The organism is Aeromonas fluvialis (assembly GCF_000819885.1).
GTDB lineage: Bacteria > Pseudomonadota > Gammaproteobacteria > Enterobacterales > Aeromonadaceae > Aeromonas > Aeromonas fluvialis.
Map to the genome: position 1 here is coordinate 70,836 of NZ_CDBO01000034.1, position 50,805 is coordinate 121,640.

A 50,805-nucleotide genomic window follows, 5' to 3' on the forward strand; every position below is an offset into this window, starting at 1 on the left:
TTCCCGCCAGCAACTGACACGAGAAGTGGCACAGCGCCATGCCGCCGAGAAGGCCTTGGCCATCGAGAGCGAGCTGAGGGAGACCATGTTCCAGGCACTGCCGGTGCCGGTCTATCTGCGCGATAGCCAGGGCAAGGTGATCAAGTCCAACAAGCAGGCTCGCCGTCTGGCTCTTCGTTACTCGGATCAGTTGATGCTGCCGCCGGTGCACTCACAAAAGAGTGAGGGGGAGCTGGTGCTGGGCGATCAGGTCTTCGCCTATGCCCAGCATCCGCTGCAGCTTGACAAACAGGCTCCAGCGACCGATCTCATCGCGCTCTCGGATATCAGTGTGCTGCGTGAACAGGCCCGTTTTCTACGTCAGGCGGAGCGCCGCCTGCGAGCTCTGACCAATACTGTGCCCGGCGTCGTGTTGCAGTTTATGTTCGAGCGGGGAAGGGTGGGGGCCATCGAGTTTATCAGCCGGGGTTGCTACGAGCTGCTCGGTCTGGCGAGCCAGCAGATCCGCCGTGAACCAAAGCGGGTGCTCACTATGCTGGATCGCGAGGATCGCCGTCGGGTGCGGCGCGAGATGTTCGCTATGTTGCAGGCAGGCAAACCCTTCGCGTTCACCTTGCGTTACCACCATCCGACCAAGGGTGTGCGCTGGTTGCAGCTTTATGGCCGGGGGCGCAGTCAGCCGCAGGGGTGGCGGATCTATGCGGTGATGCAGGATGCCACCACACGGGTCGAGCAGGATCAGGCATTGCAGCACTCCCATGAGCAAGCACAACAGGCGGTACAAGCCAAGAGCCGTTTTTTGGCCGCCATCAGCCACGAGATCCGCACGCCGATGAACGCTATTCTCGGCTTGCTGGAGTGGCTGGCCAGCACCCCTTTGTCTCAGGAGCAGGATTCGGCGCTGGCGCGAGTACGTCAGGCTGGGGATGAGCTACTCGGTCTGCTCAACGATGTGCTCGATTTTAGTCGCAACGAGAACAGTAAACTCTCTCTCTCGCCCCAGCCTACCGATTTCACCGAGCTGTGTGAGCACGTGGCGGCAGTACACTGGAGCAAGGCGCGAGCCAAGGGATTGCAACTGCGTCTGCAACTGGACCCGGCCCTGCCTGCTCTGCAGACCCTCGATCCCCATCGGGTGCGCCAGGTGCTCCACAATCTGCTCTCCAATGCCATCAAGTTCAGCCAGCGTGGGGACGTCGTGCTATGGGCCGAATTGGCAGCATCGACCTTGCGCTTTGGTGTGGATGATCAGGGACCGGGGATCACCGCCAAGATGCGTCACACGCTCTTTATGCCATTCGAGCAGTTTGCCGTTGAAGGGCAACTGCGGGCCCCGGGCACCGGTCTTGGTCTGGCGATTTGCAAGCAGCTGATCGAGCAGATGGGTGGGTTGATCGATGTTGAGGGACGTGTTGGCGGCGGCAGCCGTTTTTTCTGCGAGTTGCCTCTGAAGCGGGTGCTGCAGGAGCCGGATTGGCAGCCCAGGGTGCGGCAGTTGGCGATCTCTTTGCCTCATGACGAGGCACAGAGGCTTTCTGCCTGGCTCGGCCGACTGGGGATCGCCATCGTCAGCAATGCCGTTGATACGCTGCAAGCAGAGGTGGACGAGAAGGGGCTCTACTATTGGGCCTGGCAAGGGGAGTCCTGGGTGCCCGGTACCATCATCACCCTGTTGCAGCCAAGACTGAACCCGGCTCAACCGGCTGTTGGCACCCAGCCCGGGCTTGGTATTCGGGTACTGCTGGTTGAAGATCACGATGTCAATCGCGAGCTGATCAGCTTGCAGTTAGGGCAACTTGGCGCCAGTGTCATCACTGCCGCCAATGGGCAGCTGGCGCTGGAGATGCTGGTGCAGCACCAGGTGGATCTTGTGTTGACAGACCTGCAGATGCCGGTAATGAACGGAGCTGAACTGTGCAGGCAATTGCGCCAATCCGCGCGTTGGGTCTGTCTGCCTGTCTATGTGATCACCGCGGATCTCAGTGAGCAGGCGGCGAGTGAGCTGCAATCCTGTGGTTGCGATGGTCATCTGGATAAACCGGTTGCCCTCAAGGAACTGGCGACTCTGCTGCGCCAGATTGCCAGAGCGGAAGGCCATGCCGTAGCAGCGCCGCAGGCTGCCTCGCTGCTGACCGATGAACTGGCCGCTCTTTATCTGAAGGCTACCCGCGATGATTTGGCCGAACTTGATCGCTGCTGCCAAGCAGAAGATGACATTGGCGTGAATGCTGCTTTACACAAGTTGAAGGGGGCCGCCAGAATGGTCGGAGCGACTGCGTTGGTGGCGGCCATTGACGAGTGGCAACACGCCCCCCATCCAGCTCTCCAGAACAGTTTGAACCGGGCGTTGGATGAGTTCAGCCAGCATTTCTCGAAAAGGACCCCAGATGATCATTACTGATGAAGAACTGCTGGCGTTGCTTGACTCGGAAGAGCACGCGGCGGCAGAGTTTTTCCCTGTCTTGCTCTATGCCCTTGATCAGGCCTCCCATGAGCTGGCAAAGAGCACAACACTCCCCTCTTATGTCGCTTTGCAGCGCACCCAACCGGATGCCTGCTGGCAGTGGGAAGGGTTGTTTGCGGCAGGCTCCATCGCCCTTTACGAGCCCGCCGCTCACCTGCAGGCGGACTATTTCCCCGAGTTGCAGCATCATCAGGGCGTTTATGCCATTGGTGAGGATTGGTTGGGGGGGCTTGCGGCCAGTTACCGTGACTGGAGAAACTGGCTGGCGGCCAAGCGGGTGCTGCTGCTCGAAGATCACCCGTTTCAGGGGGAGCAGCTGCAACAAACCATCGCCGCGCTGGGGCTCTCCTGCCAGTGGGTAAAGGATGAAGCAGCCTGTCTTGCAGCATTGGAGGCGGGCGATACCAACCTGCTGGTGTGCGATCTCAGTCTGGTGGAGCAGGATGCCATCAGTTTGCTGATGAACCAGCCCCAGTTGCAGGAGGCAGGGCTGCCCATCGTGCTGCTCTCTGCCCATGAGCAGACGTTGATCGACGGTGCCCGCCGGCTGCTGCACGATGCCGGTTTCAATGTGCTGGCGGCGCTGGCCAAGCCACTCGATGAGCAGGAGTTGCTCCGGTTGCTGCGTGGACTTTACCTGGGGCCTCTGCGTCAGCATCGTCTGAGTGGGCAGCGTCGAACCATCCGTCATTGGCAGGGCGAAGTGCAGGGGCAACTTGGCCTGCTCTCCAGCCCCGCGACCCCACATCCGGTCTGGTTGGCGGTAACGGGTTTACCCAGCCGTTGGGAGGCTCTCAAGGAGTGGTTAATGGAGCAGTCACGTAGCTCCTCAGAGCTGACGCTATTGATCCACCGCCGGGATAACCTGTTGAGCAATGGAGAACGATTTGCGCTGGTGCTACAAGCGAGTCTGGCGGGGAGCAAGCTGGCGCTGCTACTCGACAATAGCCAGCATCTGCCGTTCGACCTGCTGGAGCGTCTGCCGCTGAGCGCCTTGCTGTTGGGGCAGGCTTTCTTACCCGAGATAGCGTCCTTGGCCATGGACTCCCTGCTGGGGCGCTTTATGGCCCGGGTCAGGGAGCTGGGGATCGCCGTCTATCTGGATGACCCATACAACCTGCTGGATGCCGAGGTGTGGCGAGAGCACGGTATCGCGGGGCGCTGGTAACCCGTGCCCCGTTATCTTTGCTGGTCCATCCATCGGGAGCGTCTCTGCAAAGGGCTCGATGGCTGGCCCCATCCCCTTGCTCGCACAGGCTTGCCGCTGGTGATGCGGGTCGCAGAGGTGCCCTGCATATTGCGCGAGCTGCACGGTATCGATCCTGCCCGTATGCTGGCAGCCTATGATGCGCTCAGTGAAGAGAGCATCTATTTGCGCTTTATGCGCTCGAAACGGACGCCGCCACCGGAACAGGTGGCCCAATTTCTTAATTACCATCCCGAACAACAGATCTCGCTGTTGTTGACCGATCTTGCCGGTGAGCCGCTGGCTCAGGCCCAGTCTATCCGGCGTCGCCTCCATCCGGAGCGTGCTGAATTCTCCTGCATCGTGGCTGATCACTTCCAGCAGAAGGGGGCGGGGCGGCGCATTTTGCTGGCGCTGGCACTGCTGGCCCGGGCGGAGGGGATCCAGGAGTGGACCGCGGAAGTGCTGGCCCAGAATCGACCTATGCTCACTCTGCTCAAGCGCCTTGGTTTGCCGCTGACCCTGGTAACCGGGCGAGAGATGGTCTTTGTCAGGCTCGATCTGACCGTACTGGATGAGTGGTTGCCCGCGCAGCCACAAGGGGCTTTTAAGACCAAGGGCGAATAGTGGCGCTTTTACCTCTGTGCTAAGGTCACACTATTATGCGGGGATAGACGGAGCAGCTTATGGTGCAGTCATACAAACATATCGTGATCCTGACTGGGGCGGGGATATCAGCGGAATCCGGTATCAAGACCTTTCGAGCGTGCGACGGTTTGTGGGAAGAGCACAAGGTCGAGGATGTGGCGACCCCCGAAGGGTATGCCAAAGACCCTGAACTGGTACTACGCTTTTACAACTCCCGCCGCAAACAGCTGCAACAACCCCAGGTTCACCCCAATCCGGCGCACTATGCACTGGCTCGCCTCGAGCGTCTGCTGCCAGGTTCGGTCACCTTGGTGACCCAGAACATCGACAACCTGCACGAGAGCGCCGGCAGCAAGAACCTCATCCATATGCATGGCGAACTGCTCAAGGCTCGATGTCCCGAGTCCGGTCAGGTGATCGAGTGGCGTGGCGATCTCCATCAGGACGAGCTCTGCTCCTGTTGCCAGTTCCCTCAGCAGATGCGTCCCCATGTGGTCTGGTTTGGCGAGATGCCGCTCGGGCTGGATCGCATCTACAGCGCGCTGGCCCAGTGCGATCTCTTTATCTCCATCGGCACCTCTGGTGCTGTCTATCCGGCCGCGGGGTTTGTTCATGAGGCTGGCCTCAACGGTGCGCACACCATCGAACTCAATCTAGAGCCGAGCGAGGTGGGTAGCCAGTTTGACGAAAAACGCTATGGCCCTGCCTCCCTGCTGGTTCCCGCCTATGTCGATGAATTGCTGGAGGCGTGTGGTATCCATCAACCGAGGCAAGTCGAGGGGCACAACTGGATGGAGATGCGTGAACGCTAGGCATCAGGGATGACGGCAAAGCAAAAGGCGACCCGGGGAGTCGCCTTTTTGTTGTCCGGTTTTTGGTGCTGACTACGATTGCGCGGGCAGGGGAGCGCAGGATTGTCTAATCACCAGATCCGGGTCGACGGTGATCAGATGGTTCTCCACCGCCTCGCAGTTGATCCGTGCCAGCAGCCGGGTGACGGCCAGACGTCCCAGCTCCTCCTTGGGCTGGTTGACGGTGGTGAGCGGCGGTGACATAAACTCCGCCAGCGCCACATTGTCATAGCCGACGATGGAGAGATCGTGCGGGATGATCATTCCCGCCTGATGGGCGGCACTGATGGCCCCCATCGCCATCATGTCGTTGCAGACAAAGAGGGCGGTGGGGCGCTCGGGTAATGCCAGCAGACGAGTCATCGCCTGATGGCCGCTGGCGCAGTCAAAATCCCCCTCCTGAATCCACTGCGGTTTGATCGTGAGACCCGCCTCCAGCAACGCCTGCTCAAAGCCAGCTTGGCGCTGGTTGGCGGGGGCGCGGCGGTGGGGGCCTGTGATGCAACCGATGGCGCTATGGCCCAGCTCAATCAGATGGCGGGTGGCGAGATAACCGCCGTGGAAGGAGTTGTCGGCGATAAGGTCAACATCCTGGCTGACCAGCCCCCAATCCATCACCACCACCGGCAGGCTCTTGAGCCAGTCGAGCTGATTGAACACCTCTTGCTGCCCTTCGCTACACATGATCAGCAGGCCATCGACCCGCTTGCGCAGCATCATCTTGAGGTAGGAGAGAGCAGTTTCCGCCTGACCTTCAGTGTTGCCCAGCATCAGGTTGTAGCCCTGCTCGAAGCAGTAACGCTCCACCCCGCGCACCACCTCGGCAAAGAAGGGGTTGCTGGAGGTGGTGACCAGCATGCCGATACTGTTGGTCTCCTTCACCTTGAGGCTGCGGGCCACCAGACTCGGGGCGTAGTTGAGATCTCGCATGGCGGCGAAGACCCGCTCCCGGGTCTCCTCGGCCACAAAGCGGGTCTCGTTGATGACGTGGGAGACGGTGGTGGTAGAGACCCCCGCCAGCGCCGCCACCTCCTTGATATTGGCCATCAGTGCCCCTGCGCAGTCTGCTCAAGCAGGAAGGTGTCGACCTCCTGCTTGCTCGGGATGGAGCTCTGGGCACCGAACCGGGTGACGGAGAGCGCCGCTGCCCCGTGGGCAAAGCGCACCGCACCGTGGAAATCGGCACCGGCCAGTTCCGCCGCCAGCAGGGCGCCATTGAAGGTATCGCCCGCGGCTGTGGTATCCACTGCCTTGACCCGAAAGCCCGGGATCAGCTGTTGCTGCTGTGCGTTGCTGCAGTAAACCCCCTGCGACCCCAGGGTGATCATCACGTCCGCAATGCCCATCTGGTGGAAGCGGACTGCCGCCTCGCGGGCGCTCGCTTCGTCGGTGACTTTTACGCCGGTCAACAGCTCGGCCTCGGTCTGGTTGGGGGTGATAAGGTCCACCAGTGCCAGCAGCTCGCTTGAGAGCGGACGGGCGGGGGCGGGGTTGAGCACCACCCGGGTGCCGTGGGCGCGAGCCAGTCGGGCAGCTTCATGGACGCTCTCGAGCGGCACTTCCAGTTGCAATAGCAGGGTGTGGGCATCGGCGATCATGGCTTCGTGGTTTTTCACAACAGCCGGAGTGATGGCACCATTCGCTTCGGCGGAGATACCGATACTGTTCTCCCCCTCATCGCTGACATAGATGATGGCAATACCGGTTGGGAGCTTGGGATCGAGCTCGACGGCGCTCACGTCGATGCCGTCTTTGGCAAAGCCAGCTTTCATCTGGTGGCCGATGGCGTCATCACCGATGCGGGCGATAAAGGAGACGGGGGCGCCAAGGCGGGCGGCGGCCACCGCCTGATTGGCCCCCTTGCCACCCGGGACAACCTGATAGCTGTGACCGGTCAGGGTTTCACCCGGGCGAGGAAAGTGGGGAACGCGCAGTACATGGTCTGCATTGACACTGCCCAGAACGACGAGACGATTCATGTTGACTACTCCTGATGCATCTTGGCTTGAACACTGTGATTAAGTGAGCTCAAGCCGGGAGGCACCTGAACGAGAGGGAAAAGGGGAGGCGAACCTCCCCTCGAGCACTTACTTGCTAACTACTTGCAGTGGTACCGGAATGGATTTCTCCACCGGCTGACCCTTGAGCACCTTGTCGGCAGTCTCGACGCCGATGGCGCCGATGAGGGCCGGTTGCTGGGCCACGGTGGCGGCCAGTTTGCCACGGGCAACCGCAGCCTTGCCATCGTCAGTGCCGTCGAAGCCGACGATCATCACCTCTTTACCGGCCGCCTGCACCGCGCGGATGGCACCCAGCGCCATCTCGTCGTTCTGGGCGAACACAGCCTGAACGGTCGGATGGGCCGCCATCAGGTTCTCCATCACGTTCAGACCCTTGGTGCGATCAAAGTCGGCGGGCTGGGATGCGAGCACCTGCAGCTTGTTGGCCGCCACGGCCAGGGCAAAACCTTCGCCACGGTCGCGGGCGGCGGAGGTACCGGCAATCCCTTCCAGCTGGATCACCTTGGCGCCGGTACCCAGTTTTTCGGTGATGAAATCCCCGGCCAGCTTGCCGCCCGCCACGTTGTCGGAGGCAATGTGGGCCTTGACCTCACCCTGCGCGGCGCCGCGGTCCAGGGTCAGCACCGGAATGCTGGCCTTGTTGGCGAGACGGATGGCGTTGCCGACCGCTTCGGAGTCGGTGGGGTTGATCAGAATGGCGCCGACCTTGCGCACGGTGAGATCTTCCATGTTGGAGAGCTCTTTGGCCGGGTCATTCTGGGAGTCCAGTACCACCAGCTCGTAGCCAAGCTCCTTGGCTTTGGCTTCGGCACCCTCTTTCATGGTGACGAAGAAGGGGTTATTGAGAGTGGAGACCACCATGGCCAGGGTTTGATCGGCGGCCTGGGCGGTGCCCAGCACGGACATGATGGCGGCAGCGAGCAGGGTATTGAGCTTTTTCATCATTTCATTCCTTGTGTGTGGCTTGTCTTATCAACGATTGCTTTTGTTATCGATCATCACGGCAAGCAAGATCACGCTGGCCTTGGCGATCATCTGGTAATAGGAGGATACGTCGAGCAGGTTGAGGGCGTTGTTGAGAAAACCGATGATCAGGGCACCGATCAGGGTGCCCATGATGCGGCCCTTGCCGCCCATCAGGCTGGTACCACCCAGCACCACGGCGGCGATGGCATCCAGCTCGTAACCCATGCCCGCCGTCGGCTGGGCAGAGGAGAGGCGAGAGGTAACGATAAGCCCTGCCAGCGCTGAGAGCGCGCCGCACAGACCATACACCGCCAGCTTCACCCGATCCACATTGATACCGGAGAGACGGGTGGCAGACTCGTTGCCGCCCAGCGCGTAGATGTAGCGACCCAGGCGAGTGTGGTTCAGCATGAACCAGGCCAGCAGAAAGACGATGGCCATCAGCCAGATGGGCACCGGCAGACCGAGCAGGTAACCGGTACCGAGCCAGGCAAAGTGATCAGCCCCTTCGCTGAAACCGGTGGAGATGGGGCGCCCTTCGGTATAGACCATGGTGACGCCGCGCAGGGCGGTCATGGTGACCAGAGTGGCGATAAATGCCTGCACCTTGCCCTTGGCAATGATGAGACCGCTGACGCCGCCAAGCAGGGTACCGGCACCCAGGGTGAGGGGCACCACCAGCCAGATGGGCAGCTCCATGGCGACCATGGTTGCGGCCAGCGCACCGCACAGGGCCAGTACCGAGCCGACCGACAGATCGATACCGGCGGTGAGAATAACCAGCGTCATACCGACCGCCATGATGGCGTTGACCGAGGTCTGACGCAGGATGTTGAGCAGGTTGTCGGTGGTGAAGAAGTTGGGGCTCAGAAAGGAGACCACACCAATCAGGACCAGCAGCGCGACCAGGGATTTGTTCTCGATCCACCACGCCTTGCTCATGACGCCACGGCGGGAAAGGGTTTGGGTTGTCATTGGGATGCCTCTTGCTCTGCTTGCCACTGTTTACCGACTGCCGCCGCCATCAGCTTCTCCTGATTGGCATCGCGGGTGTTGAACTCTGCGCTGATGCGCCCTTCGTGCATCACCATGATGCGATCACTCATGCCGAGCACTTCCGGCATCTCGGAGGAGACCAGAATGATGCTCATCCCCTCCTTCTTGAACTGGTTGATCAGCTGATAAATTTCCTTTTTCGCCCCCACGTCGACGCCGCGGGTCGGCTCGTCGAGGATCAGCACCTTGGGCCGGGTCAGCAGCCCCTTGGCGATGGCTACCTTCTGCTGGTTGCCGCCGGAGAGGAGCTTTATTAGCTGATCCTGACTCGGGGTCTTGATATTGAACAGGCGCACATAGTCGCCCACCGCCTGCCGCTCGGCCTTGCCGTCAATCTTGCCGTTGCTGATGAACTCGTCGAGGGCGCACAGACTCATGTTTTCGCGTACCGAGAGCTCCAGCACCAGGCCATCGCCTTTGCGATCTTCGGAGATATAGGCGATGCCAGCGGCCAACCCGTCGGCCGGGCTTTTGGGCACCAGAGCATGACCATCTACTTCCACTTCACCGGCGCTGATGGGGCTGGCGCCATAGATAAGCTTCATCAGCTCGGTGCGGCCGGAGCCCATCAGGCCGCTAAAGCCCAGAATTTCCCCCTGACGCAGGGAGAAGCTCACCCCGCGCACGCCTGGGCCGGCTAGATCTTTCACCTGCAGGCTGACGGGGCCGAACTCGCGCTCAAGGCGCGGGTACTGCTCTTCCAGTCGGCGACCCACCATCATCTCGATGATCTTGTCTTCATCCAGATCGCTCACCGCCTTCTCGCCGATCCACTTGCCATCGCGCAGCACGGTGACCCGATCGCAGATCTCGAAGATCTCTTTGAGGCGGTGGGAGATATAGACGATGCCGCAACCCTGCTCACGCAGCTCGCGGATAACCTTGAACAGCTGCTCGGTCTCGGTATCGGTCAACGCATCGGTCGGTTCGTCCATGATGATGACGCTGGCATCGAACGACAGCGCCTTGGCGATCTCCACCATCTGCTGTTCGCCGATGGAGAGATCCCCGAGTCGGGTATCCGGCCCATGTTTGACGCCAAGTCGCGCCAACAGGCCGCTGGCCCGTTCGCCCAACTGTTTGTGGTCGATGCTGCCAAAACGGGTGCGCGGTTCGCGACCGAGGAAGATGTTGGCGGCAATCGACAACTCCGGCAGCAGGTTCAGCTCCTGATGGATGATGCTGATCCCCTGATCCTGAGAGTCGCGGGGGCCCTTGAAATGGACCGACTGACCGCGGTAGCTGACGCTGCCCGCATCGGCCTGATAGATACCGGTCAGCACCTTCATCAGGGTGGATTTGCCGGCGCCATTTTCACCGAGCAGGGCCATCACCTGGCCCGGATAGACCCGCAGACCCGCTTCGTCGAGGGCGCGCACACCGGGGAAGGTCTTGACGATCCCGGTCAGCTCCAGAATGGGTGAGAGGGGGGAGGTTGTGCTCATTTGCAGCTTCCTTGAAGAGGCTTAAAACGCCACACCGGCGCAGAGGATCAGGTTGGCGTAGGGAGTCACCTCGCCGCTGCGCACGATCGCCTTACTCTGACGGGAGCGGGTTTTGAACTCCTCGTGCAGGCAGTATTCGATGGCGATGGGCTTGCCTTGGGCGGCTGCGTGGGCCTCAAGTTGATCGACCAGCGCCTGATGGGCGGCGGGGCTGATCTGCTTGATCTCGCTTGCCATGATCGCCTTCTCCACCACCAGATCGGTGAGCAGGGCGGTCAGTACGGTTTCAAGGCTGGGCGTCCCCGCCATCAGCGCCAGATCGATCCGCTCCGGCCCTGCCGCAATGGGCAAACCTGCATCGCAGACGGTGATCTCGTCGGTGTGGCCCATCTGTGCCACCAGAGCACTCAGGGGAGCATTGAGCAGTACGCCTCGTTTCATACAGCACCTCATCAGGCCTTGGCCCGTCAATCTGTGAACCGTCAGGCAACCGGTTACGCAACCGGTTGCCTCATGGCACAAAGATAGGCTTTTTACGAAGGAAGGGCCACGGCAAAACCACGGAAATGTGAAAACGATCTCAAAGGCGGAAGAAGAAATGCAGGGGAGGGAACAGGAAGGGTGTCAGCAGAACCCAGCCCTCCTCTTTACTGATTTTATGGTTAGTGTCGCAAGCAAAAATAGGGTGAAAGAGGATGATTTCATTTGCATAAGGCACCTTATTTCCCTCGACTGATGAGGTGCAGCGACTCAATGTTATTGATAAAAAAAGAGCCACACATATAGTGTGGCTCTTGATTTGGTCGTTACCGGCGGATATCAGGGGCGACCTGCGGGGCAGGATGCACTATTCACTGCAGCTGTACTGCCGCCATGGCGGCCGGAGCTGGTGACGTCTCCCCGCACCAGTGGTGGGTAGTTGACAGACTCACGGGCTGGCAGTACCGGTGCTTCGGCAGGCGTGGCCATCGGTGCGGATGCCTTGCGGGCACGAGCCAGCAGGCCTGCACCGTGTACTACCTGTTTGGTGACGACCGGAGTCTCTTCCGCCACAACGGCAGCGACAGTTGCCGGGGTTTCGACAACTGCGGCTGGCATCTCGACTATGGTGGCTACCGATGCAGTTTCCATAACAGGAGCTGTTACAGCTGGGGCTTCAACAGCCTGAGCGGTTTCAACCACGGTAGCGGCAGCCACGTCGACAACCGGAGCGGCGATAACGGCAACTTCTGGCTCTGCGGCAACTACAACCTCAGTGACAGCTGCAACAACCGGGCTGGCAGCAACCTCGGCTTGAGTTGCTGCAACCTGGGCAGTGGCCTGCTCGGCAGCTTCTTCAGCAACGGCTTCGACAACCACATGCTCGGTCAGTGCAGCAGAGGCTTGCAGGGCAGCAGCGACGGCTTCAGCGCTCGGGATGGTAACAACAGGCACTACCGGTTCTTCAACCTGCGCTTTGGCAATATCTGCCTGGGCTGCGGTGGTCAGAGTGGTGGTATCTTGCTGTTCTTCGTCACGCTGGCTGCGGGCATCTTCGTTGATGCGCTTGCGGCGCTGGCCTTCGATACGCTGGCTGCGCGGAGTGCGGCGTGAACGGCGCTGGCCTTCACTCTGCTCTTCCTGTTCGTTACCAAGGGGGGTGTCGATCACCTCAGCTTGCGCTGGCACTTCGTCAACCGGCAGGGCAGGGGTGTCAGCAGTGGCAACATCGACACGGATCTGCTTGCGCAGTTGACGACGTTCGCGGCGCTCGGCCACTTTCTGCTCTTTCTCCTGACGTGGCTGGGTGGTAGTTGCATCAACGCCATCTACCGCTTCCACAACGACCTCGGCACGGGGCTCGCGGGGAGCGCGAGGCTCACGGGCCGGACGCGGCGCGCGTGGTTCACGTTCCTGACGCGGTTCGCGTTCTTGACGGGGCTCACGTTCCATGCGCTGTTCGCTGCGCACTTCGCCACGGGTCTCGTTACGGGCTTCACGCTCCTGACGAGGCTCGCGCTCTTTGCGCGGACGGCGATTGCGGTTTTCACCGGCTTCGCGGTTGCCACCTTCACGCTTCTCGCCAGCTTCGGCGTTGTTGCGATTGTTACGGTTGTCGTCACGACGAGGACGCTGACCACGGCCACGGGCCTCTTCACGCTGGTGACGATGACCTTCCTCTTTACGCGTTTCCCGCACTGCCGGTTTCTCGGCGGGTACTTTGACTTCGGCAGGTGCTGCATCGCTGCTGAACAGGCCGGTAATGCCTTTGATTAGCTTGCTGAAGAAACCGGCTTCGGCAGGGGCTGCTGCAACGGGTGTCGTCGGCTGTTGCGGTGCAACAGGGGCCGGTTGTGCCGGTTGGGCGAAGCCTTGCAGCAGCGGCTGTTCGCGTTCGATCACCTGAGCTTGCTTCGGTTGGTAGACCGGCTTAGCAATCTCGGTTTTTAGCTCGTAGCTGGCCGCTTCCGGGATCTCGTTCTGACGAATGCGGGTCACTTCGTAGTGCGGGGTTTCCAGATGCTGGTTCGGAATGATGTAAACACGCACATCATTGCGCTGTTCCAGACTGGCGATAGCGGCACGCTTCTCGTTAAGCAGATAGGCGGCAACATCCACCGGCACCTGGCCGTGAACCTGCTCGGTGTTGTCCTTCATCGCCTCTTCTTCGATGAGACGCAGGATGGACAGAGCGAGGGATTCGTTGTCACGGATCACGCCTTGACCCTGGCAACGGGGGCAGATATGGCTACTGGACTCGTTGAGGGAGGGGCGCAGACGCTGGCGAGACATCTCCAGCAGACCGAAACGGGAGATCCGGCCCAGCTGGATGCGGGCCCTGTCCTGATGAACCGCTTCACGCAGACGGTTTTCCACATCGCGCTGATGGCGAACCGGTGTCATGTCGATGAAGTCGATCACGATCAGGCCACCTAGGTCACGCAGACGCAATTGACGGGCAATTTCGTCGGCCGCTTCCAGGTTGGTTTGCAGCGCAGTCTCTTCGATATCGCCGCCCTTGGTTGCGCGGGAGGAGTTGATATCGATGGAGGTCAGGGCTTCGGTCGGATCGATAACGATGCTGCCGCCGGAGGGGAGGCGCACTTCACGCTGGAAAGCTGACTCGATCTGGCTCTCAATCTGGAAGTGGTTGAACAGGGCAACTTCACCCTTGTACAGCTTCACACGGTTGAGGAAATCGGGACGTACCAGTTCGATATGCGCCTTGGCGCGTTCGAAAATCACCGGATTGTCGATCAGGATCTCGCCCACATCGCGACGCAGATAATCACGGATGGCACGGACGATGACGTTGCTTTCCTGGTGGATCAGCACAGGCGCGGAGCGCTCTTGTGAGGCCTTGTGGATGGAGTCCCAGTGGTTGAGCAGAACGTTCAGATCCCACTCCAGCTCTTCCGGAGACTTGCCCACACCGGCGGTACGCACGATCAGGCCCATGCCTTCCGGCACGGTCAATCCGTTCAGGGCTTCTTTCAGTTCAGTCCGCTCATCACCTTCGATACGGCGGGAGATACCACCGGCACGGGGGTTGTTGGGCATCAGTACCAGGTAGCTACCTGCCAGGCTGATAAAGGTGGTGAGGGCTGCACCCTTGGTGCCACGCTCTTCCTTGTCGATCTGGACGATAACTTCCTGACCTTCGCGGACCACTTCTTTGATATTGGGACGACCCTGATAGGAGTAACCGGAGGGGAAGTAATTGCGGGCGATCTCCTTCAACGGCAGGAAACCGTGGCGCTCGGCGCCGTAGTCGACAAAAGCAGCTTCAAGGCTGGGTTCTACGCGGGTGATTTTACCCTTGTAAATGTTCGCTTTTTTCTGCTCGTGTCCCGGACTTTCAATATCCAAATCGTAGAGCTGTTGTCCGTCAACCAGCGCTACGCGCAACTCCTCTTCTTGAGTTGCGTTGATAAGCATTCTTTTCATTGAGTTCTCGTTATTGTGTCATTTTGATTTCCTCCATCTGGGTCCTGCCGGCGCCGGCCTCGGGTCTTCAGCATACTGTGGCAACCTCCCGGTTGGGGTATGCATGAGGCGCAAACTAAGGGCGCTATGGTCATCCCTTCTCGAGAAGGGATGAATAAGGATGCCGAAATGGAGACAAATAAACGGTGATGTTTGTGTTCTCCATGCGTTGTACCTCGCACCCGGGAACCGTCATGTTCTTGTATACACGGTGTTTCGGGATTGGGTGGCATACTTTTTGGCCACTTAGTACAAGGCTTGAACACAATGACAAAACCTTGTTTATTATCCCATTTAAACCTCTTTTATAGCAAGGTGCCATTTTTCAACAAACCATGCAGCCAAGGGGCGCTGGCAGTGTTAAAATCCGCGCCATGACACAGATACAACAACAAGTGCAGCTGCTCACCATCGAAGCTGAGCATGACGGGCAGCGCATCGACAATTTTCTCAAGACTCAGCTAAAGGGCGTCCCCAAGAGCCTGATCTATCGCATCCTTCGCAAAGGCGAAGTGCGGGTTAACAAAAAGCGCATCAAACCGGAGTACAAACTCTGCGCAGGTGACGAGGTGCGGGTCCCACCCGTGCGCGTTGCCGAGAAGAATGAGCTGCCCTCGGCCAACCTCGGTGTTATCCAGCGTCTGGAGAGCCAGATCTTGTTCGAAGACGATGCCATGATCGTCCTGAACAAGCCCTCCGGCATGGCGGTTCACGGCGGCAGTGGCCTGAGCTTTGGTGTTATCGAAGGGCTACGCGCCCTGCGTCCGGAAGCTCGTTTCCTCGAACTGGTTCATCGACTTGACCGCGATACCTCTGGCGTACTGCTGGTTGCCAAAAAACGCAGCGCCCTGCGCAGCTTGCATGAGCAGTTGCGGGTCAAGACCATGCGCAAGCAGTATCTGGCGCTGGTACGCGGCAAGTGGCAGGCTCACGTCAAGGTGGTCAATGCGCCGCTGCGCAAAAACGACCTGCAATCCGGTGAACGGGTGGTGCGGGTCAGTGCCGATGGCAAGCCCTCCGAAACCCGCTTCCGTATCGTGCGTCAATTTGCCGAAGCGACCTTGGTCGAATGCAGCCCCATTACCGGCCGAACTCACCAGATCCGCGTGCACACCCTGCATGCCGGTCACCCGATCGCGTGTGACGATAAGTACGGTGAAGCTGCGTTTGATGAAAAGATGCGTAATCAAGGGCTAAAACGGCTCTTTTTGCATGCCTGGAAGCTCAGCTTCACCCATCCGGCCGATGGTCGTGAGATGCAGGTAGAAGCGCCGCTGGCGCCTGAGCTCGACAACTTCCTCAACGGCTTGCCACGCTGATGCAGGATATCCGGCTCGCCATTTTCGATTGGGACGGTACCCTGATGGATTCGGTGGGCCGGATTGTGGCCTGTGTGCAGGGGGCGGCCAGAGATTGTGAGCTGGCGGTGCCTGCACCAGCTCGGATTCGGCAGATCATCGGAATGAGCCTCGATGTCGCCATGCCCCGTCTGTTCCCCTTATGTAGCGACAGTGGCAGCACCATTGATGAGCGCCAGATTGCCGCACTCATCGAGCGCTATCGTCATCACTATCTGCACGATGTTACCCCCAGCCCGCTGTTTGCCGGAGCAGAGGAGTTGCTGCATGCCTGGCAGGCACGGGGGCTGCAGTTGGCCGTCGCTACCGGCAAATCACGCCGTGGGCTGGATAGAGTATTGGAAGAAACCGGGCTGCGTCCGTTGTTTGTGACCAGTCGTGGGGCCGATGAGGCGCGCTCCAAGCCTGATCCGCTAATGCTTGTACAGATCCTGGATGAGCTGGGGCTTTTACCATGGCAGGCGGTGATGATCGGCGACTCTGTTCACGATATGGCGATGGCCGAGGCGATCGCCATGCCGCGAATTGGCGTCACCTGGGGTGTGGATAGCCGCGATGCCCTCGGTCGTCACGGGCCGGTGGCGGTGGTAGACACCATGGCTGTGCTCAACACGCTATTGTAAGAGTCTTCCTTTGAGCGACCTCAATCTGTGATAACGGCAGCCCGGTCCATTGACCGGGCTTCTTATATCTCTTCGAGCTCATCTATTCGCCCGCAATCAGGGCAGGGCGATGCCGTGGCGATCCAGAAGTTCGATCAGGCCTATCAGTGGCAGACCGATCAATGCGTTAGGATCGCGCCCCTCCAGCCTCTTGAACAGTACGATCCCCATCCCTTCACATTTGAAACTGCCAGCACAATCGAGGGGCAATTCAGCCTCGACATAGCGACGGATGGCGGCCTCATTGAGTGTGCGAAAATGGACGGTGAAAGGTTCCACCAGCTGATGAGCCTTGCCTGTGGCGGCATTCACCACGCACAGGCCGGTATAGAAGGTGACGCTGCGACCCTGGGCCGCCATCAGCTGCGCGACCGCCTTGTCGATGGTGCCCGGCTTGCCGAGGATACGACCGTCGCAGACGCACACCTGATCAGAACCGATGATCAAGCCCTGATCACGTTGCTGGGCGATGGCATCTGCCTTGCCACGGGCCAGCCTGGCCACAAGTGTTTCGGCGGATTCGCCTGCCAGTGGGCGCTCATCCACGTCGGGGGCGGCACATTCAAAAGGGAGGCCAAGCTTCTCCAGCAGGGCCTTGCGATAGCGAGAAGTTGAGGCGAGGATCAGATTCTGTGGCATAATCGAGATACCGATGAAAGCAGGTACCGGCATTTTAGGGACTTGTTGAGTTAAAATCATCGGCGGTAAGGACTTTTTCCTTTGACTATCAGTTGTTGGACCTATAATATTCGCGCCCTATGCAAAAGGTGAAGTTGCCCGTTAAGGTTGATCCAGTCCGTAGTGCCTTGAAACTGCTCGATTATGTCGGGGTAGTGGAAAAGTCGCAGATGCCCAGGCTGGAGGAATCAACCGCTGGCTTGCAGGGTGATATCGATGTATCACTGCACTTTGGCAAAGATGTCCAGAAGTTGACCGTTATGAAAGGCACTGCCCATGCCAAGGTTGACCTGGTTTGCCAACGTTGTGGAGAGACATTCGAGCATCTCTGCGAAGCTGAATTTATCTACACTCCGCTGTTCGAAAGAACAAACGAGGAAGAACTGCCGGAAGCTTATGAGCCCATTGAGTTGGACGAAAACGGCGAGATAGATCTTCATCAAATCCTGGAGGATGAACTCATCCTCTCGTTGCCTCAAGTCGCAATGCATTCTCTGGATGCATGCCCGAGAGGGAACATGGAGATGACCTGGGGTGACATCGAACCTGCTGATGAGCGGCCGAATCCCTTTGCAGTTCTTGAAGAGCTTAAACGTAAGTGAATTTAGGAGTTAGCCTACAATGGCCGTACAACAGAACCGTAAAACCCGTGCCAAGCGTGGCATGCGTCGTTCCCACGATGCGCTGACCACTGCTGCCCTGACTGTTGATCAGACCAGTGGCGAAATTCATCGTCGTCACCACGTGACTGCCGATGGTTTCTACCGCGGTAAAAAGGTAATCGCTTAAGGATTGCCTTTGTCTACGCAAACTGTCGCGCTAGACATCATGGGGGGAGATATTGGCCCCTCGGAAACAGTGCCTGCCGCCGTGCAGGCACTGTCTCTTTTACCTCAGCTAAAACTGATCCTGGTCGGCGACCAGCACCAGACCTCTTCTTTGCTGCAGCAACATGGCTTGCTCAATCACCCCCGCGTCCGTTTCGTACATGCATCCCAAGTGGTTGGCATGGGCGACAAGCCTATCGTGGCGTTGCGTACTCTGAAAGACTCCTCCATGCGGGTGATACTCAATCTGGTGAAAGCCGGGGAGGCCGATGCCTGCGTCAGTGCCGGCAATACCGGTGCCCTGATGGCCATGGCCAAGTGTGTGCTCAAATCCTTGCCCGGTGTCGACCGCCCAGCTCTTATCAAGGCGCTGCCTACCTTGAATGGCAAACGTACCGTGATGCTGGATCTGGGGGCCAACGTCAGTTGCGATGCCGATACCTTGCTGCAATTCGCGGTGATGGGTTCAGTGGTGGCTGAAAAGGTGGAGGGGGTTGCCACTCCCCGGGTGGCCTTGCTCAACATTGGCGAGGAGGAGATCAAGGGCAATGATCTGGTACGCCACAGCGCCGAATTGCTGCGCCAGTGTCAGGCGCTCAACTTCGTCGGCTTTGTTGAGGGAGATTGCATCTTCAGCGGCGAGTGCGACGTGATCGTCTGCGACGGCTTTGTCGGCAATGTGGCCCTCAAGACGGCGGAGGGGGTGGTGCGGATGATGGCCCAGTTGGCCGGATATCCCCGCAAGAAACGCACTTTGCTTGGCCGGATCGCCGGATTTCTGTTCAAACGACGTTTTTCTTACCTGAACCCCGACCAGTATAACGGGGCAAGTCTGTTAGGATTGCGCGGCATTGTGGTAAAAAGTCATGGGCGGGCCGAACGGCGCGCTCTGTGTAATGCGATCCTGCTGGCCGCACAAGAGGCCAAACATCAACTTCCACTGCAAATAGCAGATCGCCTTGAAGCTGTCTTCTCTGACAGGGACCTATAAGAACTCTATGCATAGCAAAATTCTGGGTACTGGCAGCTACCTGCCGAGTTCAGTGCGTACCAACGCCGATCTCGAACAGATGGTTGAGACCAGTAATGAGTGGATCGTGGAACGCACCGGTATCCATGAGCGCCGTATTGCCGGTGCTGACGAGACCGTAGCTACCCTCTCTTACCAGGCCGCCCTGCGCGCCCTGGATGCAGCGGGACTGACCGCTGCCGATCTCGATATGATAGTGCTGGCCACCACCAGTGCTGAAAATGCCTTCCCCGCTGCCGCCTGCGAACTGCAGGGACTGCTCGGGGTACCGGGCATTCCAGCCTTTGACGTGGCGGCGGCCTGCGCCGGTTTCACCTACGCGCTCTCCATTGCCGATCAGTTTGTCAAATCCGGCGCTGCCCGCCATGTGCTGGTCGTCGGGGCTGATGTGCTCTCTCGCATGTGCGATCCGCAAGATCGCGGCACCATCATCCTGTTTGGTGACGGGGCTGGGGCTGTGATTGTCGGTGCCAGCGAGACACCGGGCATTCTCTCCACCCATCTCCATGCCGATGGTCGTTATGGTGAGTTGCTCAAGTTGCCGCAGCCCCGTCGCGGCATGCCGGGGGCCGAGCTCGAAGCCTACATGTATATGAAGGGCAACGATGTCTTCAAGGTAGCGGTCACTCGCCTGAGCGAGATCGTGACCGAAACCCTGGCCGCAGCCGGCATCGAGCCGAGCGAGCTGGACTGGCTGGTGCCTCATCAGGCTAACTTTCGCATCATCAGTGCCACCGCTAGGAAGCTGGGGATGAGCCTCGACAAGGTAGTGCTGACCCTCGACAAGCACGGCAACACCTCTGCTGCATCCGTGCCCATCGCCTTTGATGAAGGGATACGCGACGGTCGGATCAAACCGGGTCAGTTGGTACTGCTGGAGGCCTTTGGTGGCGGTTTTGCCTGGGGCTCTGCGCTGGTTCGCCTCTGAGCTTCGGCGGGATGATGCACCCATCATCCCGTCAACGATTTCATTTTTGTCTTATCTAAAAGGAATCAATGATGACCCAATTTGCCATTGCCTTCCCGGGACAAGGTTCCCAGTCCGTTGGCATGCTGGCCGAGCTGGCCGAACAACATACCGTGATCAAGGAGACCTTCGCCGAGGCGAGCCAGGTGCTGGGTTATGACCTGTTTACCCTGGTGATGGATGGTCCGGTTGACGATCTGAACAAAACCTGGCGCACCCAGCCTGCGCTGCTGACGGCCTCTGTCGCCCTGTGGCGTCTGTGGCAACAGCAGGGTGGGGCAACGCCTGCCCTTATGGCGGGTCACAGCCTAGGGGAATACTCCGCCCTGGTGTGCAGCGGCGCACTCGATTTTGTCGATGCGGTCAAACTGGTTGAGCTGCGTGGTCTGGCCATGCAGGAAGCGGTACCGGAAGGGACCGGCGCCATGGCGGCCATCATAGGTCTGGACAACGACTCCATCGCGGCCAACTGCGAGAAAGCGGCGCAAGGGCAAGTAGTCTCTCCGGTCAACTTCAACTCTCCGGGCCAGGTGGTGATCGCCGGTCATAAAGAGGCCGTCGAGCGTGCCAACGTACTGATGAAAGAGTCGGGTGCCAAGCGTGCACTGCCGCTGCCGGTTTCCGTACCGTCTCACTGTGCACTGATGAAACCGGCTGCTGAAAAACTGGCAGCTGCGCTGGACGGGATCGAGATCAAGGTTCCAACCATCGCAGTCATCAATAATGTCGACGTATCCTGTGAACAGGATCCGGCCGCCATCAAGCAAGCACTGGTCCGTCAGCTGTTCAGCCCGGTTCGTTGGACCGAGACTGTCGAGCGGATGGCCAATGAGGGCGTTACCCTCGAGATCGAGATGGGCCCGGGCAAAGTGCTGACTGGGCTCGCCAAGCGCATCGACAAGCGCGTGGAAGGTATTCACGCCAACGATGCCGCCTCTTTCGAACAGGCGTTGGCCCAGATCAAGTAAACAGGAGCAAGTGATGAGTTTTACCGATAAGGTTGTGTTGGTGACCGGGGCCAGTCGTGGCATTGGTCGTGCGATTGCAGAAACCTTTGCCGCTCGTGGCGCGAAAGTGGTTGGTACGGCAACCAGCGAGAGCGGTGCCGAGGCGATCAGCGTCTATCTGGGCGACCATGGTTGCGGCATGGCACTGAACGTGACCAGCCAGGAATCCATCGAAACCGTCTTTGCCGCTATCAAGGCGCGCTTTGGCGACATTGATATCCTGATCAACAACGCAGGGATAACCCGTGACAACCTGCTGATGCGGATGAAAGATGACGAGTGGAACGAGATCATCGATACCAATCTGACCTCGCTGTACCGTCTGAGCAAACCGGTGTTACGTGCAATGATGAAGAAGCGTAATGGTCGCATCATCAGCATCGGTTCCGTAGTTGGTACCATGGGCAACGCCGGTCAGGTCAACTATGCTGCCGCCAAGGCCGGTCTGGTTGGTTTTACCAAGTCGCTGGCGCGGGAAGTGGCCTCCCGTGGCATCACTGTGAATGCGGTTGCCCCCGGTTTCATTGAAACCGACATGACCCGCGCTCTGAATGAAGAGCAACGTGCCGGCATCATGAGCCAGGTGCCTGCCGCCCGTTTGGGTGATCCGAAAGAGATTGCCGCCGCTGTGGTATTCTTGGCTTCTGAAGAAGCAGCCTATATCACCGGTGAAACCCTGCATGTTAACGGCGGGATGTACATGGTGTAATCAATTTGTCGTGAGTTCTGTTCAAATTTGCGATAGTACGCCGAAGTTTGGCACATTTCGTGGTTTGACCAGAGGTAAGCTACTTGCAAACTCACAGCAATTGAATAAACTACCCCAACCAGACGCAAATAGCGTATTTTTAAAGGAAAATTCAGGTCATGAGCAACATCGAAGAACGCGTAAAGAAAATCATCATCGAACAACTGGGTGTTAAAGAGGAAGACGTTAAGAATGCGGCCTCCTTCGTCGACGACCTGGGCGCTGACTCTTTGGATACCGTTGAACTGGTAATGGCGCTGGAAGAAGAATTCGATACCGAAATTCCTGATGAAGAAGCCGAGAAGATCACCACTGTTCAAGCGGCTATCGACTACATCACCGCTAATCAGGAATAAGTTCCTGTTTTCAAAGAAGCGGCCCAAGGGCCGCTTCTTTTGTATTTGTTTCCTCTCAAATCACCTCTCGGAGACTACCTCAGTGTCAAAACGCAGAGTCGTGGTGACCGGCTTAGGGATGCTTTCCCCGGTAGGCAACACTGCCGAATCCAGCTGGCAAGCACTGCTCAAGGGGCAGAGCGGCATTTCCCTTATCGATCACTTTGATGCGAGCGAGTATGCAACCCGTTTCGCAGGTTTGGTCAAAGATTTTGATCCCGAGCAGTACGGCATCAACCGTAAAGAGGCTCGCAAGATGGACCTCTTCATTCAATACGGTATCGCAGCCGGTATTCAGGCGCTGGATGATTCCGGCCTGACCATCAATGAAGAGAATGCCGAGCGTATCGGCGTAGCGATTGGCTCCGGTATCGGCGGTCTGGGACTGATTGAACAGAACCATAGCAGCCTGATCAACGGTGGTCCGCGCAAGCTGAGCCCCTTTTTTGTGCCGTCCACCATCATCAATATGGTGTCCGGTCATCTCTCCATCATGAAAGGTCTGCAAGGGCCGAATATCGCCGTGACCACCGCCTGTACCACAGGTACCCATGCCATCGGTATGGCGAGTCGGATGATCGCTTATGGTGATGCCGACGTGATGGTCGCCGGCGGTACCGAGAAAGCCTCCACCCCGATGGGGATGGGCGGTTTTGCCGCGGCCAAGGCGCTCTCCAACCGCAATGACGAGCCGCAAAAGGCGAGTCGCCCGTGGGATAAAGACCGCGACGGTTTCGTACTGGGTGATGGTGCCGGTGTTCTGGTGCTGGAAGAGTACCAACACGCCAAGGCCCGCGGCGCCAAGATCTACGCCGAGCTGGTCGGTTTTGGCATGAGCGGCGACGCTTACCACATGACCGCCCCCCCCGCCGATGGCAATGGTGGCGCCCGCGCCATGAAAAATGCCATCAAGGATGCCGGCATTGCCCCCGAGCAGATCGGTTACATCAATGCCCACGGCACCTCCACCCCGCTGGGTGATGTAGCCGAGCTGCGCGGCATGAAGTCGGTGTTTGGCGAGCATGCCAAATCCCTGATGATCAGCTCCACCAAATCCATGACGGGGCACCTGTTGGGTGCTGCCGGAGCCATCGAGGCGATCATCACTGTGTTGGCCCTGCGTGATCAGGTGGCGCCGCCCACCATCAACCTGGACAACCCGGATGAAGAGTGCGATCTGGATCTGGTCCCCCACGTGGCCAAGTCGGCCAGCTTCGAGTATGCGCTCTCCAACTCGTTTGGTTTTGGTGGCACCAATGGCTCACTGATCTTCAAACGCGTATAATTTGCCGCAGGGCAAAGAACACAGGCCCGATACTGCCGGTATCGGGCCTTTTTTATCGGAGGGATCCCTGTGCTTATCAATGGAATGCAACTTGACACCATCTCGGCCAATGATCGCGGGCTGGCCTATGGGGACGGTCATTTCACCACCATGGCAGTCAGGGACGGTCGTGTGTTGCACTGGCCTGCCCATCTAGCGCGGCTACAGCTGGCCAATAGCCGGTTGGGGCTGGCAGATCCGAACTGGCGCCTCCTGACCGACGAGGTTGAAGCCATGGTGGCCAATCAGCCACAATGCGTGGCCAAGGTGATCCTGACCCGTGGCGAGGGTGGCCGTGGCTATGATGGCAGTGGATGTCAACATACTACCCGGATTGTCGCTCTGGCACCTTTTCCTTCCCACTACGGCAAGTGGCAACAGGAGGGGATAGAGATGGTGGTCTGTCGCCAGCGGATCGGCGATGCACCCATGCTGGCCGGACTCAAGACCTTGAATCGACTGGAACAAGTTTTGCTAAAAAGCGAACTTGCCAGCAGAGGCGCAGTCGAAGGAATAGTGCTTAACAGTCGCGGTTTTCTGACTGAAGGAGTCAGTGCCAATCTGTTTTGGCGTCGGGGCAAGACGGTCTTTACGCCTGATCTGGCCCATTGTGGTGTCGACGGCATCATGCGCCGCCAGGTCATGACGATGCTGAAACAGATGAGTATTGAGTTGCGTGTAGTAGAGGCTCCCTTGGAGTCACTATGGCAAGCGGAAGAGGTGTGGCTCACCAATACCCTGATGGGGGTGGTGCCGGTTAACGGTATCGAAGATGTGGTTTATCCCGCAGCGGTAATGAGTCGCCGTTTACAGGAGCGTTTGGTCATTGAAGTTTAATCGGCTTTACACCCTGCTTGCGGGGGCGGCACTGACGGTTGCCGCCGCCGGGGGCTATATATATTACAAATGGCAACAAGTGGAGACGCTTACCAACATGGGGCCGACCCACCTCTTTACGGTGGAGAAGGGCGCCCATGCAGCGCGCCTGATTGCCGAACTCGGAGAGGGTGAGGTTGCCCCTTGGGCGGTGAGGCTCTGGCTGCGCGGCCATCCTGAACTGGTGGCGATCAAGTCTGGCACCTACGAGATCAAGGAGGGGGCCCTACTCAAGGAGACCCTCTCGCTGTTTGCGTCTGGCAAGGAGTTTCATTTCAGCCTCACCTTCGTTGAAGGGTCCCGTTTTGAGGATTGGCAGAAGCAGCTCTCCAGCGCCCCATATCTTGAGCGGCTGACCGTCGAGCAATCCGAAGCCGACTTGGCGCAGGAGCTCGGTATCGAGAATGGCAAGCTGGAGGGGTGGTTTTTGCCGGAAACTTACGCCTATACCACCCATGCCAGTGATCTCTCGATCTTGCGCCGCGCTCACCAGGATATGGAAACCTTCCTGCAGCAGAGCTGGGAAAAACGTCAGCCCAACCTGCCTTACAAAACGCCCTATGAGGCGCTGATCATGGCTTCGATCATTGAAAAGGAGACGGGGCTACCCGAAGAGCGGCCACAGATCGCCTCCGTGTTCGTCAATCGTCTGCGTCTGGGCATGAAGTTGCAAACCGATCCTACCGTCATTTACGGGGTAAAGGATCGCTACGATGGCAATATTCGCCGCAGCGATCTGACAGATAAGAACCCCTACAACACCTATGTGATCGACAGTCTGCCGCCCACGCCCATCGCCATGCCAGGCAAGGCCTCCATCGACGCCGCGCTCAACCCCAAATCGACCGACTATCTCTACTTTGTCGCCAAGGGGGGCGGTGCTCACTATTTCTCCAAGACCCTCGATGAACACAATCGGGCGGTTCGCGAATACATATTGAAGAAACCCTAATGTCTACATTTATTGTGATCGAAGGATTGGAAGGGGCAGGGAAGAGCTCGGCCGTGCGTTATGTGACCGACTATCTGCATGCTCACGGCATCGACCGGATCGAGTGCACCCGCGAGCCGGGTGGCACGCCGCTGGCCGAGCGGATGCGGGCCATCGTCAAAGAGGTGCACGATGAGCGGCTCACCATCGAGGCCGAACTGCTGCTAATGTACGCCTCCCGGGTACAACTGGTGGAGACTCGCATCAAGCCGGCATTGGCCGACGGCATCTGGGTGGTGGGGGATCGCCACGATCTCTCCTCCCAGGCCTATCAGGGCGGTGGTCGTGGTATCGATGCCCAGCTCATCGGTGCCATCAAGCAGGCGGTACTCGGCAACTTCAAGCCGGATCTCACCCTCTATCTCGATATCGATCCCGCCCTTGGCTTGCAGCGTGCTCGCCATCGCGGCGAGCTGGATCGCATCGAACTGGAGCAACTTAGCTTCTTCGAGCGCACCCGAACTCGTTATCTCGAACTGGCCGCCAAGGATGACTCCATTGTGGTGATCGATGCGGCGCAAACGCCGGATCTGGTCAAAACGGCCATCGAGCGTGCATTGGACCATTACCTGTCGAACGAGCCGCTATGTATCCCTGGCTGATCCCCGACTGGCATGCCCTGAGCCAGACTGCCCAGTCCGGTCGTCTCGGCCACGCCTGGTTGTTGCTCGGCGATCCCGGTCTTGGCAAGGAGCAGCTGGCCGAGCGGTTGGCACGTTTGCACCTTTGCCAGCAACCTGATCGCGGAGAGCCCTGCGGTCATTGCCACTCTTGCCAGCTGTTTGACAAGGGTAACCACCCGGATCTCGGCACTATCACGCGCGATAGCAAGACCATCGGGGTTGAAGCGATCCGCGAGATCTGCACCCGGCTGCAGGGCTCTGCCCAGCTCGGCCGTGGCAAGGTGGTGATCATTCCAGATGCAGAGCGGATGACTGAATCGGCGGCCAACGCCCTGCTGAAAACCCTGGAAGAGCCCGCCGGTGACAGCCTGTTGTTGTTGATCGCCTCCCAAGTTTCCCGGTTGCTCCCCACCATTCTCAGTCGCTGTCACAAACATGTCTGTCAGTTGCCTGCGGAAGGGGAGACGGTACGCTGGTTGGCCGAACAGGGTCATCAGGCCACCCTGGCTCAGGTGCGGATCTGTCAGGGGGCCCCGCTGCGGGTACTCGACTATATCGAGCAGCAACAGGATGGTACTCGCCGCGAACTGCTGGAACAGTTTGTCGCTCTGAGTCAAAGCCCGGTCAAGGCGACGGCACTGTGCAGCCAGCTGGGTCAGGAGACGCAAGTCAGGTTGCACTGGTTGCAGCTCTTCTTGTGTGATGCCCTGAAAACCCAGGCTGGATGTGGTCACCATCAACTGGCAATGCCGGATCTGGCTATTTTGAGTCAGCGGTTGGCGGAGCAGCACTCCAGCGAAAAACTGCTGGAGGCAGAACAAGATCTGGTTGCCCTCAAAGCCGCTTGCCAGCCGGGGCAGCTCTCCAATCCCACCATCCATTTGATGAACTGGCTCAGCCGCTGGTTATAAGTACCGACAAGCAAAAGGTTTTATATGTTACTCGTTGATTCCCACTGTCATCTCGATCGCCTCAGCTATGGCAGCAAGCAGACCAGCATGGCCGATGTACTGGCCAAGGCCGCGAAACTGGATGTGGGATATTTTCTCTGTGTCAGTGTGACTCAGGAACAGTTCCCGACCATGCTCGAGGCGATTGCCCCCTATCCCCAGGTGTTTGCCTCTTGCGGGGTACACCCGCTCAATCAGGAACCCGGCGTCGATGCCGCCCTGTTGCTGGCCCAGGCCGCGGACGAAAGAGTAATCGCCATCGGCGAGACCGGGCTCGACTACTTTTACTCCCCCGAGAACAAAGAGGTACAGCAAGCCTCTTTCCGCGAACATATCCGGGTTGCCCGCGCCCTGAACAAGCCGCTGATCATCCACACTCGCGATGCCCAGCAAGATACCTTGCAGATCATGCGTGAAGAGGGCGCGGATCAGGTTGGCGGTGTGCTGCACTGCTTCACCGAATCCCTCGAGATGGCACAAGCGGCAATGGCGATGGGGTTCTATATCTCCATTTCGGGGATCGCCACCTTCAAAAATGCGTCCGCCTTGCAAGCCGTGGTCAAGGCACTGCCCCTAGACAGATTGCTGGTCGAGACCGACTCGCCCTATCTTGCTCCCGTTCCGCATCGGGGGAGGGAGAACGAGCCCGCCTTTGTGCGTGACGTTGCCCAGTTTATTGCCGACCTGCGCCATATTCCGCTTAACGAATTGGCAGAAGCAACCAGCCGGAATTTCTTTGAACTGTTCAAACTGGCAAAAAAATAAGCTAGAAGCCCCGTTGTTCGGGGCTTCTTTTATTTCAAATGCCAAGTTGATTACCCACCTAAATATCAACTACGCGTTGCGTTATCTCTCACTCAGCTAACCAATACAATTCGTTAATCCATACAAAACTGGGTTGAATCATATTCCGATGTTTCGTCTGTTCACCGTGGTTAAAGAGTATTAAAACAGCATGCTATAAGTATCGATAATATTCATTATCGATACTTGATGTGTATGAAAGATCCTGTAAGATCCTCTTAAAATTCATATAAATCATCGTGTTCCGTGGCATATCCAACCTTGTCAAATCCTGCTCATCAGTCACTACAGACTGTTTTCGATGCGCAGCTAAATAGCCGAGCGCGCCGCTTTTTGCGCAGTGCAAAAGCGGATTCCACCCTCAATGCCTATCAGGCGGATACCCGTATTTTTGTCTTCTGGTGCCAATTGCATGGGCTGGATCCGCTACAAACCACTCATCACGACATCATGAACTTTTTGGCAGATCAGGCCGACGGCGTATTGGCCGATTGGGTTTGGCTGGATAAAGAGGAGGGGAAGGGAGAACTACGTAATGGCGAACCTCGCAAACCGGCAACCCTGGTAAGACGGCTTGCCGGGATCCGTTATGCCTTCAAGCAGAAAGGCATTCATCCCATGCCCACCGAACATCCCGAAATCAAGGAGATGATGCGCGGTATTGTCAGGTTGGGGGATAACCGCAAGCGCAAAACCGGCGCCCTCACGCTGCAACCATTGACCCAGGTACTGGATGGCATCGACATCAGTGATCTGGCGGGCTTGCGCGATCATACCCTGCTGCTCCTGATGTTCAGTGGTGCTTTACGCCGCTCGGAAGCGGCCCGAATTGAGGTGAGTGATCTCGATTTTGTGGGGCAGGGGATCCGCCTTCGCCTCAAACCGAGCAAACATCAGCTGCATGAAACCGAGATAGCCCTGATCCCGGGCAAGCACTACTGCCCCGTGTCGGCACTGCAAAACTGGTTGCGCAAAAGCCGGATCAGCGAAGGGCCGCTGTTTCGGCGCATGAACCGCTGGGGTCAACTGATGGCCGAACCACTCGGCCCCCAAGGCATCAATCTGATGATCAAGCGACGAACCGGTCAAACCATCGACGATCTCTACGTCAGTGGCCATAGCTTGCGGCGTGGATTTATCACCTCTGCTGTAACTGCCGGAAAGCCGATGAACAAGATCATTGAAGTCACTCGCCACAAGGATATGCGCACCCTGCAGGAGTACTTCGATGACGCCCACAAATTCTCCGATCATGCCCTTGATGGCTTGCTTTGACACAACTGCGTCACTTCGTTTTTTATGTTAAATGATATCTTGTTGATCTGATGATATATTTGTCTCACAGCCAACAGCCTAAGGTGGAAGGGGCATCTTCCAATGAATAAGGGCAGGTGATGAGAGATAACGAATTAGAAAGTGGAATATCGCAAGGACATATGGGCCAGAAAATGATAGTGCGTGAAGAGCGAGAGGCGGGTCACCAAAACAATGCCGAGCGACAGCGACAACATGTAAAACGCAAGCAGGAGACCCATACCCGACTGCAATGCTGGATCAGCCATCGCCATGCCGAGCTGTTGGCCGCTCTGGGTCTTCATCTCGAAGACAGCCAGGCCTCATTGATCGAGCAGGCCATCGATCTGTTCTATCTACATGAACTGGGCAGGGAACCCTTTTTTGAAAACACAGTGGCTGAGCAAGTCGAAGAGACCGTTGAATAGACCCAAGAGTGAAGTCATGGCTATTTGATAAGAGATAAAAAAAGCCAGGTACGAATTCCTTGTACCTGGCATAGGGGAATTGGCTCCTTGCAGAGCCATGCGCTAACTGGTGTTCGGATTACCTTAAGCTTAGACAAGGCTCAAGGCTTTTCAAGATCAATTGAAAAGTTCAACCGGAGCGAGTCGATGACAGACTCGTTCAAGTGCTTGTACGCCGAACAGCCCACTAGGCCTTGAACAGGTTGTTATCACGCACCAGATCGCGGGGAAGGGCGTTCTTGATCCGGCTACCGACCCATTTCCCCATGCCCAAGGTGTGCCCTTGATAGCGGACGATCACCTCGCCAGCGCCAGCGTCCTGCTCTGGCCAGACATCCCGCCCCATCATGAATTCCCGCGCATTGGCGCTATCCAGTTCGACTACACCCTTACTCGCTTTATCGCCATAGGCCAGTGCCCACTCATGAGTGAGGCGATAGCCTTTCTTGAAGGTCTCGGCCAACTTGATGCCGATGCGATCGAAACGTAACTTGCCCTGCACTTGATCAAACTGCTGGGGAAAGAGCCAGATCTCGTCATTGCGGCCAAACAGTTGACCCTGCGGTGCCACTCCGAAGTTGGCTACAATCTCGCGCAACATGGGTTCCGCCTCTTTGGCCGGAAGCGGTGCAAAGGGGAATTTCCCCAGCTTGCCCGGCTTGAACATGGTGTTGGGCACCGAGTGGTGCTTGCGCAATCTGGCGACGAAAAAGCCTTCACTGTCGAAGATTTGGGGCCAAACGTGCAGGTATCCTTCAGATGTGCAGGCCTGCTCTGCATGGGGAAACAGGTCTGCCAGCGAGTCAAAACTCAAGGCATCGCCAAACTTGTCCAGCAGTGACTGACAGACCTCTTGGTTCTCCTGTTCACTCAAGGTGCAAGTGGAGTAGACCAGTACGCCACCCGGTTTCAAGGCATGGAAGGCGCTCTCCAGCAACCCTTGCTGCACTGCCGCAATTTCGTCGATGCTCTCGATACTCCAGTTACGCAGCGCATCTTCATCCTTGCGCACCGTCCCTTCACCGGAGCAGGGCGCGTCTAGCAGGATGGCGTCGAAGGTCTCCGGCAACCACTGGCCAAATACCTTGGCATCAAAATGGGTCATGCCCACATTGGTCACACCGCAGCGCTGAATATTGGCGCTAAGCACTTTCAACCGACTGCTGGAAAACTCGTTGGCAACCAGCATCCCCTGATTGTTCATCAGGGCGGCGATCTGGGTGGTCTTGGAGCCGGGGGCCGCCGCGGCATCCAGCAACATGCCGTCCCTCTTGATCTTGTCGCTGGCAAAGAGCGCCGTCACCGGCAGCATGGAGCTCGCTTCCTGAATGTAGAACAGCCCGCTCAAATGCTCGGCAGTGTTACCAAGAGGAACCGTTTCATCGCTGCGGGTCAGCCAGAAGCCGGTATCACACCAGGGTACCGGGTCGAGCTGCCAACCCAGCGGTTGCATCAGCGCGACGAAGTCGGAGACGGCAATCTTCAAGGTATTGACCCGAATGCTGCGGCGTAGCGGGCGCCGACAACTGGCCACAAACTCATCCATGGAGAGGTGCGACGGCATGATGGCCGCAATGTGGCGTAAAAAGTAATCGGGAAGGAAGGTGTTGTCGTGCACTGTGCCGTCTCGTAGACCGAAAAAGAGGGGCGATATCCTACCACAAGGCTCAGAGTATTCTGAATCTGAACCCGATGAACAGTCAGCGGTATATATAAAAGCCCGACGCAGGGCCGGGCTTGGATGATATTAGCAAAGGGGAGGGCTCAGGGCTGGATGTGCGGGCTCCACGCCAACCACTCTTTCTCGGCCTGGCCGTAGAGCGGATAACTGTGACCCTCCTTGACGGTTGGGCCCATCTCCTTCTCCGGCGTATTGAAGGCGATGCCGCCAGCCAGCAGGCTCTGCACGGTCTCCACTTCGATGGTGCCACCGGTCAGGCCAATATCCGCCTTGATTCCGGAGACATTCCAGAAGCGCGAGTTGGCCCGCACCAGATGGGCATACTCCTTATCCACATTGACGTCGATCACAACCTCACTGCCATCACGGGCCAGCGCCACCTTACTGACACTGCCTACCATCATTTTACGAAATAGCAGCGGGCTACCGACGCTCAGACCATTGACAGAGGGGCTCTTGAGGACCAGTGCCAGACCAACCGGACCGACCTTGCTCAAGGGGAAGCGATCTTTTCCTGCCCCTTTGCCAGGGCGCGCCTCTATAAACGCCCCTTTGATCAGGGTATCAAGGTGCGCAACACCACCCAGCCCCAGTTTGGCTTGCACCAGTGTAAAGCTGGCACCGGATTGCAAGAAACGCTCGGCGTAGTGGCCATCGAGCTCGGCCTTGAAGATCACCTGGCCCAACGAGGGTTCCAGTTCGATCTCTTCGATTTTCCCGATATCGACCCCGCGATAGCGGATCGGGCTGCCGATCCCGAGCCCCGGGTTGCTCTGTGCTACCAGTGACAGCTGGCGCACCTTGGCTTTGGCTTGCTCTTTGGATGCGAACAACTGATGGCTGCTGCGACCACTGGCCAGCCGATCAAACTCGATGGCGCCCCGCAGCAGGGTGCCAAGATTTCCCACCTTGACCTGCACCCCATCGACTCGCACCTTGGCGTCGATGGCCGGTTTTTTCCAGAACTGGGGTTGCCGGGCGAGGAGAGGGGCATACACGCCATCTATTTCGAGCTCGATCTCGACCCCCTTTTTGGCGACGTGCACCTGTTTGACCTTACCCGCGGCCAGCCCCAGATAGAGCACTGGTGAGCCAATGCCAATACCATCGGCCTGATCCGCTTTGAGCAACCAGCGCTGGGGCTTGGCATCACGGGCCCCCAGCAGTGCCAGCTCCTGACTCGGGTAGAGACGATTAATCCGCGCACCACTGCTGGCTTGGAGCAGCTTGATCCCGCCACCTAACCAGGCACTGGCCGGACTGGTTTCCACCTTGATGCCGCTCAGATCGGCATCGATCTGCAGCGGGGCGGCGCGATAAAAGCGGGCGCGGTTGAGCAGATGGCCATAATCTGGCGCCATCACCAGCTCGACGCTGGCATTGGCGTGCGCATCCAGGGTGAGCTGGCTGATGCGGCCCACCTGCAATCCCTTGTACCAGACCGGGGCATCCTGATTGAGCCCGGCCAGATCGTCAGCCTGCAGCGTCACCTTGGTGCCATTTTGCGGGGCCCTATCGGTCAGCGCCATTTTGCCAACCTGCTTGCCTGGCACATAGTCGAGGCGAATGGCCGGGCCGGTGAGCAGGCGATCGGCATACTTGACACCGGTCGGGGAGAGACCAACGCTCTCCCACACCAGCTGGCTCTTGTCGGTGATCCGGTAAGCCTGTTCAGGGTTGAACAGCGCCGTTACCACCCGTCCCTTGTCAGTGAGACGAATGGGGTCGACTCGACCAATCTCAATCCCCTCATAGAGGATTGGCATCCCCTCCTTAACCGGAAGATCTCCCGCCAGGATCTCTATCCGTTCACCTCTGGCAGCATCAGCCAACCCTTTATAAAGAGTGAAGGTCTGGCCTTGCTCAGGCTCGGGTGAATGTTTGGGAGAGTCAAAGGCAATACCGCCGCTGAAGATGGAGGTGAGGCTACCTGCCTCCACGTTCACCCCGGCCAGACTGAAGGATCCCTTGATGCCGCTGATATTCCAGAAGCGGGTATCGGCTCTGACCAGATGTTCAAAACGAGGCTCGATCACCAGATCCAGAATAACGCTTTGGCTGTCCTGACCAAGGCGGGTATTGATGACGCTGCCTACCTCGATACCACGAAAATAGAGCTTGGCGCCAATGCCGACCGAACCCAGCGAATCGGCGGTCAGGTGCAACATCCGTCCCTGTGCCTGATAGCCGGGGGGAGGGCCCTCCAGCGCATCGAAGGTCGCCTCCGGCGGATTGCTTTCACGCCCCGGCTGCACGTTGATGTAGTTGCCGGAAACCAGGGTGTCGAGTCCGGAGATCTCGGTCAGCGACGCCTTGGGGCTCACCAGCCAGAAATCGGAACCCTTGCGGATCAGCGGTCTGGCAGGGCTGTCAATCTTGACCATCACCGCAATCTTGCGGCCATCTTCAGCCAGCTCCAGCTCCTGTACCACACCGATAGCCACCCCCTGATAACGCACTTGGGTTTTACCTGGCAAGATGCCGTTGCCCTGCGCGAAATTGATCTGGATAAGCTGACCACGGTTCAGTACCTGCTGATAGAGAAAGCCACCTGCCAGCAGCAGGGCTATCAGGGGCAACAGCCAGACCGGCGATAGCCAGCGACGCTTTTCAATGACGGGTTGAGCCCCGATCATACTGACTCCTTATTGGCTGGATTAAACAGCACATCACACAAAAATCGAGAATTCATCAACAGGCCGCCTTGTCCCACAGTAAACGGGTGTCTAACATGCGCGCCGACATCATGGTCAGCACCACCACGCAGGCAAAGGCAGTGGCTCCCGGACCCGCGCGAACACTCAACATGACACCACGATCGACCAGCGCCACCATCAGCGAGATGACGAACAAGTCCAGCATCGACCAGCGACCGATAAAGTCGATGACCCGATACATCAACAATTGTCGCTTGCGCCGCACCGGTTTGGCCCGCTGCAACTGCCAACAAATCCAGCCAAGCCCCACTATTTTACCTACCGGCACCACAATACTGGCGGTGAGCACTATGGTGGCGATTCCGCCCATCTTGCTACGATAGAGAGCTATGATCCCGCTGAAGATGGTATCTGACTGCAGTAACCCCTTATTGTAAAAATGGGTGATTGGCAAGAGGTTGGCAGGTAACAGCATGAAGGTGGCGAGCGCCAGCAAGCCCCACGACCAGGCAAGGGAGCGTGGAATACGTACCTGCAGTTTACTGTTGCAACGGGGACAGACAGTCCCGGCTTGGTAGCGTGCCAGCAAGCCACAAGCATGGCAGCGGCAGAGCCCCATCTCACGGGCGCTGGTCATGTGTCGACTCCTTTAACGGGATCCGCGCCCAGTAGGGAGCGGGGTCAAACAGGATCAACAGCGTCATGTTGAGCAACATCAGAATGCCGAGGCTAAGCAGCCCGCCACCGAGGCGCACATCGGCGATGTCGACCAGCTTGAACAGGGCGACCAGCAGGCTGACGATATAGACCTCCAACATGGCCCAGTGGCGAAACATCTCTACCGCCTTGAGGGTGGAGGCCAGGATATGCCAGCGTTTGGCCAGACCCGATGCCAGTGCAAAAATCCCCGCCAATAATCCTACCGGCGCCAGCACGGCGCACCAGAGCACCAGGCTGGCAACCCACCATTCACCTTCGCCAAACAGCACCAGGATACCGCGCAGCAGGTCGGCGTCGGTGTTGACCCCCGCCAGCCGCAGATAGATCAACGGCTCAAAAAACGCGGAGGGCAGCAACAAAAAACCGGTGATAGTCAGGGCCATTAACTGGGAAGGACGAAAGGCATAACGACCATAGAGATGCTGATGACAACGTGGGCAGTGGGCATGGCGACCCAATGGCAGAGCCTTGCGCTGGATCAGTAAGTCACACGCCGGGCAGACGATCACGGAACCGGGCTCCATTATACGACTCAACCTGTTGAAGGAATTGGTGAAATTTACCTTAAAACCGTTTCTCTGTCTTGCCTGCCGCATGAATGTCACGAAAGTATAATTGACGTTAACGTAAACGTGATATTAGATGGCCAGACTAGACAGGTGAAAGGAGTCATGATGTCCAGTTTGTCCCCCTCGGCAGGTCTGCGCTTTCGCACCGCCATCGCCAATGAACGTCCCCTGCAGATCGTCGGCACCATCAATGCCTACATGGCGCTGATGGCCGAGCGCAGCGGTTTTCAAGCCCTTTATCTCTCCGGTGCCGGGGTGGCCAACGCCTCCTACGGCTTGCCGGATCTCGGCATGACCTCCCTCAACGACGTGCTGATCGATGCCGAGCGGATCACAGCGGCGACCCGAGTGCCGCTACTGGTCGATATCGATACCGGCTGGGGCGGGGCATTCAATATCGCCCGCACCATTCGCGCGTTCGAGCGCGCCGGGGTTGCCGCCGTCCATATGGAAGATCAGGTGGCCCAGAAGCGCTGCGGCCACCGTCCCAACAAGGCGGTGGTGTCGCTGGAGGAGATGTGCGATCGGATCAAGGCTGCGGTGGATGCCCGCGAGAATAGCGAGTTCGTCATCATGGCCCGCACCGATGCGTTGGCGGTGGAAGGGGTTGGCCCGGCGCTGGAGCGTGTCGCCGCCTACGTGGCTGCCGGCGCCGACATGATCTTCGCCGAAGCAGTGACCGAGCTGGCCCAGTACGACCAGTTCAAGCAGGCTGCCGGAGTGCCCATCCTCGCCAACATGACCGAGTTCGGCAAAACCGAGCTGTTCGACAAGGAGGAGCTCGCCGCCCACGGCGTCGACATGGTGCTCTACCCCTTGAGTGCCAACCGGGCCGCCAATCAGGCTGCCCTCAACGTCTATCAACATATTCGCCAGGATGGCCATCAACGGGCCGTCGTCGACACCATGCAGACCCGGGAGTTGCTCTACGACTTCCTCGGTTATCACCACTACGAACAGACACTGGATCGTCTGTTTACATCCAGGGACTAGGAGGAAAGGCAATGGGACAGCAAAAACCGTTGGGTGGCGCCGGCCTGCGTGGCCAGAGCGCGGGGGAGACCAGTATCTGCACCGTAGGCAAGAGCGGCACCGGGCTCACCTATCGCGGCTATGACATCCAGGAGCTGGCCGACGGCGCCCAGTTCGAGGAGGTCGCCTATCTGCTACTCAAGGGCGAGCTGCCGGACGAGCAGCAGCTCGAGGATTACAAACAGACCCTGCGCCGCTTGCGCACCTTGCCTCAGCCGCTGCTGGAAGTGCTGGAACGCATTCCCGCCGATGCCCATCCCATGGATGTGCTACGCACCGGCTGCTCCATGCTCGGCGATCTGGAGCCGGAAGATGGTTTCGAGCATGAACACGAAGTGGCGGATCGGCTGCTGGCCGCCTTCCCGGGCATTCTTATCTATTGGTACAAGTTCAGCCATGAAAGGGTACGCATCGCCCTCGATACCGATGAAGCGTGTATCGGCGGCCACTTTCTCGCACTGCTGCACCAGAAGGCGCCAAGCGAGCTGGAGCGTCGGGTGATGCATGTCTCCCTCATCCTCTACGCCGAGCATGAGTTCAACGCCTCCACCTTTGCAGCGCGGGTTTGCGCCTCGACGCTCTCTGACATGTTCTCCTGCATCACCGCGGCCATCGGCACCCTGCGCGGCCCGCTGCATGGCGGTGCCAACGAGGCCGCCATGGCGATGATCGAGCCCTGGCAGGATGAGGCCCAGGCGCGGCGCGAGCTGCAGGCCAAGCTGGCGGCCAAGGAGAAGATCATGGGCTTTGGCCACGCCGTCTATCGCACCTCGGATCCGCGCAACGTCATCATCAAGGGGTGGTCGGCCAAGCTGGCAGCAGCGGTGGGGGATGATCGGCTCTACCGCGTCTCCTGCGAGGCGGAGAAGGTGATGTGGGAGGAGAAAGAACTCTTCCCCAATGCCGACTTCTTCCACGCCAGTGCCTATCACTACATGGGGATCCCGACCAAGTTGTTCACGCCTATCTTCGTCTGTTCGCGGGTCACCGGCTGGTGCGCCCATGTGATGGAGCAGCGCGAGCACAACCGGATCATCCGCCCGAGCGCCGACTACGTCGGTCCGGCCCCCCGTCACTTTGTCTCCCTACAACAACGATAAGGAAGTCACGATGTCCGCCAACGTCGACGTCAACCACAGACCAAACCCCGATCAGGTGCTGGTCGATATTGCCGATTATGTCTGCAACCACCCCATTACCAGCGAGGCGGCCCTCGACACCGCCCGTTACTGCCTGATGGATACCCTTGGTTGTGGCCTGCTGGCTTTACGCTTTCCGGAGTGTACCAAGCACCTTGGCCCCATCGTCCCCAGCACCGTCGTGCCCCATGGTGCTCGGGTGCCCGGCACCCAGCTCTGCCTCGACCCGGTCAAGGCGGCCTGGGATATTGGTGCCATCATCCGCTGGCTCGATTACAACGACACCTGGCTGGCCGCCGAGTGGGGTCATCCATCCGACAATCTGGGCGGCATTCTGGCCACTGCCGACTGGCTCTCCCGTACTCGCGTGGCCGAGGGCAAGGCGCCGCTCACCATGGCCGAGGTGCTGGTGGCCATGGTCAAAGCCCACGAGATCCAGGGGGTGCTGGCGCTCGAGAACTCCTTCAACCGGGTCGGTCTCGATCACGTGGTGCTGGTCAAGGTCGCCAGCACCGCCGTGGTGACCCACATGCTGGGGGGAACCCGCGATCAGGTGATCGATGCGGTCTCTCAGGCCTGGGTCGATGGCCAGAGCCTGCGTACCTACCGCCATGCCCCCAACGCGGGTTCCCGCAAGAGCTGGGCAGCGGGAGATGCCACCTCTCGTGCAGTGCGCCTCGCCCTTATCACCATGAGCGGCGAGATGGGCTATCCCGGCGTGCTGAGCGCACCAAAATGGGGCTTCTACGACGTGCTGTTCAAGGGCAACCAGTTCGCCCGGCATCAGGGGTACGGCAGCTATGTGATGGAGAACGTGCTGTTCAAGATCGCCTATCCCGCCGAGTTCCATGCCCAGACTGGGGTGGAGTGCGCCATGAAGCTCCATGGCGAGGTGAAGGGGCGGCTCGACGAGATCGACCGTATCGAGCTCACCACCCATGAGTCGGCCATTCGCATCATCAGCAAGGTCGGCGCCCTCAACAACCCCGCCGATCGGGATCACTGCCTGCAGTACATGGTAGCGTTGCCGCTGATCTTCGGTCGCCTTGTCGCCGAGGATTACGAGGACGATGTGGCCGCTGATCCCCGTATCGACGGGCTACGCGACAAGATGGTGGTGCAGGAGGACAAACGCTACAGCCGCGAATATCTGGAGGCAGACAAGCGTTCAATAGCCAACGCCATCCAGATCTTCTTCAAGGACGGCTCTCATACTGCCAAGGTGGAGGTGGAGTACCCGGTCGGCCATCGTCGCCGTCGGGAGGAGGGGATCCCGCTGCTGGTGGAGAAATTCCAGCACAATCTGGCCACCCGCTTCCCGGCCAAACGGGTCAACGACATCCTCGCCCTCTGTCAGGATGGGCCGCGCCTTGCCGACACCCCAGTACACGCTTTTATGGATCTGCTGGTGATCTGACCGATCTTATATTGGCCAACATATCGGCAAACAGCGATAAACGAACAGCGGGCCCGTCGGCCCGCTTTGTTATTGTGGCGGCGGCTCCCTCGCCTGAGCCTTACTCCAGCACACTACTGTCGCCGTTAAAGAGCGCCGTCATGAGCGCCGTCTCGCGACTGGCGATAGTCTCGAGGAACTCGGTGGCACGCCCCATCTGATGACACACCTGATAACCGCGCTCCACAAAAGAGAAGAGCTCGCCAAGCCCCGCCAGATGAGCGGGCCCGGACACCAGCTTGAGGGTTGTGCCAAGCAACGGCTTTCTCGCCAGCCGGTCCAGGGTCATGCCAAGCTCGCTCACCAGGGTGATCTGATGCTCACGGCGCGCCTGTTCACCCACGGCACGATAGGCGATGGTGTAATGGGCTGGCGTGATGGGGTCAATCCCATCAATGCGCCGCAGCGCCACCACCATCAGGTAGTCCAGCTCTTCGGAGAGGGCATCGAGCTCGATCGCCTGTGCCAGCACCTTGAGACCGGACTCCGGCAACAGCCGCTCGGCGGTTGGCATCACCCGCATCACGTCTGCATCGCGGCGGGCGCAATCTCCGGGTCCATAGAGATCGGTCAGGAAAAACTCGGCAGCAGGGCCGTAGCGCTCACTCTCCAGCAGATCGCTATGGGTGCGCCCGAGCCGGTCGGCTTGCCATTGGCGCAGCCTATCCCGATCCTCCAGATCGGCAGGGTGAGCCCGCATCTGCTCGCGCAATGCAGCCACCCCGTTGAGTTGGCGATATAACCGCCCCAAGGTGCTATCGTCGTCGTGGGCATGTTCTTGATGGGTCATTTACTGCTCTCTGGCCTCGGGCCCATTGAGTGGGAGCTGATGGTATGAAGATACAAGTGAATGAAAAACAAGCAGCTTTTGCCTGAAAGTTCAGTGACAAGTGTAGCGCGCACGGGGGAGGGAATAAATGCCATCCCCCCTTGGCGGCCGTCATCCCTGTCGACTCTGTTAAGTCAGTCCCATTTATGTGAACGGCCCTTTCACTTGTTGTGAACATGTGTTTAATATCAATAAATATCTTCTGACCCAGAGTAACGATCATGTTTTTCCACTCGCTCGCTGGCAGCAGCGCACTCTCCACCATTCAGATCAACCGTCAGCATCCACTGGGGCTGGCCGCCGCCCGACTCGCGGCCGAGGCCATCGCTCGGGATATGAGCGAGAGTTATCAACTGGAGTGCGAATGGATAGATGAAGAGGAGACTGAGTTGCAGTTTCGCGGTTCAGGAGTGCATGGCACCCTCACCCTGAAGGAAGATACCTTGGCACTGGACGTACATCTTGGCTTGATGCTGATGCCGGTACGCAGTGTACTGGAGCAGGAGATCGTCGATTATGTCGATAATCGCTTACCTTGCCCCAAACGTGTTTGAAACTCTTCGTTGCACTGGCTTTAAATAAACCAGCTGTAAACGATGGCTGTTTGAAATAAGTTTGCAAGCCATATGGTTTGTCATATTTATTATCCGGCGAGGTCTAGATTCTATTTTGTAAGTAATTTTTCATCTTTATTTCATATTTCGAGTCGGCACTCATTAATGTCATTCTGATTACATCAAGCCTTCATCCGGATATGAGGACTGGAGCAATTTGCCGCCTCGGTAAATTCATTTTGTAGGGAAACAACCATGCCACTGAGTGAATTTATCTCCTGCGTCGATACCGCCTGGTTACGCATGGACAGACCGAATAACCTGATGCAGATCATCGGGGTCCTGATGTTTGAAGGGGAGCTTGATGAAGCGCGTCTGCGTGCCGGATTGCGCCACACGATTTCGGTACAACCCCGCTTCCATCAGCGGGCCGTGCTGGAAGGGGGCTCCTACTACTGGCGTAATGATCCCGATTTCGATCTCGATCAGCACCTCAAGCGAGTGATCCTGCCGGGTGAAGCGGGCAAGTTGGAGCTGGAGAAGCTGGTGGCCGATCTCGCCTCGACGCCGCTCAACCACCAGCGCCCCCTGTGGGATATGCACCTGACCGACACTTCGCTGGGTGGGCAAGCGCTGGTGGTGCGCATTCATCACGCCATGGGCGACGGTTTCTCCCTGGTGAGGGCCATGCTCACCATGATGGATAACACCCCACAAGGTGCGCCGCGGCCACCGTCATCTGAACCTCTGGATAACTGCGATGACGAGGAGGAAGAGGAGATCCACCACGGCAGCCGTCTGGTGCGGGCCGGTCTCAAGCTGACCGGCACCCTCTGGTCCAAATATGTCGAAGTGGTTACCCATCCCACCAAGGCGGTGGATTACCTCAAGACCGGGCGGGATCTGGCGAGCGAGCTGTGCAATATCGCTACCCTCAGTGATGACTCGCCCTGCCGCTTGCGGGGCAAGACGGCCAGCACCAAGCGGGTGGCCTGGTCGGAGCAAATTGATCTGCCGGATATCAAGGCAGTGGGCAAGGTACTGGGCTGCTCGGTCAACGATCTGCTGATCGCCGCCACCGCAGGGGCGTTTCGCCACTATCTGCAGGAGCAGGGGGATGATGCCAACAAGGTCAAGATCCGCGCCCTGGTGCCAGTCAATATGCGTGGGCCGGATGATGAGGGGGCACTTGGCAACCGCTTCGGGCTGGTGGCCCTGGACTTGCCACTGGATGTTGAACACCCGTTGCAGCGGCTCTATACAGTGCGTGACCGGATGCAGGCGCTGCGCACCTCGCTACAACCCGTGGTGGTGCTCAACCTGTTACATGCCCTTGGCATGGCCCCCAATGCGGTGCAGCAGCAGGCCGTCGAGCTGCTCACGGCCAAGGCCAGCGCGGTGATCACCAATGTGCCCGGCCCGCAGCAGACCCTCTATCTGGCCGGCGCAAGACTGCGTCAGCCGCTGTTCTGGGTGCCGCAATCGGGAGATATCGGCGTCGGCGTCTCCATCCTCTCTTACGATCACAAGGTGCAGCTGGGCCTAATCACCGATAAGAAGCTGGTTCCGGATCCGGATCGGGTGGTCGAGCGGTTTGCAGTGGAGTTCGAGCAACTGCTGTTGCTGGTGCTGATGGAGCCGGAGCTGTTGTTTGACCCCAACGGGCTGGATGCGCTGCTCGGTTGAGCGTGCACTTAAGCGACCGGTGACGGCGTAGCCAACCGGTCAGCATCCATCATAAAAGAGGCCAACCCGCGGGTTGGCCTTTTGTTTTACTATCTCTTAGTGGCAGGAGTGGCGGTTAATCCTCCAGCTCCTCGCGCGCCGCCTCTACATCAAGGCGCTCCATGGCATCCATGGGTTCGCACTCGGCGGCTTCAGCATAGAGGGCTTCGGCGGCTTTCAGGCGGCTCTTGCCGTGCAGCATCACCTGAGCGTTGGCGTACTCCATGCGAGCGATAGCCGATTCGGGGATCAGCGCCAGCGCCTCCTTGAAGTGACGCTCGGACTCCTCCTTCTTGGCGCCATAGGTGAGGCCGCCGATCATGGCCCCCAACTTGTCGACGATCTCCGCATGCCAGGCACCAAAGGCGATATGGGCCTCGGCGTGAGCGGGCGCCAGCTCCAGCGCCTTCTCAAGGCTTGCCTTGATCTTGTCGCCAATGCCTTGCGAGAGGGCCTTGGAGATGGAAATGACCTGACTGTAGCGACCGAGGGCCAGCGCGTGGAAATACCAGGCGTTGGCGTTCCTGGGCTGGCGCTTTTGCAGCTTCTCGGCATGGCTGGCCGCCCGCTCGAAGGCGGCGCGCTTGGCATACTTGTCCTCCAGCAGGTAGCTGGCGTGGATCACCAGTGCCTTGTTTGCCACATTGAGGCCCGCCTCACCGGCCGCTTCACCAAGGGCGACGGCCCGGGCAAAATCCCCGGCATGATAGGCCCGCCAGGCATCCTGTACCTGTTCATCCTCGGGCCAGGGTTCGGCATCCCCCTGATGGAGACGATCCCAGTTGTCCGCCAGCTTCTGGCCAGCATAGTCATAGGCCGCATCCGCGTAGGGGAAGGGGACAAATTCGAGTTGTGAAGTGGTCATGCTTGTTCTCCCTGTAGCATGTGAATCAAACCTTGTCGGTGTAGTGGTGGGCGAGGGCGCCCAGATGAGCGCGGGCATCGGCCCGCAAATAGGGTGCGACCAGTTGCATTACCTGAAAGACGCCGAGGGCGATATCGGCGTCCGCCTTGGGGTGCAGTGCCCGCTGATAAGAGATCCAGAATGTGCCCACCAGCGCCACATTGGCCGCCAGCGTGCGCATCTGTTGCGCCGTGCCCTCCATCAGCCCGACCGTTTGCAGATGGTTGCAAATGGCGATGGCGGTCTGCTCCTTGCGGCGCAGCAGGGCGGAAAAGCGCTGTTCCACCTGATGATAACCACTCATCAGGGTCGCGATATCGTAGTAGAGGAAACGGTACTGCCAGATGGCTTCAAACATCAGGTGGAGAAAGAGCCAGATATCTTCTGGCTCATCGGACGGGGTGCTGACCGCCTCCAGCAGGCGATCCATCTGCTGTTCAAATTCGCAGAACAGGGCGTTGACGATCTCCTCCTTGTTGTGGAAGTGGTAGTAGAGATTGCCCTGGCTGATCTCCATCTCGGCCGCAATGGCCGAGGTGGTGACGCTGGGTTCCCCTTGTCGATTGAAGCAGGCGAGGGCAGTGGTCAGGATCCGCTCCCGGGTACGACGTTTGGGTTTGCGATCCATGCTACTCCTTTGGTGATGAACGGCGCACGCCGTGGCGATAGCGTTTGGCAAGCCAGTGCTGCAACTGCTCCAGCGACTTGTCGAGGGCGGCGACCGAGCCAATGCCGGGGGCCAACAGGGTGCGACCTTCATCGGCCAGCGCGGCCAGATTGAGCTCAAGGCCATGCTTGGCCAGCACCGGCGCAAGCTCGTCACGACGCTGCCAGAGATCGCGGCGGGTATGCTGGTAAGCGTGCTCGCAGAGGCGGCGGCGATCCCGATAACTGAACACATTGGTGAAGAACATCTCGCCATCGGCAGAAGAGGGCTCAAACAGCAAGGCGTCGGCGTCGGGATATTGGTGTTTGTAGCGATCCATCCCCACATGCATGCGGGAGTGGATGATGGCGCGAAAGGTCTGGGCCAGTACCACCGGCAGACCGCTGTCCACCAGATTGGTCGGCGCGCCGGCGGCCATGTCCGCATCATAGGGCACCAGCGGATTGATGCAGAACACCAGATCCGCCCCCTCTTCCAGCGCTACCGAAGCGTGCAGAGTCTTGATCAGCGCCCCGTCCACATAGTAACGACCGTTGATCAAGGAGGGCGGAAAGAGACCGGGCAGGGCGGCTGACGCCTGTACCGCCGCCGAGATGGGCACATCATCGAGCCCCGGGCTACCAAAGGCAACCGGATGACCGGTGTCGAGTTCGGTGGCTACCACAAATAGTCTGCTGCGCAGCTGGCGAAAATCATTGCTGCGGCCGGGACGAGAGAAAAACTGGGTCAGGGTGCGATCCACTCCGCGGTTGTCGAACAGTCCGGTCGGAATGGCCTTGGAGAGCCCCTGCAGCGACTCAAACAGGCTGCGCTTCCAGGGCGCCGCCAAATAGTAGGTCAGGCTCTGCCACGCCAGTGGCGGGATCGAGGTCAGGCGGTCGGCATATTCACGAAAGGCGGGTCGCAACAAGGTAGCCGGGTCAAACATCTCCCCCGAATCATCGCTGAGCAGGATCCGCACCAGCTTCGCCGGCGAGATGCCGTTGGCCAGCGCCGAGGCCACCACGGCCCCCGAACTGACGCCAACATAGATATCGGCATGGTCAAGGCGCAAGCCGTTGATGCTGTCAGAGAGGGCTGCGCAGGCACCGATCTCGTAGATGCCGCCGAGCGGCCCGCCGCCAGCAAGGGCAATTGCGATGGTACTCATAGCGTTGCCTCCCTATCCATGACATTCACCATGACAAGACCGGCCCAGCGAAGGGCATGGGCCGGTATCAGTCAACTTCCGTCACCGCGAGGGATCAGGGCAGGACGCTCTCTGCTTTGGCCTTCACCTCTTTCACCGCATCTTCGGCGGCGGAGAGGAGATCGGCAGCCTGCTCAACCACGGCCTCTTTAGCCTTGGCTACCGGTGCCTTCTTTACCGGAGGCTTGCGGGCCGCGGGCTTTTTGGCGGCAGCCGCTTTGGCTTCTGCGGCCGGGGCTTCCTCTTCCTGTGCATCCAGCAGTTGCTGGACCACATCGGTCAACTCGGCCATGCGCTTGGAGAGCTTATCGATATCCTTGCGGGTCGGAATGCCGAGGCTGGCCACAGCGCGGGCCACGCGATCTTCAAACACCTGCTCCAGACGACCCCAGGTATTGGCTGTCTTGTCGGTCACAGCGGCAATCTTCTCATCTGCGCTCTGACGGGTTTTTGCTTGCAGCGCTTCACCTTCCTGCACCAGGGCTTCAAAAATCTTGCCGCCCTCTTCCTGCGCCTTGGCATAGGCACCCAGACCCGCCAACCAGATCTGCTGGGTGGACTCTTTGATGGTGGAGGTGAGTTGGTTGTCGGTCACTGAACCTGCCAGCGCTTTAAGTTTTTTAGCCATGATCTTCTCCTTGAATAACGACAGATAAATGTAATGGCGACAACGAAACTGCAATCGGGTTGTGGCATTACTGATTTTTCAACTTCAGTCTAGGGACAAAAAATAGAGGGTTCTACCTAATAACGGAACAGGCACACCACCGAAATTAGGGTTTGCTCACGAACCGACAATCAAATTGCGGATTCCCATATGAATCGTGATATATCTAACAACCTAGTAACACCCTAATCAGTAGCAGGATTCTCTTTATGAACTATTTCATTACTGGCGGTAGTGGTTTTATCGGGCGTCGATTGATCAAAAAGTTATTCCAACAGCATCCCGACTGTATCGTCTATTTTCTGATGCGCGCCTCTCATCAGGATAAATTGTCGGAGTTATTTGCATTCTGGAATGTGGATGAATCGCGGGCAGTCCCGGTTTTTGGCGACATGACGCAACCGCTGCTGGGGGTATCGGTCGAAATACAGGAGCAGTTGATCGGCAAGATAGACCACTTCTTCCATCTGGCTGCCATCTATGATCTCAACGCCAAGGCCGGGATCCAGCAGCAGGTCAACACCGAAGGGACCCGTCAGGCTGTTCAACTTGCCGAGCGGCTGGGGGCGGGGCAGTTCCACCACTGCAGCTCCATCGCTGCAGCGGGCCTGTTTGACGGTCTGTTTCGCGAGGACATGTTCGATGAGGCCGAACACCTCGACATGCCTTACTTCCAGACCAAGCACGAAGCGGAAGGGATTGTGCGAAACGAGTGCACCATTCCGTGGCGAGTCTATCGACCGGGCATCGTTGTCGGCGACTCCAATACCGGCGAGATGGACAAGATAGACGGCCCTTACTACTTCTTCAAGACCATCCAGAAGCTGCGCCGTCTGCTGCCGCCCTGGATGCCCGCCATCGGGGTTGAGGGTGGGCGCATCAATATCGTGCCGGTCAACTTTGTGGTCGATGCCATGGTGCATATCGCCCATCAGGAGGGAGAGGAGAACAAGACCTTTCACCTGACTGATCCTAACCCGATGCGGGTTGGCGATATGCTCAGCACCTTCTCGCGCGCAGCTCATGCACCTGAACCGGCGATCCGCATCAACGCCTCGCTGTTCAACTTCATTCCCCGCCATTTGACGGCGATGCTGATGACCATGGCACCGGTACGCCGTATCCGCGATGCTGCCATCGCCGATCTGGGTCTACCCAAGGATGTGTTCCGACTTATCAGTTATCCCACCCGTTTCGACAGTCGCGAAACCCAGCGGGTACTGAAAGGCACCGGCATCGAAGTACCGCCGCTGCACAGCTACGCCTGGCGGCTGTGGGATTACTGGGAACGTCACCTCGACCCGGAGCTCTTCATCGATCGCTCCCTGCGTGGTCGGGTAGAGGGCAAGGTGGTGCTGGTGACCGGGGCCACCTCCGGCATTGGCCGTGCAACCGCACGCAAGCTGGCGGGGGCGGGGGCCAACGTCGTTACCATCGCCCGTGACGAGCAGAAGATTGCCGAGACTAAAGCTGAGTTTGCCGAGCTGGGGCTGACCATCGAGATCTATCAGGGGGATCTCTCCAATCTGGCGCAAGCCGAGGAGATCACCGCTCGCATCGTGGCCGATCACGGCGGCGTCGATATTCTGGTCAACAATGCCGGCCGCTCCATCCGCCGCTCCATCGAGGACTCCTTCGATCGCTTCCACGATCTGGAGCGCACCATGCAACTCAACTACTTTGGTGCGCTCAAGGTGATCATGGGGGTACTGCCCACCATGATCGAGAAGAAAAAAGGGCACATCATCAACATCTCCTCCATCGGGGTGTTGACCAATGCGCCGCGCTTCTCCGCCTATGTTGCCTCCAAGTCGGCCCTCGATGCCTGGGTGCGTACCGCCGCCTCCGAGTTTGCCGATAAAGGGGTCAGCTTCTCCATCATCAATATGCCGCTGGTGAAAACGCCAATGGTCGCGCCGACCAAGGTCTATGAGCAGGTACCTATGATGACGCCGGAAGAGGCGGCCGATCTGGTGTGCGATACTATCATCAACAAACATGTGCGACTGGCCACACGCCTCGGGGTATTTGGCCAGGTGGTTCACGCTCTGGCACCTCGCGTTGCACAGGTGATCATGAACACCAGCTTTCGCACCTTTGCCGATCCCAAGGATGGCGACAAATCCAAAGCCACCGCCGATCAGGTTGCCGTCTCGACCCTGATCAAAGGTATCCACTTCTAACTGGGTGATACGATAAAGAGATCAACAGGGGCCTGAGCAATCAGGCCCCTGTTTTATTTGGAATAGCAGTTGAAGAACGATCAAGGCGGGTCAGACTCGGGACAGCAGATCAAGCAGCAGATCTGTCGTGCGACGGGAGTAAAGCAGAGAGAGATGGCCAATGGCGGGCAACTCGATATCTTCCATTCCCACCAATCGTTGCCGCTCCTGCGGCATCACCACATTGTCGTGACTGGTGCGCACCGAGATGCCGGGTACGCAGAGAGGGACCGAAGCGAAACGCTGCAGCCAGCCGGAACCGGGTTCCATCTCGCGGGCATTGGCCCCAAGCCCAATGGCGGCCAGCTGACTCCCCTGATGAGGCGTAGCCAGCGTGATCAGGCGCACGACCTTGTCACCACCATGGATAGCCAGATAGTCGCGGCAGACCAGCCCCCCCATGCTGTGACCGACCAGCACCAGCTTGTCAGCCCCGGTCTGCGCCAGCACATCGTCAATCCGGGTGGCCAGCAGTGGCACCATCTCATCAATATGACCAAATGGTGGCATCAGGGTAATGGTGGCAACCACATGGCCTGCGGCTTCCAATCGGGCGCGCTGGGTGCGCCAGATACCGCGGCTGCAACCGTAACCATGTACCAGCAATACGGGACGCTGGCATGGACGCAGCCGATCGGGTGCCATCAACAAAGGCTCGAATGGCAACAGCAAGGTGAATGTGTAGAGGTAGGCCAGCATCTCCTGCGCCATCATCTTCACCCTGCGCCAGGGGCCGATAGCCGGGGAGGGGTAGAAGCGGGTAAACAGCCAGCTGCCGAGTACCACCAGACAACGCAACCCAAGCAGGGCAAACACAACAAACAGCAGGGTCAGCAACCAGGGGAGTCCCACGACCAAGTGGGCGATACTCCCGAGGAGCAGCACCTCTACCATCAGCAGGATAAACAGGTGTCGTACGATCGTCATAAGGCCATGATCCGACCAGTCTGGTGTGGAAGTCAAATGGCACTTTTAGACAGCTTGATCCAGCGCGGCTTTTGTCGCTAAACCCCGGCGAACTCTTTTCCGGTGAGGTTATTTGCAATACTGTATATCCATACATATACTCTATCCATCATCACCAAGAGGAGGCCATCATGGCTGTCGAGATCAAATATGTGGTTGTTCGTGGGGGAGTGGAAAAAATGACCTTTGCCAGCAAAAAAGAGGCCGATGCCTATGACAAGCTGCTGGATACGGCCGATGAGTTGATGACCCTGTTGGCTGGCGCCCCGCTCGAGCTGGCACCAGAGCAGCAAGAGAGTCTGGCATTCTACCTGGCAGAACAGCGCGATGTGCTGCAAACCCTGCTGCGCGGCGGCAAGGTTCAGGCAGGCACGAAAGAGGAAGAGGCCCCAGCAGCCAAGCGCAAGGAGAAGCCACTAAAGCAGGTGGCCTGATTGCACAGACCTGCTATTTCTCGGGATAAACAGCTCGCCGCATTCATTTTATTTGCATTTAAAACCATATTTACGGCTATTTACCCCGAGAATTTTCTAACAACGGTGCATATCCAATGCATAACTGAATAGTGTGTACCACTGAGCGACATCAGCCAGATCTATGAGGAAATAATGAGCAAACAGTGGAGAAAACGTTATCCAGATCGCTCCTGGTGACCTTAATCAGCAACAACAAGAGGTAGTACCAATCCCAATAGAAGCCGCATTCATGTATCACGAGCCCTTTTCTAGCGACTCGGCTCACAGGCTCATATCGACTCATCTCAGCATCAACAAGCAACACCATGACTCAACAACCATTATCCTTGCCGCCAGCCATGCCGCTGTTTGACAGCCTTATCTATCTGGAGGCCGGTAACCCACAGGTCAATCAGTACCTTGCCAACCTCAGCCTCAACGATGTACCCGATGCCGGGCTGGTTTACGAACTGGCGGTCGATTGGCTGCTGGAGCAGCGCAACAGCGAAAACAACTACAAAACCTATCGCAGCGAACTGACCACTTTTTTGCACTGGTGCTTTCGCGAGGCGGCCATCAGCCCGAAAGATCTCACTCGCCGCATCATGATCCGCTATCTCGACTACTGTCAGTCCCCCCCTGACGAGTTGATCGCCTATCGCAACGTGGCGCAGTTTGTCCTCGACAAGGAGTGGGGAGAGCGGTTGCCCAACCCGCAATGGCGACCGTTTCTCGGCAAGCGGGAGCTGGGCCGCACCTTGCCCTATCGCCTGAGCGAGCAGGCGATGAAGACCAAGCTCGCCATCTTGTCGGCTTTCTTCCAGTACCTTATCCAGGAGGAGTACATGGACAGAAATCCCGCCCTGCTGCTACAACGGGTCAAACGACCGCAACAGCAGCAGACCGATGAGCAGGTGCAGGCCTTCAGCGAGTTGCAGTGGTCATACGTGATGCAGGCGGCCGATACCCTGGCCAGCGACCAGCCGGAGCAGCACGAACGCAGCCGGTTTCTCATCGTCCTGATGTACGCCTGCTATTTGCGGATCTCGGAGGTTGCTGCCAGGCCGGGCTTTAGCCCTGTCATGGGGCAATTTCGCCGCGATAACAAAACCGGAGTCTGGGGCTATTTCATCCCAACCAGCAAAGGGGGGAAACGACGCACCGTAGCGGTTTCCCAGGCACTGCTCAATGTCCTTGAGCGTTACCGAGGGTTTCTCGGGCTGGCACCCTTGCCGACACCAAATGAACAGACGCCGCTCTTTATCCGCCATAAAGCGGCCGCCCACGGGCGGGAGCAAGGTGAGCTCAATGCCAACCTCGGGATCCGCCAGCTGCGCGAACTGGTTCAATCGGTGATCATCAGGGCAGCAGAACTGGCGGAGCAGGACGGCTTTGAGCAGGATGGTGCCGAGATGCGGCAACTGACTCCCCATGCCATTCGCCATACCGGGATCACCCATGACATCAACCTGCATGGGAGACCGCTTTCCCACGTACAGGCCGATGCCGGACATGACAGCATCGACACCACCTCGAAATATCTGCACACCAGCCACAGTGAACGACATGAGAGCGCCCAGCAAAAACCGCTGGACCGATTGCATCAACGCATGAGAGATAACAAGCAGAAAGAAAGATAAAAAGCGGAACCCAACCTCAGATTTTTTCAAACCATGGGTGACGCATCAGTATCTTGCTCAAGCTCAGTGAGGTTAATGTGTCCTTCTTCGGATGGCATACATACAGACAGGCCCCCCGTGTCAGGATAGA

At 58.4% G+C, this 50,805-nt stretch carries 47 protein-coding genes; 29 read left to right on the plus strand and 18 right to left on the minus strand.

Annotated elements, in window-relative coordinates:
- From BN1125_RS07075 to cobB, 4 genes are all read left to right on the plus strand, one after another.
- Nucleotides 1-2,401: response regulator (locus tag BN1125_RS07075; RefSeq protein ID WP_042011439.1), on the plus strand; the 2,401-nt coding region annotated here is incomplete at its 5' end.
- Entirely contained in the window at nt 2,388-3,632 is a 1,245-nt protein-coding gene (locus BN1125_RS07080) for a response regulator (protein WP_042011440.1), read from the plus strand. The genes BN1125_RS07075 and BN1125_RS07080, both read left to right, overlap by 14 nt.
- A gap of 3 nt (nt 3,633-3,635) precedes the next feature.
- A complete protein-coding gene (locus tag BN1125_RS07085; protein ID WP_042011441.1) occupies nt 3,636-4,277 on the plus strand; it encodes a GNAT family N-acetyltransferase in 642 nt (213 codons plus the stop codon).
- A gap of 59 nt (nt 4,278-4,336) precedes the next feature.
- Nucleotides 4,337-5,110: a Sir2 family NAD+-dependent deacetylase gene (gene cobB / locus BN1125_RS07090; protein WP_042011442.1), complete on the plus strand. Its 774-nt coding sequence runs from the start codon at nt 4,337-4,339 to the stop codon at nt 5,108-5,110.
- A gap of 72 nt (nt 5,111-5,182) precedes the next feature.
- Here cobB and BN1125_RS07095 read toward each other — a convergent pair whose 3' ends face one another.
- The 7 genes from BN1125_RS07095 to rne form a co-directional block, all read right to left on the minus strand.
- Nucleotides 5,183-6,196, minus strand: a complete 1,014-nt coding sequence (locus tag BN1125_RS07095; RefSeq protein ID WP_042011443.1) for a substrate-binding domain-containing protein — start codon at nt 6,194-6,196, stop codon at nt 5,183-5,185.
- A complete protein-coding gene (rbsK, locus tag BN1125_RS07100) occupies nt 6,196-7,128 on the minus strand; it encodes a ribokinase (RefSeq protein WP_042011444.1) in 933 nt (310 codons plus the stop codon). The genes BN1125_RS07095 and rbsK overlap by 1 nt, the downstream gene beginning before the upstream one ends.
- 108 nt (nt 7,129-7,236) lie before the next feature.
- Nucleotides 7,237-8,112 carry a ribose ABC transporter substrate-binding protein RbsB gene (gene rbsB / locus BN1125_RS07105; RefSeq protein ID WP_042011445.1) on the minus strand — a complete coding sequence of 292 codons (876 nt, stop codon included), beginning with the start codon at nt 8,110-8,112 and terminating at the stop codon, nt 7,237-7,239.
- A 30-nt stretch (nt 8,113-8,142) separates the two neighbouring features.
- Nucleotides 8,143-9,111: a ribose ABC transporter permease gene (rbsC, locus tag BN1125_RS07110; RefSeq protein ID WP_042011446.1), complete on the minus strand. Its 969-nt coding sequence runs from the start codon at nt 9,109-9,111 to the stop codon at nt 8,143-8,145.
- Complete coding sequence (gene rbsA, locus BN1125_RS07115) at nt 9,108-10,637, minus strand: ribose ABC transporter ATP-binding protein RbsA (RefSeq protein ID WP_042011447.1); 1,530 nt, start codon at nt 10,635-10,637, stop codon at nt 9,108-9,110. The genes rbsC and rbsA overlap by 4 nt, the downstream gene beginning before the upstream one ends.
- Before the next feature lie 21 nt (nt 10,638-10,658).
- Nucleotides 10,659-11,078: a D-ribose pyranase gene (gene rbsD / locus BN1125_RS07120; protein ID WP_042011449.1), complete on the minus strand. Its 420-nt coding sequence runs from the start codon at nt 11,076-11,078 to the stop codon at nt 10,659-10,661.
- A gap of 378 nt (nt 11,079-11,456) precedes the next feature.
- Nucleotides 11,457-14,564: a ribonuclease E gene (gene rne / locus BN1125_RS07125; protein ID WP_042011450.1), complete on the minus strand. Its 3,108-nt coding sequence runs from the start codon at nt 14,562-14,564 to the stop codon at nt 11,457-11,459.
- Between the two features lie 413 nt (nt 14,565-14,977).
- Between rne and rluC the strand changes: the two genes are divergently transcribed.
- Together rluC and BN1125_RS07135 are read left to right on the plus strand one after the other, a co-directional pair.
- Nucleotides 14,978-15,922 (plus strand): 23S rRNA pseudouridine(955/2504/2580) synthase RluC, encoded by a 945-nt coding sequence (gene rluC, locus BN1125_RS07130; RefSeq protein ID WP_205759536.1) that lies wholly within the window; start codon nt 14,978-14,980, stop codon nt 15,920-15,922.
- Nucleotides 15,922-16,584 carry an HAD-IA family hydrolase gene (locus BN1125_RS07135; RefSeq protein ID WP_042011452.1) on the plus strand — a complete coding sequence of 221 codons (663 nt, stop codon included), beginning with the start codon at nt 15,922-15,924 and terminating at the stop codon, nt 16,582-16,584. Before rluC ends, BN1125_RS07135 begins: the two co-directional genes overlap by 1 nt.
- 96 nt (nt 16,585-16,680) lie before the next feature.
- On the opposite strand, the gene BN1125_RS07140 is transcribed toward BN1125_RS07135, so the two are convergent.
- Nucleotides 16,681-17,262: a Maf family protein gene (locus tag BN1125_RS07140; protein ID WP_042011489.1), complete on the minus strand. Its 582-nt coding sequence runs from the start codon at nt 17,260-17,262 to the stop codon at nt 16,681-16,683.
- A gap of 119 nt (nt 17,263-17,381) precedes the next feature.
- On the opposite strand from BN1125_RS07140, the gene yceD reads away from it, so the two are divergent.
- The 15 genes from yceD to BN1125_RS07215 all read left to right on the plus strand — a co-directional run bounded on the left by yceD (nt 17,382) and on the right by BN1125_RS07215 (nt 29,564).
- Complete coding sequence (gene yceD, locus BN1125_RS07145) at nt 17,382-17,903, plus strand: 23S rRNA accumulation protein YceD (RefSeq protein WP_042011453.1); 522 nt, start codon at nt 17,382-17,384, stop codon at nt 17,901-17,903.
- A 19-nt stretch (nt 17,904-17,922) separates the two neighbouring features.
- Nucleotides 17,923-18,090, plus strand: coding sequence for a 50S ribosomal protein L32 (gene rpmF / locus BN1125_RS07150; protein WP_005300935.1), 168 nt, complete (start codon nt 17,923-17,925; stop codon nt 18,088-18,090).
- Between the two features lie 9 nt (nt 18,091-18,099).
- On the plus strand, nt 18,100-19,119 hold the full coding sequence (gene plsX / locus BN1125_RS07155; RefSeq protein ID WP_042011454.1) for a phosphate acyltransferase PlsX: 1,020 nt from the start codon (nt 18,100-18,102) through the stop codon (nt 19,117-19,119).
- Between the two features lie 7 nt (nt 19,120-19,126).
- Nucleotides 19,127-20,086 carry a beta-ketoacyl-ACP synthase III gene (locus BN1125_RS07160; RefSeq protein ID WP_042011455.1) on the plus strand — a complete coding sequence of 320 codons (960 nt, stop codon included), beginning with the start codon at nt 19,127-19,129 and terminating at the stop codon, nt 20,084-20,086.
- 71 nt (nt 20,087-20,157) lie between these two features.
- A complete protein-coding gene (fabD, locus tag BN1125_RS07165) occupies nt 20,158-21,093 on the plus strand; it encodes an ACP S-malonyltransferase (RefSeq protein WP_042011456.1) in 936 nt (311 codons plus the stop codon).
- 13 nt (nt 21,094-21,106) lie between these two features.
- Complete coding sequence (gene fabG / locus BN1125_RS07170; protein WP_042011457.1) at nt 21,107-21,841, plus strand: 3-oxoacyl-ACP reductase FabG; 735 nt, start codon at nt 21,107-21,109, stop codon at nt 21,839-21,841.
- A 158-nt stretch (nt 21,842-21,999) separates the two neighbouring features.
- Nucleotides 22,000-22,236: an acyl carrier protein gene (acpP, locus tag BN1125_RS07175; RefSeq protein ID WP_005300909.1), complete on the plus strand. Its 237-nt coding sequence runs from the start codon at nt 22,000-22,002 to the stop codon at nt 22,234-22,236.
- Between the two features lie 82 nt (nt 22,237-22,318).
- Entirely contained in the window at nt 22,319-23,560 is a 1,242-nt protein-coding gene (fabF, locus tag BN1125_RS07180) for a beta-ketoacyl-ACP synthase II (protein WP_042011458.1), read from the plus strand.
- Between the two features lie 69 nt (nt 23,561-23,629).
- Complete coding sequence (gene pabC, locus BN1125_RS07185) at nt 23,630-24,436, plus strand: aminodeoxychorismate lyase (protein WP_042011459.1); 807 nt, start codon at nt 23,630-23,632, stop codon at nt 24,434-24,436.
- A complete protein-coding gene (gene mltG, locus BN1125_RS07190; protein WP_042011460.1) occupies nt 24,426-25,427 on the plus strand; it encodes an endolytic transglycosylase MltG in 1,002 nt (333 codons plus the stop codon). Before pabC ends, mltG begins: the two co-directional genes overlap by 11 nt.
- Nucleotides 25,427-26,068 carry a dTMP kinase gene (gene tmk, locus BN1125_RS07195; protein WP_042011461.1) on the plus strand — a complete coding sequence of 214 codons (642 nt, stop codon included), beginning with the start codon at nt 25,427-25,429 and terminating at the stop codon, nt 26,066-26,068. The genes mltG and tmk overlap by 1 nt, the downstream gene beginning before the upstream one ends.
- Entirely contained in the window at nt 26,053-27,000 is a 948-nt protein-coding gene (gene holB / locus BN1125_RS07200) for a DNA polymerase III subunit delta' (protein ID WP_042011462.1), read from the plus strand. Before tmk ends, holB begins: the two co-directional genes overlap by 16 nt.
- A 24-nt stretch (nt 27,001-27,024) precedes the next feature.
- Nucleotides 27,025-27,804 carry a TatD family hydrolase gene (locus BN1125_RS07205; protein ID WP_042011463.1) on the plus strand — a complete coding sequence of 260 codons (780 nt, stop codon included), beginning with the start codon at nt 27,025-27,027 and terminating at the stop codon, nt 27,802-27,804.
- A gap of 372 nt (nt 27,805-28,176) precedes the next feature.
- Nucleotides 28,177-29,118 (plus strand): tyrosine-type recombinase/integrase, encoded by a 942-nt coding sequence (locus BN1125_RS07210; protein ID WP_084202279.1) that lies wholly within the window; start codon nt 28,177-28,179, stop codon nt 29,116-29,118.
- Nucleotides 29,119-29,291: 173 nt separating this feature from the next.
- Nucleotides 29,292-29,564, plus strand: a complete 273-nt coding sequence (locus tag BN1125_RS07215; RefSeq protein ID WP_084202280.1) for a RepB family protein — start codon at nt 29,292-29,294, stop codon at nt 29,562-29,564.
- Nucleotides 29,565-29,790: 226 nt separating this feature from the next.
- On the opposite strand, the gene rsmF is transcribed toward BN1125_RS07215, so the two are convergent.
- From rsmF to BN1125_RS07235, 4 genes are all read right to left on the minus strand, one after another.
- On the minus strand, nt 29,791-31,221 hold the full coding sequence (gene rsmF / locus BN1125_RS07220; protein ID WP_042011467.1) for a 16S rRNA (cytosine(1407)-C(5))-methyltransferase RsmF: 1,431 nt from the start codon (nt 31,219-31,221) through the stop codon (nt 29,791-29,793).
- A gap of 146 nt (nt 31,222-31,367) precedes the next feature.
- Entirely contained in the window at nt 31,368-33,920 is a 2,553-nt protein-coding gene (locus tag BN1125_RS07225; RefSeq protein ID WP_042011468.1) for an MlaD family protein, read from the minus strand.
- 55 nt (nt 33,921-33,975) lie between these two features.
- Nucleotides 33,976-34,578: a paraquat-inducible protein A gene (locus tag BN1125_RS07230; protein ID WP_042011469.1), complete on the minus strand. Its 603-nt coding sequence runs from the start codon at nt 34,576-34,578 to the stop codon at nt 33,976-33,978.
- Nucleotides 34,562-35,185: a paraquat-inducible protein A gene (locus BN1125_RS07235; RefSeq protein WP_425283625.1), complete on the minus strand. Its 624-nt coding sequence runs from the start codon at nt 35,183-35,185 to the stop codon at nt 34,562-34,564. Before BN1125_RS07235 ends, BN1125_RS07230 begins: the two co-directional genes overlap by 17 nt.
- Before the next feature lie 150 nt (nt 35,186-35,335).
- Here BN1125_RS07235 and prpB point away from each other — a divergent pair, with 150 nt between their 5' ends.
- Genes prpB through BN1125_RS07250 form a run of 3 tightly spaced genes read left to right on the plus strand, consistent with a single transcriptional unit; the run spans nt 35,336 to nt 38,818 of the window.
- Nucleotides 35,336-36,223, plus strand: a complete 888-nt coding sequence (gene prpB / locus BN1125_RS07240; protein WP_042011470.1) for a methylisocitrate lyase — start codon at nt 35,336-35,338, stop codon at nt 36,221-36,223.
- 11 nt (nt 36,224-36,234) lie between these two features.
- Nucleotides 36,235-37,362, plus strand: coding sequence for a bifunctional 2-methylcitrate synthase/citrate synthase (prpC, locus tag BN1125_RS07245; protein ID WP_042011471.1), 1,128 nt, complete (start codon nt 36,235-36,237; stop codon nt 37,360-37,362).
- A 10-nt stretch (nt 37,363-37,372) separates the two neighbouring features.
- Nucleotides 37,373-38,818: a bifunctional 2-methylcitrate dehydratase/aconitate hydratase gene (locus tag BN1125_RS07250; RefSeq protein ID WP_042011472.1), complete on the plus strand. Its 1,446-nt coding sequence runs from the start codon at nt 37,373-37,375 to the stop codon at nt 38,816-38,818.
- A 100-nt stretch (nt 38,819-38,918) separates the two neighbouring features.
- Here the strand turns inward: BN1125_RS07250 and BN1125_RS07255 are convergent, their stop codons facing one another.
- Complete coding sequence (locus tag BN1125_RS07255; RefSeq protein WP_042011473.1) at nt 38,919-39,647, minus strand: DUF8198 family protein; 729 nt, start codon at nt 39,645-39,647, stop codon at nt 38,919-38,921.
- Between the two features lie 260 nt (nt 39,648-39,907).
- Between BN1125_RS07255 and BN1125_RS07260 the strand changes: the two genes are divergently transcribed.
- Both BN1125_RS07260 and BN1125_RS07265 read left to right on the plus strand, forming a co-directional pair.
- On the plus strand, nt 39,908-40,240 hold the full coding sequence (locus tag BN1125_RS07260) for a polyhydroxyalkanoic acid system family protein (RefSeq protein WP_042011474.1): 333 nt from the start codon (nt 39,908-39,910) through the stop codon (nt 40,238-40,240).
- A 255-nt stretch (nt 40,241-40,495) separates the two neighbouring features.
- On the plus strand, nt 40,496-41,926 hold the full coding sequence (locus tag BN1125_RS07265) for a wax ester/triacylglycerol synthase family O-acyltransferase (RefSeq protein WP_042011475.1): 1,431 nt from the start codon (nt 40,496-40,498) through the stop codon (nt 41,924-41,926).
- Between the two features lie 115 nt (nt 41,927-42,041).
- On the opposite strand, the gene BN1125_RS07270 is transcribed toward BN1125_RS07265, so the two are convergent.
- The 4 genes from BN1125_RS07270 to BN1125_RS07285 all read right to left on the minus strand — a co-directional run bounded on the left by BN1125_RS07270 (nt 42,042) and on the right by BN1125_RS07285 (nt 45,353).
- Nucleotides 42,042-42,830 carry a tetratricopeptide repeat protein gene (locus BN1125_RS07270; protein WP_042011476.1) on the minus strand — a complete coding sequence of 263 codons (789 nt, stop codon included), beginning with the start codon at nt 42,828-42,830 and terminating at the stop codon, nt 42,042-42,044.
- A 25-nt stretch (nt 42,831-42,855) separates the two neighbouring features.
- Nucleotides 42,856-43,497: a TetR/AcrR family transcriptional regulator gene (locus BN1125_RS07275; RefSeq protein ID WP_005345492.1), complete on the minus strand. Its 642-nt coding sequence runs from the start codon at nt 43,495-43,497 to the stop codon at nt 42,856-42,858.
- Between the two features lies 1 nt (nt 43,498).
- Nucleotides 43,499-44,686 carry a patatin-like phospholipase family protein gene (locus BN1125_RS07280; protein ID WP_042011477.1) on the minus strand — a complete coding sequence of 396 codons (1,188 nt, stop codon included), beginning with the start codon at nt 44,684-44,686 and terminating at the stop codon, nt 43,499-43,501.
- A 94-nt stretch (nt 44,687-44,780) separates the two neighbouring features.
- Nucleotides 44,781-45,353, minus strand: a complete 573-nt coding sequence (locus tag BN1125_RS07285; RefSeq protein WP_042011478.1) for a phasin family protein — start codon at nt 45,351-45,353, stop codon at nt 44,781-44,783.
- A 248-nt stretch (nt 45,354-45,601) separates the two neighbouring features.
- Here BN1125_RS07285 and BN1125_RS07290 point away from each other — a divergent pair, with 248 nt between their 5' ends.
- Entirely contained in the window at nt 45,602-47,575 is a 1,974-nt protein-coding gene (locus BN1125_RS07290; RefSeq protein ID WP_042011479.1) for an SDR family oxidoreductase, read from the plus strand.
- A gap of 90 nt (nt 47,576-47,665) precedes the next feature.
- Here BN1125_RS07290 and BN1125_RS07295 read toward each other — a convergent pair whose 3' ends face one another.
- Nucleotides 47,666-48,541 carry an esterase/lipase family protein gene (locus tag BN1125_RS07295; protein WP_042011480.1) on the minus strand — a complete coding sequence of 292 codons (876 nt, stop codon included), beginning with the start codon at nt 48,539-48,541 and terminating at the stop codon, nt 47,666-47,668.
- Between the two features lie 170 nt (nt 48,542-48,711).
- Here BN1125_RS07295 and BN1125_RS07300 point away from each other — a divergent pair, with 170 nt between their 5' ends.
- The gene (locus tag BN1125_RS07300; RefSeq protein ID WP_005360490.1) at nt 48,712-49,014 is read left to right on the plus strand and encodes a YebG family protein; all 303 of its coding nucleotides are present in this window, start codon (nt 48,712-48,714) and stop codon (nt 49,012-49,014) included.
- Between the two features lie 380 nt (nt 49,015-49,394).
- Nucleotides 49,395-50,675: a tyrosine-type recombinase/integrase gene (locus tag BN1125_RS07305; protein WP_042011481.1), complete on the plus strand. Its 1,281-nt coding sequence runs from the start codon at nt 49,395-49,397 to the stop codon at nt 50,673-50,675.
- Nucleotides 50,676-50,805 lie beyond the last annotated feature (130 nt).

Excerpts from the sequence above, each read along its gene's own strand:
- BN1125_RS07080 (WP_042011440.1), top strand. The coding sequence starts at position 2,388 with ATGATCATTACTGATGAAGAACTGCTGGCGTTGCTTGACTCGGAAGAG.
- cobB (WP_042011442.1), top strand. The coding sequence starts at position 4,337 with ATGGTGCAGTCATACAAACATATCGTGATCCTGACTGGGGCGGGGATA.
- BN1125_RS07095 (WP_042011443.1), bottom strand. The coding sequence starts at position 6,196 with ATGGCCAATATCAAGGAGGTGGCGGCGCTGGCGGGGGTCTCTACCACC.
- rbsK (WP_042011444.1), bottom strand. The coding sequence starts at position 7,128 with ATGAATCGTCTCGTCGTTCTGGGCAGTGTCAATGCAGACCATGTACTG.
- rbsB (WP_042011445.1), bottom strand. The coding sequence starts at position 8,112 with ATGAAAAAGCTCAATACCCTGCTCGCTGCCGCCATCATGTCCGTGCTG.
- rbsC (WP_042011446.1), bottom strand. The coding sequence starts at position 9,111 with ATGACAACCCAAACCCTTTCCCGCCGTGGCGTCATGAGCAAGGCGTGG.
- rbsA (WP_042011447.1), bottom strand. The coding sequence starts at position 10,637 with ATGAGCACAACCTCCCCCCTCTCACCCATTCTGGAGCTGACCGGGATC.
- rbsD (WP_042011449.1), bottom strand. The coding sequence starts at position 11,078 with ATGAAACGAGGCGTACTGCTCAATGCTCCCCTGAGTGCTCTGGTGGCA.
- rne (WP_042011450.1), bottom strand. The coding sequence starts at position 14,564 with ATGAAAAGAATGCTTATCAACGCAACTCAAGAAGAGGAGTTGCGCGTA.
- rluC (WP_205759536.1), top strand. The coding sequence starts at position 14,978 with ATGACACAGATACAACAACAAGTGCAGCTGCTCACCATCGAAGCTGAG.
- BN1125_RS07135 (WP_042011452.1), top strand. The coding sequence starts at position 15,922 with ATGCAGGATATCCGGCTCGCCATTTTCGATTGGGACGGTACCCTGATG.
- BN1125_RS07140 (WP_042011489.1), bottom strand. The coding sequence starts at position 17,262 with ATGCCACAGAATCTGATCCTCGCCTCAACTTCTCGCTATCGCAAGGCC.
- yceD (WP_042011453.1), top strand. The coding sequence starts at position 17,382 with ATGCAAAAGGTGAAGTTGCCCGTTAAGGTTGATCCAGTCCGTAGTGCC.
- rpmF (WP_005300935.1), top strand. The coding sequence starts at position 17,923 with ATGGCCGTACAACAGAACCGTAAAACCCGTGCCAAGCGTGGCATGCGT.
- BN1125_RS07160 (WP_042011455.1), top strand. The coding sequence starts at position 19,127 with ATGCATAGCAAAATTCTGGGTACTGGCAGCTACCTGCCGAGTTCAGTG.
- fabD (WP_042011456.1), top strand. The coding sequence starts at position 20,158 with ATGACCCAATTTGCCATTGCCTTCCCGGGACAAGGTTCCCAGTCCGTT.
- fabG (WP_042011457.1), top strand. The coding sequence starts at position 21,107 with ATGAGTTTTACCGATAAGGTTGTGTTGGTGACCGGGGCCAGTCGTGGC.
- acpP (WP_005300909.1), top strand. The coding sequence starts at position 22,000 with ATGAGCAACATCGAAGAACGCGTAAAGAAAATCATCATCGAACAACTG.
- tmk (WP_042011461.1), top strand. The coding sequence starts at position 25,427 with ATGTCTACATTTATTGTGATCGAAGGATTGGAAGGGGCAGGGAAGAGC.
- holB (WP_042011462.1), top strand. The coding sequence starts at position 26,053 with ATGTATCCCTGGCTGATCCCCGACTGGCATGCCCTGAGCCAGACTGCC.
- BN1125_RS07205 (WP_042011463.1), top strand. The coding sequence starts at position 27,025 with ATGTTACTCGTTGATTCCCACTGTCATCTCGATCGCCTCAGCTATGGC.
- BN1125_RS07215 (WP_084202280.1), top strand. The coding sequence starts at position 29,292 with ATGATAGTGCGTGAAGAGCGAGAGGCGGGTCACCAAAACAATGCCGAG.
- BN1125_RS07225 (WP_042011468.1), bottom strand. The coding sequence starts at position 33,920 with ATGATCGGGGCTCAACCCGTCATTGAAAAGCGTCGCTGGCTATCGCCG.
- BN1125_RS07230 (WP_042011469.1), bottom strand. The coding sequence starts at position 34,578 with ATGACCAGCGCCCGTGAGATGGGGCTCTGCCGCTGCCATGCTTGTGGC.
- BN1125_RS07235 (WP_425283625.1), bottom strand. The coding sequence starts at position 35,185 with ATGGAGCCCGGTTCCGTGATCGTCTGCCCGGCGTGTGACTTACTGATC.
- prpB (WP_042011470.1), top strand. The coding sequence starts at position 35,336 with ATGTCCAGTTTGTCCCCCTCGGCAGGTCTGCGCTTTCGCACCGCCATC.
- prpC (WP_042011471.1), top strand. The coding sequence starts at position 36,235 with ATGGGACAGCAAAAACCGTTGGGTGGCGCCGGCCTGCGTGGCCAGAGC.
- BN1125_RS07250 (WP_042011472.1), top strand. The coding sequence starts at position 37,373 with ATGTCCGCCAACGTCGACGTCAACCACAGACCAAACCCCGATCAGGTG.
- BN1125_RS07255 (WP_042011473.1), bottom strand. The coding sequence starts at position 39,647 with ATGACCCATCAAGAACATGCCCACGACGACGATAGCACCTTGGGGCGG.
- BN1125_RS07260 (WP_042011474.1), top strand. The coding sequence starts at position 39,908 with ATGTTTTTCCACTCGCTCGCTGGCAGCAGCGCACTCTCCACCATTCAG.
- BN1125_RS07265 (WP_042011475.1), top strand. The coding sequence starts at position 40,496 with ATGCCACTGAGTGAATTTATCTCCTGCGTCGATACCGCCTGGTTACGC.
- BN1125_RS07270 (WP_042011476.1), bottom strand. The coding sequence starts at position 42,830 with ATGACCACTTCACAACTCGAATTTGTCCCCTTCCCCTACGCGGATGCG.
- BN1125_RS07275 (WP_005345492.1), bottom strand. The coding sequence starts at position 43,497 with ATGGATCGCAAACCCAAACGTCGTACCCGGGAGCGGATCCTGACCACT.
- BN1125_RS07280 (WP_042011477.1), bottom strand. The coding sequence starts at position 44,686 with ATGAGTACCATCGCAATTGCCCTTGCTGGCGGCGGGCCGCTCGGCGGC.
- BN1125_RS07285 (WP_042011478.1), bottom strand. The coding sequence starts at position 45,353 with ATGGCTAAAAAACTTAAAGCGCTGGCAGGTTCAGTGACCGACAACCAA.
- BN1125_RS07290 (WP_042011479.1), top strand. The coding sequence starts at position 45,602 with ATGAACTATTTCATTACTGGCGGTAGTGGTTTTATCGGGCGTCGATTG.
- BN1125_RS07295 (WP_042011480.1), bottom strand. The coding sequence starts at position 48,541 with ATGACGATCGTACGACACCTGTTTATCCTGCTGATGGTAGAGGTGCTG.
- BN1125_RS07300 (WP_005360490.1), top strand. The coding sequence starts at position 48,712 with ATGGCTGTCGAGATCAAATATGTGGTTGTTCGTGGGGGAGTGGAAAAA.
- BN1125_RS07305 (WP_042011481.1), top strand. The coding sequence starts at position 49,395 with ATGCCGCTGTTTGACAGCCTTATCTATCTGGAGGCCGGTAACCCACAG.